The sequence below is a fragment of the Rhizobium etli CFN 42 genome, from assembly GCF_000092045.1.
GTDB lineage: Bacteria > Pseudomonadota > Alphaproteobacteria > Rhizobiales > Rhizobiaceae > Rhizobium > Rhizobium etli.
Genome location: NC_007763.1, coordinates 1 through 56617, shown reverse-complemented (window position 1 = coordinate 56617; position 56617 = coordinate 1). Strand labels below are relative to the sequence as shown.

Genomic DNA, 56617 nt, shown 5'->3' with positions numbered 1-56617 from the left:
CGACCGCCCCGCTCTGGCGCACCCATTCGACAAAGGGAGCGAGCGCGTTTTCGAGACGATATTTCGGTTCGAAGCCGAGCAGTTCGCGCGCCTTGGAAATGTCGGCAAAGCAATTGCGGATGTCGCCCGAACGCGCCTTCTTCATGATGTCAGGGCCGATCTCGGGCACGCCCATGGCATCGGCGAGAAGCGTCGCGACATCGGCGATCGAATAGGCCTGGCCGCTGCCGATGTTGATCACGTGACCGGCGGCTGCGGGTTTTTCCAAGGCCAGGCGAAAGGCTGTCGCCACATCGCGGACATGGACGAAATCGCGCCGCTGCTTGCCGTCCTCGAAGATCATCGGCGGCTGACCGTTGGCGAGGCGCGAACCGAAATTGGCGAGCACGCCGGTGTAGGGATTGGAAAGCGCCTGGCCCGCGCCGAAAACGTTGAAGAGACGCAGCGCGACGGCATCCAGCCCGTAGGCTTCGCCGAAAATAAGAACCTGCCTCTCCTGCGCGTATTTCGTCAAAGCGTAGATGGACGCAAGATCGACCGGTTTCTCCTCATCGGTGGCGACCGGCGTCAGCGGCTGGTTATCCTGATCAAGCGGATCCCACCGGCCCTGCTTGACATGCTGCATGCGCCGCCTGACATAGCCGAGCCGCTTTCCATCCGCCGTCCGATAGAGCCCTTCTCCATAGACACTCATCGATGAGGCGACGACGATCGTCTTGACGGGAAGGCCGATCATGGCTTCCAGGAGGACCGCGGTGCCGAGGTCGTTGCAGCCGACATAGCGGGCAATTTCATACATCGACTGTCCGACGCCGACTTCGGCGGCGAGATGAATGACGCCGTTCACACCGGCAAGAGCCGCACGCACAGCGTCCTTGTCTCTGACATCGCCTTGGATGATCTCGGCTCCATGAGGCACGCTGACTTCGGCATCGCCATGCACCTGATCGATCAGCGCATCGAGAATGCGCACGTGATAGCCATTGTTCAGAAGTTCTTCAGCAACGTGGCGGCCAATGAAGCCGCATCCTCCAGTTATCAAAATCGTCATTATGAGATCCGTCCGGTTGAATAATTTGCTTCGGAGATAGGCGCCGAACCGAACGCGGATGGAAAAGTTCCTTCTTCAATGACATCTTTATTGACTTCATCATCTATGACTTCTTTGACCTCTACTGGAACTCTTCGGGAGGCCTGTTGTTCTAGGGGTGCCACATTGGAGGACATCTCATGGACATTGCGGCGAGACAGAGGGCCGGGCTCATGCGGGCTGCCATCGTCACCGGCCCCGGACATATTTCGGTGGAGACCTGCCCCTTGCCGGAACCCGGTCCGGGCCAGGTCAGGGTGAAACTGGAAGGATGCGGCGTCTGCGCCTCGAACCTCACGCCCTGGGCCGGACCGGACTGGATGACGTTCCCCACTGAGGCGGGTGGGTTAGGCCATGAGGGCTGGGGTATTGTCGACGCCATTGGCCCCGATGTCACGGGGATTCGGACGGGAGAGCGGGTTGCGGCGCTTTCCTACCATGCCTACGCCACGCACGACATTGCCGATGTCTCGATGGTCGCATCACTGCCGAAGGAGTTGGATGGCAAGCCCTTTCCGGGCGAACCGCTCGGATGCGCCATGAACATCTTCGGCCGCAGCAACATCGAAAGCGGCGAGACCGTCGCCATCGTCGGCATCGGATTCCTGGGCGCACTTCTCACCCGGCTTGCCGCGGCAGCCGGCGCAAGGGTGATCGCCATCTCGCGCCGGCCCTATTCCCTCGGGGTGGCGAGAGAGATGGGAGCGGCCGAGACCATTCCGATGGACGATCATTGGCAAATCATCGAGAGCGTCAAAACACTTACGGGCGGAAAATTCTGCGATTGCGTCATCGAAGCCGTCGGCAAACAATGGCCGCTCGACCTGGCGGGCGAGCTTACCAAGGAACGTGGGCGACTGATCATCGCCGGTTATCACCAGGACGGGCCCCGCCAAATCAACATGCAGCTTTGGAACTGGCGCGGGCTCGACGTCATCAACGCTCATGAGCGCGAACCGGCCGTCTATATCAAAGGCATTCGCGACGCCATAGAAGCCGTGCGCCAGGGCCGGATCGATCCGCAACCGCTCTACACGCATATCTATCCGCTGGAGAGGCTGGACGACGCCCTCAACACGACGCGCGACCGGCCGGACGGTTTTCTCAAGGCTCTGGTGAAATATTCATGAAGCCGTCGATGTCCGGAGAAAATGCGGCGATCGCACAACGACTGAAGCTGGGCTTTCTCGGCGTAGGGTGGATCGGCCGGCATCGGATGAAAGCGATCCTCGAGAGCGGCGTGGCCGAGGCCGTCGCCATTGCCGACCCTTCCACAAATATGGCACGAGAGGCCCTGGCGCTCGCCCCGGATGCCAGGATCGTCGCCGATCTGGACGGGTTGTTCGAGCAGGAGCTCGACGGCGTCGTGATCGCGACGCCGAGCGCCGCACATGCCGAACAGTCGATCCGCGCCCTCGGGGCAGGCTTTGCCGTCTTCTGCCAGAAGCCGCTTGGCCGAACGGCATCCGAGGTCAGGGCCGTTGTCGATGCTTCCAGAACCGCCGACAGGCTGCTTGGCGTCGACCTTTCCTATCGACACACGCAGGGCATGCAGCAGATCCGGCAGCTCATCCGTTCGAACGCTCTTGGAAAGATATTTGCGGCCGATCTGACCTTTCATAACGCCTATGGCCCCGACAAGCCCTGGTTCTACGACAAGCACCAGTCCGGCGGCGGCTGTGTCATCGATCTCGGGGTCCATCTCGTCGACCTGGCCTTATGGTGCCTCGATTTTCCCTCCGTCACCAACGTAACGAGCGCCTTGAAAGCGGGCGGGAAACGGCTTGAAAACAACGATCAGGTCGAGGATTTTGCCGTCGCGACGCTGACGCTTGCTGGCGGCGAAATCGTCCGCCTGACATGCTCCTGGCGGCTCAACGCCGGCTGTGACGCCGAGATCGGCGCCGATTTCTTCGGAACCGAGGGAGGCGCCTCCTTCAGGAATGTCGATGGCTCATTCTACGATTTTACGGCCGTCAGGATGTCCGGCACTTCGAGCGAAACTCTCGCCCTCCCCCCCGACGATTGGGGCGGACGGGCTGCCGTGGATTGGGCAAAAAAGCTCGCCGGAGGCCAGCGCTACGATCCCGCGTGCGAGAATTTCATTGCGGTCGCGGAGGCGATCGACGGCATCTATGGCGCCGGCATATGATTGATCAGGAGCCCTTGATGAGCCCGTAGAGAACAATTGTCGCATAAAGGGTGAATGCGACAACGGCGACCGTGCCGACCAGGATCAGGGCTATTCTGCCGGCATTGAGCCTGGTGCGCTTGCCTACGGAAGAGGACGATGGCCGCTGAACAGGATCTCTATCCCCCTCGCTCATCGTGTCTGCTCCGTCGTCGCCGCAGGTGATTTCTCGTCCGGTTCGCCGGGATGTCTCATCCATGTGAATGCGAGCGCGACAAGGCAGGCGATCAGGAAGATGGTAACGACGAATATCATCATACGCCGCGGCGGTTCGGAGTTATCGTGGCTCATTCCTGAAGGGTTGGGGCCGCCTTTCCTCACCTCGCTCATGGAGAACCCCTTTGCGGAAGCTCGGTCTCTTCATCGAGCTTCTCCTTGAGTTCGTCGAGCCGATCGCGCAGCAGCGATGCTTTCATACGCCTTGCTTCCGCATCCGGCACCTCAACCATCCGGCCGCTGTCATCGGGAATTCCGGGACCACTTTCAGCAATCGTCTCCTTTCTGGGCCTGTCGTTCGCGCCGGTCGATATTTTTGCGTTTCTGTCCATGACATCCTCCATTCAATTGGGGACGGTTTTCTGCGGCTGCGCGCCCTTTGGCCAAACGACGCGGCGCTGGCGAAGTTCCGGAATGACCTCGGGCTGTCATGGCATGTCCTGTCCGAGGTCATCGTCAGGATGGAGGGCGGTGGAACCTAGAGCCCCTCCGGGTGTTGCTTTGCGTGTGAATACAGGGATCGACGATGACCGCGAAAAGTGCCGAACCGGGCAAAAACAACAACACGCTCATGAAAGTGAAGGCGGTTCCGGAGCTCATCGATCCCGACGCCGAGCCGTTCGTGACCCAGGCCGTTCGAGAACTCGTCGGATCGCAGATCCCGTTTCTGGTCGCCGGCACCTATGCCGTTTGCGCCTATACGGGCATTTCGCGCCAGACGAAGGACTTCGACATATTTTGCAAAGCGGGCGACTACGCGCGCATCCTCGGCCATTTCAAATCCAAGGGCTACACGGTCGAAGTCGAAGACGAGCGCTGGCTCGGAAAGGTCTTCAAGGGCAACCATTTCTTTGACGTCATCTTTGCCTCCTCCAACGGAACGATGCCGGTCGGCGACGACTGGTTCGAGGATGCGCGCAGGGTCAAGATGTGCGGCCACACGGTCAGGATCGTCAGCCCGACCGAATTGGTCTGGTCGAAGTGCTTTGTCCAACTGCGCCACCGCTATGATGGCGCCGATATCGCGCACGTCATTTTGAAGGCACATGACTCCATCGATTGGCGCAAGCTGCTGGCTTATCTGGAAGTCCACTGGGAAGTCCTCCTCATCCATCTCCTCAATTTCAGGTGGATCTACCCGACCGAGCGAGACAAGATTCCGCAATGGCTGCTGGAAGAGCTGCTGGACCGGCTCAAGGCGCAGCAGGAGCTGCCGTTGCCGCAAATGAAAATATGCCGCGGCCGGATGTATTCCCGCGTGGATTTCGAAATCGACGTGAAGGAATGGGGTTTTGCCGATGTCGGCGGCGAAGGTGAATTGCGAGGAGATTAGGAGAACCGTAATGGACGAACAGCGAAAAAGTGTGAGAATTGCGGCGGTGGCCGATCTTCATGTGACCGAAGATGGCGCCAAGTCCTACAAGGATCTGTTCGCGGAGATTTCCTCGGTGGCCGACGTTCTCGTCATCGCCGGCGACCTGACCGATCTCGGCAAGCCCAAGGAGGCCGAACTGCTTGCGAGCGATCTGCGCCATTGCACGGTGCCGACCGTCGCCGTCCTTGGCAACCATGATCATGAGAGCGGCCAGGTCGACGACGTCTGCCGGGTGCTGACCGATGCCGGCGTGAAACTGCTCAACGGCCAGGCGGCCGAAGTCGCCGGCATCGGTTTCGTCGGCGTAAAGGGCTTTGCCGGCGGTTTCGGGCGACACATGCTCGGCTCGTTCGGCGAGGCGGCGATCAAGGCGATGGTCGCCGAAAGCGTCGAGGAGTCGATGCGCTTGGAAAATGCGATGCGCCAGGTCCGCTCCGATCGTTCCCTCGTCGTGCTGCACTACGCGCCGATCGCCGAAACAGTGGTCGGCGAGCCCCTGGAAATCTATCCGTTTCTCGGCTCTTCACGGCTGGCCGAAACGATCGACCGATTCCGCGTCAATGCGGTCGTACACGGTCATGCCCACCGGGGATCCTATGAGGGCCGCACGCCGGGCGGCGCCCCCGTCTACAATGTCGCGGCCCATGTCGAGAAACCCACCGGCAAGACTTATGCGTTGCTTGATCTCTGATTGGCCCGAGTGTCACGATTATTTGTTGGTGCGTCCACGATGGCGTGGATCCACGCCGCCCTGGGGCGTCGTATCGTTGGCCGTATCGCCTTCGACGGTGTTTTCGGCCTGCATCGCTTCGTCGTCCGGCGACGAGACGATGCCACGCGAACGGCTGATGCCCGGGTCGTCTGAAACGTCGATATCGCTTGGCCTGGTGGTCTTGGCATGTTGGGGGAGGTCATGATTTCTCCTTGGAACGTTGCGACCCTTCCGGAGTGAACTCACTGGATAGCCCCTGGTTCCCCCGAAGCGGCCGATGAACCCGTGACCATGAAAGCCCTGCACGCCGGGAACATTTGTCCGAAGCTGAGGTTGAAGCGCCATTAGAGCGCCACGCGTCCTTTCGGACGCTCAAAGGCGCTACCTTGAATCTGCGCATCGGGCTTTCCGAAAATCGATTCCGATTTTCGGGCCGATGCGCTGGCGACCGGAGAGGAGGAACCACCGTGAGAGCTCTGACATGGCACGGCAAGCATGACATCCGCTGTGACAGTGTCCCCGATCCGCAGATCCAGGATGGGCGCGATGCCATCATCAAGGTCACGGCCTGCGCGATCTGCGGATCGGATCTGCATCTCTACGACGGTGTCATGCCGGAGATGCGCAGCGGCGACGTCATGGGTCATGAGACGATGGGCGAAGTGGTGGAAGTCGGCAAGGACAATACTAAGCTCAAGGTCGGCGACCGCGTCGTCGTGCCCTTTACCATTTCCTGCGGCGAATGTTTCTTCTGCAAGCGCGGCTTCTATTCCGGGTGCGAGCGCTCCAATCCCGATCGAGCCAAGGTTACGAAACTCTGGGGCAATTCGCCAGCGGGCCTGTTCGGTTACTCGCATCTGCTCGGCGGCTATGCCGGCGGACAGGCGGAATATCTGCGCGTGCCCTATGCCGATGTCGGGCCGATCAAGGTGCCGGCGGGGCTTTCCGACGAGCAGGTGCTCTTCCTTTCCGATATTTTCCCGACCGGTTATATGGCAGCCGATTTCTGCAACATCCAGTCCGGCGATACGATCGCGATCTGGGGCTGCGGCCCGGTTGGCCAGATGGCAATACGCTCGGCCTTCCTGCTCGGTGCCGAACGGGTGATCGCCATCGATGCAGTGCCCGAGCGAATGGCGCTTGCTGAAGCGGCCGGCGCCGTCATCCTCGATTTCATGGACAAGGACGTCTACGACCAGATCATGGAATTGACCGACGGTCGCGGTGCGGATGCCTGCATCGACGCGGTGGGAACCGAAGCCGAGGCAGCTGCCAGCTGGGATTCACGCCTCGATCGCATCAAGGTCGCCATGTTCATGGGAACGGACCGCCCGCATGTGCTGCGTCAGGCTATCCAATGCTGCCGCAACTTCGGCACGGTCTCGATCGTCGGCGTCTATGGCGGTTTTCTCGACAAGATCCCGATGGGTTCGGCAATCAATCGGGGCCTGACCTTCAAGATGGCGCAGACGCCGGTCCAGCATTATCTGCCGATCTTGATGGAGCGTATTGAAAAGGGCGACATCGACCCGTCCTTCGTCATCACCCATCGCGGCACGCTGGAAGACGGTCCGACCCTCTACAAGACGTTCCGCGACAAGCAGGACGGATGCATCAAGGTCGTTCTCAAACCCTAGACTTCATGCGCTTCCTTCGAACGGGAGGCTCTAAAGGAGAAGCATCATGGCTGATAAGCAAGCAGGCAAGGGCCTCGCCGTTGTCACCGGCGCCTCCACGGGCATCGGCTACGAACTGGCGAAATGCGCAGCCCGGGATGGATATGATCTCATCATTGCCGCCGATGAGGACCGCATCAACCAGGCGGCGGCCCGACTGAAGGAATTCGGCACCGCAGTGGACGCCGTGCAAGCCGACCTTTCAACGCCCGAGGGCGTGGACCGGCTTGCGGAGCGGATCACGGCCAGCGGCCGGTCGGTGGACATGCTGATGGCCAATGCGGGATGCGGCCTCGGCAAGGCTTTCCTCGACCAGGACTTCACCGAGGCGCGTAGGGTTGTCGATACCAACGTCACCGGAACGATCCACCTGATTCATGCAGTCGGCAATCAGATGCGCAGCCGCGGCCAGGGGCGCATCCTGCTGACAGGCTCGATCGCAGGCTTCATGCCGGGGTCATACCAGGCCGTCTATAACGCTACCAAAGCCTTCATCAACAGCTTCTCTTTTGCGTTGCGCGAGGAGTTGAAGGATTCCGGCGTCACCGTCAGTTGCCTTATGCCCGGGGCGACAGAAACTGAATTCTTCAAGCGAGCCGGTCTTACGGATACGGCGATCGGACAAGCGAAAAAGGACGATGCGGGCGAAGTCGCGCGCATTGGCTATGATGCGATGATGGATGGTGAAGGCGATGTCGTCAGCGGCTGGAAGAACAAGCTTCAAGCGGCTGTCGCCAATGTCACGCCGGCAAGCGTGCTCGCCCATCAGCATTCGAAAATGGCAGAACCGGGTTCCGGCCGCAAATAACGGCGGCTCGTCCAGCAGCGACGCGGCGGTCCGATCGCGGCGTCTCTCAGTGACGCTCGACGAATTTGTTGAAGCGGCTCGTTTTTCCGTCCTTGGTCTTGTCCTGGTAGAGAAAGGCGAGCTTGTTTTCGTCGAAGATCTTGAAGAATTCGTCCCAGTCGATCTCGTCGAACTCCTCTTCCTTTTCTCCGAAATCGATCCGGAGAACGCCGCCTTTGCCGCGGGTCCGGATAGCCGCCGGCCGTCCGTCCCTTTCCTCCGCCCATTTGCGGATTTTCTTGTGATCCGTTGTTGTTTCAGAACTGCTCATTGAAGCTTCCTTTCACGTGATATCACAAGCGCTTACAGGAGCGGTTGTCTTTGCTTCCAGTCGCGATAGGGTGCAAGCAATCGGCCGGGATAGCGCCGCTCGATCTCGCTTTCGGTCAAAGCGATCCGCGCAAGAATCTCCTCTGCTGCGCCGCCTTTGGCAGCCTCGCTCGCCTTTTCCAGATCATTCATGATCACGAACAACTCGTCGTCCGTCATCGCCTCAAGGCGGGAGACGAAATCATCGACCGGTTCGCTGATAAGTGGATTGGTGGACACTGGCGCCTCTTTGCTGATGCCTGTCCAACTTCGCTTCTCATACTAAGTTCCACCGAAAGACCGGGCAAAATGGCCATCACCCCGCCTCCTGCTCTTCCCGATACAATCGCCAGGGAACCGTCGCCACCGTCAGACGAGGCCCGCCGAGCTTGACCAGTTTTGCCCTGAGCCGCCCTGCCCTGTTCATATGCAGCAGTTTCTGCCACCACTTGTCTTTAACCGTTTCGGGGATGAGAACCGCCACCGGGCGTTCCGGACTATCGGCATCGAGCTTTTCGATCAATCGCAGGAGCGGTTCATGCAGTTGCCGATAAGGCGCGGGGATGAACATGAGTCTGGGCGGCTTCAGTCCGTGCGCGGCGATCGGTTCTTCCACCTCGACACGCCATTCCTCGCGAAGCGCGTTTTCACGTTCATCCCGCTCCGGTCCTCCGAGACGGATCAAATGGACGGCGACCACATCATGCGAAATCGTCAAGGCAAACTTGATGGCGCGTTCGCTCAATCTGTTCCATGTTTCGGTGACAACGATAACGGTCGGCGGCTCGACGTCTTCGACGGTGATCGGACCGGGCTTGCGCAACTCGCGCTGAAGCGATCGGTAGTAGTTTTTGATCGACTTCAAGATGACGATCGTGATCGGCACCGTAATCAATGTGATCCACGCGCCTTCCGCAAATTTCGCGGTCAGGATGATGATGAGCGCAACGCCGGTCGATACCGCACCGACGGCATTCATCGTCAGTTTTGCCGCATATAGCCTGGATTGGCGGTACCAGTGAACGGTCATGCCCGATTGAGAAATCGTGAACGTCAAAAATGCGCCGATTGCAAAAAGCGGGATCAGATGGTCGGTTATCCCTCCGAAGACGGTCAGAAGCAGTGCGGCGAAGCCGGATAGGAAGAGGATGCCGACAGTAAATACCAGTCGGCGTCCCGGCTGAGCGAAGGCCTTGGGAAGATAACCGTCGGCGGCAACCATCTGGCAAAGACGTGGAAAGCCGACGAAGCTGGTATTGGCCGACAGGCAAAGGACGCTGAGAAGGCTTGCCATCGCGATATAGTAGAAAGGGCCATGGCCGGCGACGGCGGCAATCAGCTGCGACAGCACGCTCTGATAGCCCTCTTTCGTCTGATCCATTGCGCCGATTTCGAAGACCGTGACAATGGCGGCAATACCGCCGAGAAGCAGACCGAGAGTGACAACGATGACGCTGAGCGCAATATGGGCATTACGCATGACGGGCTGCCGGAACGAACCCATCCCGTTGGAAACGGCTTCCACTCCGGTCATCGCCGTGCAGCCGCTGGCGAATGCATGCATAAGCAGCCATATGGTCGCGCCCTGTGCTATCGGGCTGAGCGGAGGCGGGGAGACGACGGGTGCAGGTTTCTCCCCCAGGACTATCGCGACCAGCCCATAGCCGATGACGCCCAGGAAGCAGATGATGAAGACGTAGGTCGGCAGTGCAAATAGCCAACCGGCCTCTCCCGTTCCGCGTAAATTGGCGAGCGTGACGATGAGGACGACGACGAGGCAGAGAGGCAGAATGTAGGGGTGAAGGCTCGGCATTGCCGATACGAGTGCTCCAACTCCTGCCGAAACGCCCACTGCGACATTCAAGACGTAATCGATCATCAATGCTGCAGCGGCAAGCAGGCTCGGATATTCCCCGAGATTTTCCTTCGCCACCACGTAGGCGCCGCCATTCGTCGGGTAGGCGGCAAGCGTTTGCCGGTAGGAGAAATAGAGGATCGTCAGCAGAGCGACGATGCAGCCCATCACTGGCCCGATATAGGTCAGACCGAGCGCCCCGAGCGGGATGAGAATGGTGAGCGCTGCCTCGGGGCCGTAAGATGACGATCCCAAGCCATCGAGCCCCATGGCGGGCACTGCCTCTATCCAGCCGATCTTCTTGTCTTCGTGCTCGCGATTGGCGAGACGCCGACCAAACAGGAAAGTCGCGAGGTTCATTTCTATTCCTATCCAGGGGCTGACAGCGATAACCAACAATCGGCGCTCGGTCGGGTTCCCGGTGCCGCGGCATAGACTATTCCCGGCACGCGACAGTCCGCTGCCCCCGAACCGATCCACCCGATACTGAAAAACCCACGCCAATTGTGCGGAACAATTGCCCTCGTGTGCAGTTCGGACGCACCAGACCAATAACCAGGAGAGGCTGTTTGCTGGCGGGCTGGCGGGCTGGCGGGCTGGCGGGCTGGCGGAGGTGGAACTGGGCAAGGTGGCGTCCGGCAAGGCGAAAGTGGATGCCGCCAAGCAATCGCAGACAGGATGGTCCGCGATCACACCGAGGCCAACGCCAAGCTGGTAGAGCTGGCCGATGCCGCCAAGATCCCGCTTCCCACGACGCTCGATCCGGATCATCAAGTGGTCCGCGATCAGTTGGACAAGCTGAGCGGCGCGCCGTCGCGGCAATCCGGCTGCCCGCGCAAGCCATGGCCGCAAACCAGCCCAAGCCCAAATAGGGTCAATTGCCCCGGAACAACCGCCTGCTTTCAGCTGTTCTCCCCGAGACTGGAGGTGACCCACGGATATGACTCGCATCCGAGACCACATGGTGGAACATCATGTCATGCGTCGCGGCATTCGCGATCGAAGCGTTACCAGGGCGATGCGGATGGTGCCGCGCGAAAAATTCGTCGATCCTGGTTTCGAGGAGTTCGCCTATGAGGATGCGCCGTTATCGATCGGCGAGGGACAGACAATTTCGCAGCCTTACATCGTCGCACTGATGATCGAAAAAGCCGATCTGGATGCTGGCGACAAGGTTCTGGAGGTCGGAACCGGTTCCGGTTACGCCTCGGCCCTCATCAGCCGGATTGCAAGACACGTCTATTCCATCGAACGGCATGAAAGGCTGGCGGTTCAGGCTCGGGAGCGATTCGAGAAGCTCGGATACCGCAACATCGACGTCCGAGTGGGCGACGGCAGCAAGGGCTGGGCGAAAGCCGCTCCCTTCGATGCCATTATCGTTTCCGCGGGCGCACCCGAGGTGCCGGCCGCCTTGAAGGAGCAACTGGATCTCGGCGGGCGGCTCGTCATCCCGGTCGGCCGAGGTGAAGAGCAGCGCTTGAAACGCATCATGCGCACCGGTGCAACGACTTTCGAGGAGGAGGATCTCGGCGGCGTGTTCTTCGTTCCCCTGATCGGCGAGGATGCCTGGACTGCCGCACATCCGATGTACACGGCGGCAGCCCCGTCATCGCGCCCGGAGGAAACACCTTACAAACTCATCGCGGCCGTGGCGGAAGAATTTCCCTCGGCCGACGACCGGAGTTTTGCCGCCCTTTTCGATCGGTTTGGCGAAAGCCGTATCGTTCTGCTTGGTGAATCAACCCATGGCACGGCCGAATTCTACGAGGCACGCGCGGCCATCAGCCGTCACCTGATCGAACATCACGGGTTTAATATGGTGGCAGTCGAAGCGGATTGGCCGGACGCCGCGGCGGTCGACCGCTGGATAAATGGCCAGCCGTCGAAAGGCGATCCGCCGTTCAGCCGTTTTCCCAGGTGGATGTGGCGGAACCTGGAATTTTCGCGATTCCTCGGCTGGCTGAAGCGGGATAACGAGCGTCGCAAGGCTTTACACGCCGATCCGGTTCGGTTCTACGGCCTGGATCTCTACAACATGTCGGGATCGATCCGCTCCGTCCTCGACTATCTCGAAAATGTCAGCCCGGAAACCGCCGAGATTGCCAGGGAACGCTATGGCTGCCTCAGTCCCTGGCAGAGCGATCCGGCGACTTATGGCCGGGCCGTGCTTACCGATGCCTATAGGTCATGCGAGGCGGCGGTGCTGAAGCAATGCACGGAGCTGCTGGCGCGATCTCTGGACGACACTGCCTCAGACGGTCATGACTTTCTGAACGCCGCCCAGTCGGCGCGGTTGCTTGCCGCAGCCGAGCGGTATTACCGGATCATGTATTACGGCGGTTCTCAAGCCTGGAATCTCCGCGACACCTACATGGCCGATACCGTCGAGCATCTCCTCGACTTTCACGGTCCGACGGCAAAAATCATCATATGGGCGCACAACTCGCATATCGGCGATGCCCGCTATACCGATATGGCAGCCGCCCGCGACGAGCTGAACCTTGGCCAGCTGTGCCGGCAGCGTTTCGATGGAATGACCAGCCTCATAGGACTGGGAACGCATTCCGGCGAGGTGATCGCGGCAAACGACTGGGATGGACAGGCCGAGAAGAAGCAAGTCAATCCGTCCCTGCCGCAAAGCTACGAGCGTCTCTGTCACGATTCCGGAAAGCCGCGATTTCTCCTCGACCTCGCGGCCGATGAAGAATTGCACGCAAGCCTCGTCGAACAGCGGCTTCAGCGCTTCATCGGCGTCATCTACCGGCCGGAAACGGAACGGCTGAGCCATTACATGTCGACATCGCTGTCGCGGCAATATGATGCATTTCTCTGGTTCGATGAAACCCGGGCGCTTTCACCGCTCATGGCACCGGAGTCAGGTACATCGGATCCGGAAACTTTTCCCTTTGGGCTCTAGGCGCCGACCGCTGTCAAACACACAGCGACCATCAACGACGCGATAAGACGGGAACTCTGCGCCTGTCCGCAAGTTTGGCGATCACAACCCAGGAGATCCTTATGAAACGCTTTGTTATCGCCTCACTCGCCCTCTCGCTTGCTGTCCCGGCCTTCGCGCAATCGGCTGCCGAAAAGAGCGGGGTCAACTCCCTGATCGGTGTACCGCCAAAAACGGAGGACTTCATCAAGGAGGCCGCGGCGAGCGACATGTTCGAAATCGCCTCCAGCAAGCTCGCGGTAGAACGCGGCGACGATGCAACTAAAGCCTTCGCGCAGCAGATGCTGACCGACCACCAGAAAACCAGCGAGGAACTAAAAGCGCTGGTATCGGGCGGTAAGGTCAAAGCGACCCTTCCGAAAGCAATGACGTCGGATCAGCAAAGTATGCTCGACAAGCTGAACGGCCTCAAGGGCGACGATTTCAACAAGCAATATCACTCGGATCAGGAATCCGCCCACGAAGACGCGGTCGATCTCTTCAAGCGCTACGCCGACGAAGGCGATAATCCGGAACTGAAGGCGTGGGCGGCTAGCACGCGGCCCGCGCTGGAACACCATCTCCAGATGGCGGAAGAACTCAATAAATAGCCGGGAGACTGAAGGGTCCGAACAACAGGAGCTGCCGGAGGCGTTGAGAACCCCAGCAAGAGGCGGAGACATGCACGAATATGTCAGGCATTCCGCGGGCGCCGTCCCGGCCGGCTCGCTGATCGTCAAGCTCTATCGATCAGGGAACCAGATCAGAGGATATGTCCGTAAGGTCGTAGATACGGACCAGGACGATACGATTTTTCCCGGCGAGGAAATGGAACCTGAGGCAGCGTTCAAGCTGGCGGAAACCCATCGTGGCAACGCCCCCATCTTCGTCGAGCTTGTCGAAGACGTTGCGTGGGATCCGTCCTGGGGCCGCCTCAGGCAATAGAGACCCGACCGGCGGAGCGATCAGCAGCCCAGCGCCGAGCTTATCAGCCTGTGCACCATTTCGTCGACCGGCGGGATCAGTTCCGTGCCGCTGGCAGGAAGCCCTAACGGTCGGCCGTCATCCTCGAAGTGAAGACCGACCCCGAAGTGCCGCCGCTACCACCGCATCAGAAGGACAGGTCGAGCACCCTGCCCTCAAACAGACGGTCTCGGGAGCCCTCGAGATGCGCCTTCATCAGCCTTTGCGCATCATCGGCGCGGCCATCGGCGATCGCCTTGTAGATGGCGTTATGCTCTTCATAGACCTGTTCCAGCCCCTGACGAGGGCCGAGCAAAGAGAGGCCGTGGAGATGCATGCCGACGGCGATATGGGCTTTCAGCGCATCGATCGAGGCGGTGTAATAATGGTTGTTGGCAGCCTCGGTCACGGCGCGATGGAAAATGAAATCGGCATCGGTGCGGTGAAGCTGGTGGCTGGTCGCCTCGCGCAAATCCGCAAGAGCGCTGGCGATCTTCTGGATCGCCTGCTCATTACGGCGCTTGGCGGCGAAATAGGCGGCGGCCGGTTCGATGGTCAGGCGGAATTCGTAGCAGCGCTGAATATCGGCAATGGTCTTGACAGGCGAATAGGCGAGCTGCGTCGTCGGCGATCCATGCGCGCTGACGAAGGTGCCTGCCCCCTGGCGGGCATAGACGATGCCCTGGTCGCGCAGGCGCGCCAGCGCGTCGCGAACGATCGGCCGGGATACACCGAGCATCGAGGCAAGTTCGTGTTCGCCCGGAAGGCGTGAATCCGGCGGATAGTTTCCGCCGCGGATCCGCTCGAGCAGCTGGTCGAAGACGCGATCGACCAGCTTGACGGCCTTGCCGCGTTCGGGCTTGCCCGGCGGGCCGGCTTCCGCGTTCAAAGATTCGCCATTCGCTTCAGTCACGTCATTCTCCCCGACGGTATCTCACTATGCCGCCTGATTCCGAAGAACCAGTCTTAGCAAACTATCAGGCTTGCCGAAGCCCCCCGACTTGACGGCGCACCGAAAAGGCCGCCCGTCGGCTGCCGCGACATCGAACCACGGAATACCGGCCTCGATTTCGCCCTTCGGTGTGAGCACCTTCACGTCAAGCGCATGGAGGATGGCCAGCGCCGTATCGCCGCCGCCGACCATCAGCATATCGGGCCGCGTATCGTCGATCACCCTTTTGACGCCTGCCGCAAAGTCATGGGCGACGAGGGCCGCATCTGCCGTCATATCGCCGGTACAGCGCAGCAGCACCGGCAGCGCCAGGCCCTCCCCGCATTCGATCTGCCCCATCGGCGCGTCCACCACCATCCGCAAGGCGCCGGAGGCTTCGAGCCGGTTCATCTGGGCGGCGGTGATCGGATCTCGCGAACCGAAGGCAAACAGCGTACGCGGGGTCGCCACAAATTCCGTCGCCGGCCGCCGCTCGGTCTTGCCGAGCCGGCGGGCGAACGCCGCACCGAGGCCGCGCGCACCGACGGCGAGCGTCGTCAGCCAGACATGACCCGCGACGATCTGATCGAGATCGGCATCGCCCTCGGCATCGGCGACGACGACATTGTCCGCGCGGCCCTCGAACAGATCGGCGATCGGCAGCGGCTTGTTGACGCCACGGCCGACGACACAGCCCCGGTAGGTTAGGCGCTCCTGATCGGGAATGGCGGGCGCCACGAGAATATTCTTCAGGCCGAGCGCATCCGCCAGCGCCAGGCTCTCCGCCGCAACATTGCCCTTCAGCCGGGAATCGATCTTCTTCATGACGACGCCGGGCTTCACGTCGCGAAATTTGCCGGCCGCCGACAGGACCCTTTCGGCGGCTTCATGCCCGCTCAGCGCGCGCGAGGCGGTATTGACGACGACGACATCGCAGCCGGTGGCGATCGCATCCTGCGCCGCTCCGACATCGATGGCGACGGCGACCGAGAGGCCGGCCGCAACGAAGGGGGTGCCGGTATCAAGCGCCCCCGTCAGATCGTCGGCGATGATCGCGGCCTTCAGCGTCATGCGATCTCTTCCGTATTGACGGCGTGGCAGGCGACGAGATGGCCGGGCTTGGCCTCCTTCCAGACGGGTATGACCTTGCTGCAGACATCCATCGCGATTGGGCAGCGCGTGTGGAAACGGCAGCCGGAGGGCGGGTTCAGCGGGCTCGGCACGTCGCCCTGCAGGATCTGGCGCTGGCGCGTGCGCTCATGCTCCGGATCGGTCTCCGGAACGGCCGATAGCAGCGCCCTGGTATAGGGGTGCAGCGGATTGTCGAAGAGTTCCTCGCGGGTCGCCAGTTCGGCGAGCCGCCCGAGATACATGACGCCGACGCGAGTGCTGATATGGCGCACCACTGCGAGATCATGGGCGATGAAGAGATAGGTCAGGCCGTATTTCTCCTGCAGATCGAGCAGCAGGTTGATGATCTGCGCCTGGATCGACACGTCGAGCGCCGAGATTGCCTCATCGCAGACGATGAATTTCGGCTGGCAGGCAAGGGCGCGTGCGATGACGACGCGCTGGCGCTGGCCGCCGGAGAGCTCATGCGGGTAACGCTGGGCAAACCGTGTCGGCAAGCCGACATCGGTGAGCAGCGCCGCGACCTTGTCCTTGAGCTCGGCCTTGGTGCAAAGCTTGTGAAAGAGGATCGGCTCGCCGATCGCCTCGCCCACCGTCATGCGCGGATTGAGAGTCGAATATGGATCCTGGAAGACGATCTGCAGGTCGCGGCGGAAGGGCCGCATCTGCCTCTCGTCGAGTGTGGCGAGGTCCTGTCCCTTGTAGACGACCCTGCCGCTGGTCGCCTTGTAGAGATTGAGGATGGTGAAGCCAGTCGTCGATTTGCCGCAGCCGGATTCACCGACGAGGCTCAGCGTCTCGCCCTCCATGATGTCGAGATCGACATTGTCGAGCGCGTAGACGGTCGCCGCGCGTTCGCCGAAGGCTCCGAGCTTGACGTGGAAATGCTTGACGAGGTTTTCGACCTTGAGCAGCGGTTGAGCAGCCATCACGCGGCCTCCTGCATTCTCTGGACGACGAAACAGGCGGCGCGATGGTTGCTGCTGCCGCTCAAGGGTTCGAGCCGCGGCACCTGCTCGTGACAGATCGCCTCGACGAGCGGGCAGCGCGGCGCAAAGGGGCAGCCCTTCGGCCGGCGCCCGGGCTCCGGCGGCGTGCCGCCGATCGAGGAGAGCCGGCTTGCCGGCGGATCGGACAGTTTCGGGATCGAGGAGAGCAGGCCGCGCGTATAAGGATGGCTCGGGCGAGCATAAAGCTCGTCGACCGGTGCATCCTCGACGACCGTGCCGGCATAAAGCACGGCAACGCGATCGACGAGGCCGGCGATCAATGCCAGGTCATGGGTGATCCAGACGACCGACATGCCGAGCTTGGCGCGCAGATCCTTCACCAGATCGACGATCTGGGCCTGAATGGTGACGTCGAGCGCCGTCGTCGGCTCATCGGCGATCAGAAGCTTGGGATTGCAGGCAAGGCCGATCGCGATCATCACCCGCTGGCGCATGCCGCCTGATAGTTCGTGCGGAAAAGCCTGCAGCCGCTCTTCCGGACCGGGAATGCCGACGAGGCGCAGGAGTTCGACAGCGCGGGCGCGAGCCTCCGCCTTCTTCATTTTGCGGTGATAGATCAGCGGCTCGCAGATCTGATCGCCGACGCGCATGACCGGATTGAGCGAGGTCATCGGATCCTGGAAGACGAAGCCGATATCGCCGCCGCGCACCTTGCGCAGCTCGGCGTTTGACATGGTCTGCAGGTCGCGCCCGTCAAACGTTGCCGTTCCCTTGGTGACCTTGATCTTGTTCGGCAGGAGCCGCATCAGGCTCAGCATGGTCAGGCTCTTGCCGCAGCCGGATTCGCCGACGACGCCCAGCGTCTCGCCCTTGTCGACATGGAGATCGATGCCTTCGACGACGACGGCGGGGCCGTTGCGGCCGTCGATCTCGACGGTGAGACCACTGACATCGAGCAGGCGTTCTCTGTTTTGCGTATCCATCATTTGCTGCCCCGCGGATTGAGCGCGTCGTTGAGGCCGTCGCCGAGGAAGCTGAAGGCAACCGAGGCAAGGCCGAGCACGGCCGCCGGAGCGGCGAGAAGATGCGGATAATGCTGCCAGACGCGAAGGCCGTCCGAGATCATGTTGCCCCAGCTCGGCGTCGGCGGATTGACCCCGACCCCAAGGAAGCTGAAGGCGCTTTCCAGCACCATCGCCGTGCCGAGACCGGCGCTGACCGAGACGATGAGCGGCCCGAGCGCATTCGGCACGACATAACGCTTGATGATGACCCAGTTCGACAGGCCGAGAGCCTGAGCGGCGGTAATATAGGGCCGGCTGCGGATCGACAGAACCTGGGCGCGCACGAGACGGGCATAGGGCGGCCAGGAGATCAACGCCATCGACCCGAAGACGAGGATGAAATCTACCCAGATCGTCTGGCGGTAGAAAGGATTGAGAGTCTCGAGGTAGCGCGCCTCCATCCATCGGGTGATCGGCGATTTCAGCGAGGCATTGATGACGACGACAAGCAGCAGGTTGGGGACCGACATCGTCACGTCGGTCAGCCACATGATGGCCCGGTCGAAGGGATTGCCGAAGAAACCGGCGACGGCACCGAGTGTCAGCCCGATCAGCACGGCGAAGAAGGTGACGATGACGGCGACGAGGAAGGCGGTCCGCGTGCCGAAGACGACGCGGCTGAAGACATCGCGGCCGAGGTCGTCGGTTCCGAAGAGATGGCTCATCGACGGCAGCGCGTTGCGCGCGTTGAGGTCCTGGCTGAGGTAATCATAGGGCGTGAGATACGGCCCGAAGATCGCGGTGAAGGCCAGCAGCAGGACGACGATGAGGCCGAAGACGGCGAGCTTGTTGCGCCGCAGCCGATGCCAGGCGTCGCGCCACAGGCTGACCGGCGGCTCCTCGATGGTCTCGGTGGTGGAAAGAGGGATTGCGGACATGGTCAGCGGCTCCTTCTCGAATCATTGGCGCGCGGATCGAGCAATGGATAGAGCACGTCCACCAGGAGGTTCGACACCATCACCAGGAACGATCCGATCAGCGTGATCGCCAGGATGACGGGATAATCGGAATTGATCAGCGCCTGCACCGTCAGCCGGCCGAGCCCCGGCAGGCCGAAGACGAGCTCGACGAAGATCGCGCCGTTGACGATGGTGATCATGATCAGGCCGAGCTGGGTCACCACAGGCGTCAGCACGGGCCGCAGGATATGGCGCAGTGCCACGATAATCTCGGGCACGCCCTTGGCGCGGGCGGTGCGAACGAAATCCTCCGACAGCACCTCGATGACGGCAGCACGGGTCTGGCGCACGATCAGCGCGATCGGCTGGAAGGAAAGCACGAGCAGCGGCAGCAGGATGCGGACATCGAAGACGCCGCCCCAGCCATAAGGCACGCTTGCGCCCGGCAACAGAACGATGAGGCCGACCATCAGCAGCGGACCGGCGACATAAGCCGGGATCGCCCAGAGAAAGAGCGCCGAGCCCAGAATGGCGTAGTCCAAGCGCGAATTCTGGTTCAGCGCGGCGATCATGCCGAGCGGGATCGCGACGACAGCCGTCAGGATGATGGCGCAGAGGGCAAGCTGGAACGAGACCGGGGCGGCAGCCGAGACCATCGCCCAGACGGCGCGGCCCGATGTCAGCGAATTGCCGAACTGGCCGTGCAGCAGGTTCCAGATGTAAAGGCCGAACTGTTCGATGAAGGGCCTGTTGAGGCCAGCACTTTCACGGATGGCTTCGATGCGCTGCGGATTATAGGCGACGTCACCAGGCGCGCGCAGGAAGATGAGCTTGATCGGATCGCCGGCGCCGTAGAAAGCCAGCGCGTAAACGGCCAGCATCACCACCAGAACGGACGGTATCCAGATGGCAAACCGGGTTAGCACGTAGCGCAGCAAGGCCACCTCCCACCTGTCGTCGATCACGGTCCGTCATAAAGCCAGGCAGATCGCATCTCTTCGTCTTGAAACTTGCGCGAAGGCCTTGCAGCCTTCGCGCGCTTATTGCCAGGAACCGATCATTCCCGATCAGCCGATGGAGATGTTCCAAGGCTCGGCGATCTGCCAGTCGAGGTTCTTCTCGAGTCCCTTGACCTCCTTGGTGGCCCAGCGCGACATCGCCTGAGAATACCATGGAATGAAGGCCCAATCCTCGCGGAATGCCTTCTGGGCTTGCTGGGCGAGAGCAACGCGCTGCGGATCATCCGCAGCCTTGGTTGCTGCTTCGGCAAGGGCGCTGTCGACCTTGTCGTTCTTGTATCCGCCGAGCTTGTTCTGCGCGTTCGACGAGGTCGAGGCGATGCTGCCCGTGAGATAGGAAACGGCGTCGGGAACACGGGTGCCGACGTCATCGCGGAAGATCTGGACCGAGTTCTGATCCGGACCGGCATAGGCGTCCTGCTGCGGTTTCATGTCGACGGCCGTGATGCCGAGATTCTGGCGCCACTGCTCGGCGATGAACTGGGCGGCGGCCTGAATGGCCGGCGCCGAAATGCCGACGAACAGGATCTTCGGCAGGCGTTCGGGGCCGCCATAGCTCGATTCGGCAAGCAGTTTCTTGGCGGCTGCCGGATCATAGGGAAAGGGCTCGAAGCCGGAATTGTCGGCGCCGGGAACCGAATTGAGAATCTGGTCGGCCTTCTTGTGCGGCCCATCCGGATAGGATGCCTTGAACAGGCCGTCGCGATCGACCGCCATGATCAGCGCCTGGCGTACCTTCGGATCGTCCATCGGCGCGCGGGAAATGTTGAACCAGAAGTGCTGGCTGGTCGGGATCAGCGGACCGGCCGAGAATTCCGGGCCGAGATCCTGAATGATCGTCGAGGTGACGAGCTCGGTGTGGGCGTTGAACTCGCCCGACTTGATCAGCGAAGTCGCCGTCACATTGTCCTCGATCGAGGTGATGTCGATGCGGGCAAGCTTCGGCTTCGGCCCGAAGAAGTTCTCATTCGGCTCGAAGGTGATCTTGCCGGCATCGATATCGATGCTCGTCAGCTTGAACGGGCCGGAGAAGACCGGCTTGTTCTCAGGCTTGTACCAGTCGATGATTTCCTCACCGTCGCTGCCGCGCGACTGCGACGCCTTGGTGATCGGTGCGATGTGATTTGCGAGACGCATGAAGAAGATCGGATCGGCGGCGGCGAGCGTCACGACGACCGTTCCCTCATCGGGAGTCGCGACACCGGTCAGTTCATTGGCCGAGCCGGCGGCGATTTCTGCGTAGCCCTTGACCTTGCTCAGCACCTGGTCGGCGCGCTGGCTCTTGGTGTTTGGCATCGAGGCGACTTCCCACGATCCCTTGACGTCGGCCGAGGTGATCTTGCTGCCGTCGGAGAAGACGGCCTTGGGGTCGATCTTGAAGGTCCAGACCGTGTTGTCGGCCGATTCCCAGCTGGTGAAGACGTAGGGCTTGATATTGCCCTGACTGTCGAAATACATCGGCGAAGCCCACCAGATCGAGTTCCAGCGGAAGGTTCTGCCGCCGCCGCGCAGGGGCGACCAATCCTGGTCGAAGGCCGGATGGGCGACCTTCAGGACCTGGCCTTCATCGGCCAGCACGATGCGGGCATTCATCCCGAACACGGTCAGCCCGACGCCGGCGGCAAGGCCGAACTTCAGCGCGTTGCGGCGCGATAGATTGGTTTTATCCGATTGATCAAAAGACATGGCATTCCTCCCAGGTGAAATCGGCAGCGCTCTCCCTGCGCTGCCAGGCGCAGCACAATCCATCACCTATCGTTCTCTCGTTATTGTAAATATGTCAACAAAAAATCGCGATTTTTGTTGCAACAAAATTTATGGCAAGAAATATTATAATTAAAACAATCAGATAATTTTTACCTCTGGAATGAACGCGTTTTGTCTTCTTGACAAAAGCACTGCAATGGAAAAGTTTTTCGCAATCCATCGCGATAGGCGAATGACAATTGCCCGTGCAGCCGGAAAAGACGGGACGCACCGAGGAGGGCGGAATGAGCCACAGGATTACAGGCGTTTTCAGCGCGGCCGCAACGCCGCTGACGGCAGACAATACGCCCGACCTCACCCTTCTCACCGATCACTGCCGGCGGCTGCTGGCCGAGGGCTGTCATGGCGTGGCCCTGCTCGGCACGACCGGAGAGGCCAATTCCTTCTCCGGAGCCGAGCGCCGAGCCATACTGGAGGCGGCGGTGAAGGCCGGCATTCCGGCCGACAGGCTTTTGCCGGGCACCGGCGTCGTCGCCATTCCGGAGACGGTGGAACTGACCCGGCACGCGTTGTCGCTCGGTGTCACCAAAGTGGTGATGTTGCCGCCCTTCTATTACAAGGGCGTCTCGGACGACGGCCTGTTCGCCGCCTATTCGCAGGTACTGGAAAAGGTCGCTGACACGCGTCTGCGGGTCATTCTCTATCATATCCCGCAGGTTTCGGGTGTTCCGCTATCCCTTCCGCTGATCGGCCGGCTGATTGCGGCCTTCCCGGAAACGGTCGTCGGCATCAAGGAATCGGCGGGAGATTTCAACAACATGCAGGCCATCATCGCCGCTCATCCCGATTTCTCGGTGTTGGCCGGCGCCGATCCGCTGCTGCTGCCGCTGATGAAGGCCGGCGGCGCAGGCTGCATCACGGCCACCTCCAATCTGGTGGCGGATTCGCTGCGCACCGTTTACGACCATGTCCACGACGAGGCGCGCGCCGCCGATGTCGAGGCGGCGCAGGCACGCATCAACGCCTATCGCACACTTTCCAACTCCTACGTCCAGATCCCGACCATCAAGGCAATGGTCGGGCTGAAGACAGGCAACCCCGCCTGGAAGCGTACGCGCGCGCCGCTGATGCCGCTGAGCGAGGCGGATTATGCCGCCCTCGCCGATAGCTACGCCAAACTGCCTTGAGGAGATCGCCATGACATTTACCGGCCTGCCTCCGGAAGACGTGCCCGCTCTGATGACCGGGGCCGTCATCCCTCACCCCTCTGTCGCGGGCCGCGCCGATGCCTACCTGCCCTCGCCTTGCATCCAGAATCATGCAGCAAATCTCGCCTTTCTTCCCGACGGCACGCTGAGCTGCGTCTGGTTCGGCGGCACGATGGAGGGCATGAGAGACATTTCAATTTACATGTCGCGGCTGCCACCGGGCTCCGGGCGGTGGTCGGAACCGGAAAAGATGAGCGACGATCCGGAGAAATCAGAGCAGAACCCATTGATTTTCAACGCGCCGGACGGAAAGACATGGCTGCTCTACACATCGCAGACGTCAGGCAACCAGGATGGCTCGATTGTTAAATGCCGGATATCCGATGACGGCGGCAAGACATTCGGTCCGGTCCAGATCCTCTGCGACAGCCCCGGTACCTTCGTTCGCCAACAGATAGTCGTCAACGACCGTGGCGACTGGCTGCTGCCGATCTTCCGCTGCGTCGGGCTTGAGGGCCAACGCTGGAGTGGCGATGCCGATACGGCAGCGGTGCTGATCTCGCGCGACGGCGGCGCCAGCTGGCAAATGCGCGATATTCCCGACAGCATCGGCGCCGTCCACATGAACATTCTGCCGCTCGGCGGCTGCGAGATGATCGCCTTCTACCGCAACCGCTTCGCCGAAACCATTCTTTCCAGCCGATCGGCGGATGGCGGCGAAACGTGGAGCCCGCCCGAGCCGACCGAACTGCCGAACAACAACTCCTCAATCCAGGCCACCGTTCTGGATAATGGCGGGATTGCAATGGTTTACAACCATTCGAACGCGACGATGTCGGATGCGCGGCGTCAGTCTCTCTATGACGAAATCGAGGGTGACGAATGTGGAGAGAATGCTGCTGTCGTTGCCGATGCCGGCCGCAAGGCGGTCTGGGGTGTGCCGCGCGCGCCGCTCAGCCTGGCGATTTCGAGGGATGGCGGCAGGACCTTTCCACATCGCATCGATCTCGATACCGGCGACGGCTTTTGCCTCAGCAACAATTCCAAGGATTCGCTGAACCGCGAGTTCTCCTACCCCTCGGTCATTGAGGGCAGTGATGGCACGCTCCATGTCGCCTACACCTATTACCGGCGCGCCATCAAATATGTGCGGCTCGCCCCGCGAGCGCTGCCTTAGGCAAGATGCCGGCCTGGAATTGTAGAGCTGTTTTCCGATCCCGCGTGAGACGATGAGGGACACGAGGAGAGTGGCCGGCCGCGCCGAGGATTTGACAACATTTGCTTCCCCACCACCGCCGCACTGGCGGCTGACCTTTGATCGACTATTTCATCCGATAATCGATAAGCCTTATTGTTTTTAAAGTAATATTTGTGCAATTCGACCGCATTAAACGGCAGAGCCGACGATAAAATTTCTCCAGGCCAGGAATGCCGCTTGACACTTGGCTTACAACTTTACAATAAATGACGCAACATTTCGCCGCAGGATCTTGCAGGAGGACTGGTTCATGGCAAGCTTGGATTCGCCAATCACGATCGTTCGGCCGCATCTGATCGAGTTCGGCATCGGCACGGCGGCAAAGCTCGGCAAATGGGCTGCCGAAAAGGGTTTCAGACGCACGCTCATCATCTCCGACGCTTTCAATGCCGCGCGCATCGACCTGCTGGAATTGAAGGGCGAGATGACGGTCTTTGCCGAAGTGACGCCCGAGCCGGATACGGCCAACCTCGAAAAGGTGCTGCAGGCGGCCAACGGCGCCGACGCCGAACTGATCGTCGGCTTCGGCGGCGGCAGCGCCATGGATCTGGCAAAACTCGCCGCCGTTCTTGCCGGCTCCGCACAGACGCTGCATGACGTCGTCGGCCCGAACAAGGTGCACGGGCCGCGCAAGGCAGCGCTCGCCCAGGTGCCGACAACATCGGGCACCGGCAGTGAGGCGGGCATCCGCGCGCTCGTCACCGACCCCAGGACCATGGCGAAGCTCGCTGTCGAAAGCCTGCATATGCTGGCCGACATCGCCGTCATCGATCCGGCGCTCACCTTCAGCGTGCCGGCACGCACGACGGCCGCCACCGGCGTCGACGCCATGGCCCACTGCGTCGAGGCCTTCACCAACCGCAAGGCTCATCCAATGGTCGATATCTATGCGATCGAGGGAACGCGGCTGGTCGGCAAATATCTCGCCCGCGCCGTCAGAGACGGCAACGACGCCGAAGCGCGCGCCGGCCTGTCGCTCGCCTCGCTTTATGGCGGCTTCTGCCTCGGCCCGGTCAACACCGCCGGCGGCCATGCGCTCGCCTACCCGCTCGGCACGCGCTGGCATGTGGCGCATGGCGCTGCCAATGCGCTGATATTCCCGCATGTTCTCGCCTTCAACACGCCGTCTGCGCCTGAGAAGACGAAAGCGGTGATGGAGGCGCTTGGGCGCCATACCTCGGAAAACTCAGCATCCGTCTTCGATGCGGCCTATGCTTTCTGCGCCGAACTCGGCATCGAGATGAAACTGTCAGGGCTTGGCGTGCCGGAAAGCGATCTCGACGCCATGACCGAGGACGCTTTTGCCATCCGGCGCCTGCTGGACAACAATCCGCGTGACCTCACGCGTGCCGACATTCGCTCGATTTACGCAGCCGCCCTTTAGGCGGCACGGTTTTCAGAAGGGACTTTGATGATGGACAGGAATGCGAAAGTCGCCGTGACGCTCGGTGATCCCGCCGGCGTCGGCCCCGAGGTGATCGTCAAGGCACTGGCAGCCCTTCCGAAGGAGGAGCGTCGCGATTTCGTCATCGTCGGCAATGTGGAAGCGCTGGAGCGCGCCGACCGCGTCAGCGGCACCGCGCTGAAATTCAGTTCTGCCGACGCCGCCAGCGACGACAGGATAGCCGTCGATGAAGTCCCACTCGGCGCAGCCCTGCCCGAGATCGGCAAGGTCAGCCCCGTCGCCGGCGATGCGTCGGTGCGCTATATCACTCGTGCTGTCGATCTCGCCATATCAGGGCAAGCCGATGTCATCGTCACCGCGCCGATCAACAAGGAGGCGATGAACCTAGCCGGCCATCACCATGATGGCCATACCGGGCTGCTCGCCCATCTCACCGGTTCGAAGAGCTCCTTCATGCTGCTTGCCTCCGAGCGGCTGAACACCATCCATGTCTCGACCCATATTTCGCTGAAGGGCGCGATCGAACGCGCCAAGACCGAGCGGGTGCTGGCGACCATAGAGGCCGGCCACAATCATTTCCTGCGTCTCGGCAAAAAGGCGCGGATCGCCGTTGCCGGCCTCAATCCGCATTGCGGCGAAAATGGCCTGTTCGGCACCGAGGACATGGAATTCCTGGCGCCGGCGGTCGAACAGGCGCAGGCCAAGGGCATCGACGTCGTCGGCCCGATCTCCGCCGATACGGTCTTCGCCCGCGCCTATAACGGCGCTTTCGATCTCGTCATCGCCCAGTATCACGACCAGGGCCACATCCCGATCAAGCTCGTCGCCTTCGAAACGGCGGTCAACGTCTCGCTCGGCCTGCCGATCGACCGCGTCTCGGTCGATCACGGCACCGCCTTCGACATCGCCGGCACCGGCAAGGCCAACCACGTCAACATGCTCTCGGCCATCGCCTATGCCAGGCTGATGGCGCGTTCGCCGCGGCGGAAGGCGTAACCGCGGTATCCGGAGGGATCGGCGGACGCCACTCCTCGCGGGAACGGGAACCTTTAGTACCTGCCTCGTCACATGCCGAACAGGCGGCGATGATAGAAACGGCGTGCCCGCGCGCTGCAGAAGATTGCCGCACAGGCGTGACATCGCTATGTTGTAGCAGGCACGAACAGCAAAGGAGGTTGCCTATGACACCGCGGGACGCCTGATCCAGTACTATCAAGACTTCTGCCTCTCCAAGGGCATCGACTTCACACGCATCGAATCCGTACGGCCGCATGACGATACAACGCTCTTCTGCAGCGCTGGCATGCAGCAATACAAGGCTCTCTTCTCCGATCCTTCTTTTAGCGGAACCGTCGCAAACAGCCAGGCCTGCCTGCGCATGGGCGACCTCGACGAGATCGGCGACGGAACTCACTTCCTCCACTTCACCATGCTCGGGCTTTTCTCCTTCAGGGAAATGACCGTCGGCGACGCCATCGATTTCTGGCTCGCCTTTCTCGGAACGCTCGGTCTGGCGCCGGATCATGTAACGATGCATCCAGACCGCCTGATCGAATGGACGCCGCTCTATGACGGGCGCGTACCCATCGTTGCCGATGCCGAATGCATCTGGAGCGATGGCAGCATCAGCGGATACTGCACCGAGTTCTACAAGCATGGCATAGAGATCGGGAACATCGTCAATCCGCTCGGAAGCTGTATCGATGTCGGCTTTGGCGCGGAGCGTCTCGATATGATCGTCAACGGCACGCCGCCGGCGGATGCGCTGGAGACATTGCGCGAGACGGTGATGACGATCGTAGAAAGCGGATATCGGCCGGGCAATAAGGAGCAGGGATATGTTCTGCGCAAACTGCTCCGCCGCATCCACAAGATGGGCGGCACACTCGAGCATCCGTTCTTCCAGAAAGAGGTCGAACGCCAGAAGCGGCTCGGCGCCAAGTATCTGCGCCTGCGCGATCGCTATTGCGACAAGGGGGCGGACTGGTGGTTCGACACCCACGGCATCGATCTCTCCGACATCGATGAGATCATCGAGTAGCAGGGATGAGGCTTCCCGGATTTGAATACGGGAGGCCTTGTCACCGCCATAGATGCCCCGCGGCGATCGATCCGCCGCATTGCACCGTCTGGCTATCCCGCCGAAGCGTCCGAGATCATCCGCGACACGGCATTCTTCCAACCGATGATCTTGGCCTGCCGCTCTGTCTCCGCCATTGCGGGGCTGAAACGTCGATCACAGGCCCAAGCCTTGGCAAATTCACGCTTGCCCGGCCAAATACCGGCCCTGGAGCCGGCAAGCCAGGCGGCCCCGAGCGCCGTCGTCTCGTGGATCGCCGAGCGGTCGACCGGGTTTCCGGTCATGTCGGCGAGGCATTGCATCGTCCAATCGGAAGCCGCCATGCCGCCATCGACGCGCAACACCGTCTCCAGCTGGTTGGCGCCCCAATCCCTCTTCATAGCCACAAGCAGGTCGAGTGTCTGATAGGCAACGGATTCGAGCACGGCGCGGGCAAATTCCGCCGGTCCGCTGTTGCGCGTCAGGCCGAAGATCGCACCACGCGCAGCCGGATCCCAATAAGGCGCGCCGAGCCCGGTGAAGGCGGGGACGATATAGACCTGCTGCCCAGGATCGGCCTTGGCCGCAAGCACCCCTGCCTCCGACGCCTGGCCGATAATGCCGAGGCCGTCGCGCAGCCATTGCACGGCGGCACCGGCGATGAAGATCGAGCCTTCGAGCGCATAGGTCGTCTCGCCGTCGAGGCGGCAGGCGATGGTCGTCAGCATCCGATTGGCGGAGGAGACTCGATCCTGGCCTGTGTTGAGCAGGGCGAAGCAGCCGGTGCCGTAAGTCGATTTCATCATGCCGGGTTCGAAGCAGGCATTGCCCATCGCCGCCGCCTGCTGGTCGCCGGCGACCCCGAAGATCGGCAGCGCGGCCCCGAACAGGGCCTCGTCGACCCGGCCGAAATCATCGGCGCATTCCCTGACCTCGGGAAGCATGGCGGCCGGGATGCCGAGAATGCCGAGCAGTTCCTCGTCCCAGGTTCCGTCATCGATATTGTAGAGCAGGGTTCGCGATGCATTGGTTGCATCGGTCGCATGCACGCGGCCGCCGGTCAGCTTGTAGATCAACCAGCTGTCGATCGTGCCGAAACAGACCTCGCCCGCCTCGGCCTGCTCGCGCAGCCCATCGACATTGTCGAGCAGCCAGCGTAGCTTGGTTCCCGAAAAGTATGGGTCGAGCAGCAGGCCGGTCTTGGCGGAAAACAGCTTCTCATATCCATCGGCCTTCAGGCTTTCGCACATTTCCGCCGTGCGCCGGTCCTGCCAGACGATCGCGCGGTAAAGCGGTGTTCCGGACTTGCGGTCCCAGACGACTGCCGTTTCGCGCTGGTTGGTGATGCCGACGGCTGCGATCGCGGCGGCATCCACGCCGGCACCAGCGATCGCCTTGCGCATCGTGTCGACGACGGACTGCCAGATTTCGGCAGCATCGTGCTCCACCCAGCCGGGCTGCGGATAGTATTGCGTGATCTCCGCCTGAGCGGATCCGGCCATTTTCATGTCGCTGTTGAAGATGATCGCACGCGAAGACGTCGTGCCCTGATCAATCGAAAGAATATAGCCGCTCATATCCGTCTCCGGCTCGGACGAGATCGCTCGCCTGCCGGCGATCGGCAGGACGCGGATGTTTCGTGAGAGATAGATTGTGGGTGCCACCGGCTTGTCGCCGGTGGCAGGAAGGGATGGCCGGAGGCCTCGTTGCCTCCGGCCGGGTCCGCCTTACTTCTTCTGCCAGCTCTTGACGAGTTCGTCGTAGTTGACGGTGAGCGGCTTGTCCTTCTCGTTTTCGATCTTCAGCTGCGGAGCGAGGTTGCCCTTCTTCACCGCGTCTGCGTTCCAATAAGCGAGATCATGCTCTTCGGCGAGCTTCGGGCCGATGTCGCCCTGGACCTTGGCGCGTTCCAGGCGCTGCAGCACCTTTTCCTGCTCCGAGCAAAGCGAGTCCATGGCTTCCTGCGCCGTCTTGGCGCCGGAGGATGCGTCACCGATGGCCTGCCACCAGAGCTGCGCGAGCTTCGGATAGTCAGGAACGTTCGTACCGGTCGGCGACCATTGCAGGCGGGCCGGCGAACGATAGAACTCGATGAGGCCGCCGAGCTTCGGCGCGCGGTCGGTGAAGGACTTGTGATCCAGCGTCGACTGACGGATGAAGGTCAGACCCATATGGCTCTTCTTCACGTCTACAGTCTTCGAGGTGACGAACTGCGCGTAGAGCCAGGCCGCCTTAGCGCGGTCGACGGGCGTAGACTTCATCAGCGTCCAGGAACCCGCATCCTGATAGCCGAGCTTCATGCCGTCCTTCCAGTAGACCCCATGCGGGCTCGGCGCGAAACGCCATTTCGGCGTGCCGTCAGCATTGACGACCGGTAGGCCTTCCTTGACGAAATCGGCGGTGAAGGCCGTGTAGGTGAACATCTGCTGGGCAACTTCACCCTGCGAAGGCACGGGACCGGATTCGGAGAAGGTCATGCCCTGAGCGGCAGCCGGTGCGTATGCCTTCATCCAGTCCAGATATTTCTGGATGGAATAGACCGCGGCCGGGCCGTTGGTATCGCCGCCGCGCGCAACGCACGAACCGACAGGACGGGAATTCTCATCGACTTTGATGCCCCATTCGTCGACCGGCTTGCCGTTCGGAATACCCTTGTCGCCGTTGCCGGCCATCGACAGCCAGGCATCGGTGAAGCGCCAGCCGAGCGACGGGTCCTTCTTGCCGTAGTCCATATGGCCGTAGACCTTCTTGCCGTCGATCTCGCGGCCGGTGAAGAACTCGGCAATATCCTCATAGGCCGACCAGTTGACCGGCACGCCGAGATCGTAGCCGTACTTCGCCTTGAAGTCCGCCTTGTTCTTCTCGTCATTGAACCAGTCGTAGCGGAACCAGTAGAGGTTGGCGAACTGCTGATCGGGCAGCTGATAGAGCTTGCCGTCAGGCGCTGTCGTGAAGGACTTGCCGATGAAGTCATCGACATCGAGGCCCGGATTGGTGACATCCTTGCCTTCATTGGCCATCCAGTCGGTCAGCGAACGGGCCTGCTGGTAGCGCCAATGGGTGCCGATCAGGTCGGAATCGTTGATATAGGCGTCATAGATGTTTTCGCCCGACTGCATCTGCGTCTGCAGCTTCTCGACCACGTCGCCTTCGCCGATCAGGTCGTGGGTGACCTTGATGCCTGTGATCGCGGTGAAGGCGGGCGCCAGCACCTTCGATTCATAATCATGCGTGGTGATCGTTTCGGAAACCACCTTGATGTCCATGCCGGCGAAGGGCTTCGCGGCATCGACGAACCATTGCATTTCCTTTTCCTGATCGGCGCGGGAAAGCGTCGAGAGGTCGCCGACTTCCTTGTCGAGGAAGGTCTTGGCCTCGTCCATCCCGGCATAGGCCGATGCCGTCATCGCCAGCAGCAGGCCTGCTGTCGTCGTCAATAAGTGCCGTCGCATAATATCCTCCCAGGGTTTGCGATTGCAGTCACATACTCAGGCGGCCAAGGACCCCCGGCCATCTGTCTTCACTTTGCCGTCACACGTAGCGGAACACGCCGATGGCGTAGACCACGGAGATGGCAAGAGCCCACCACAGGTTGGGCCCAGCGAGCCCAAGCCATGCAAGATGAATGAACGCTGCACCGAGCAGCGAAATGAAAAGCCGGTCGCCGCGGGTGGTTTCGAAACGCAGCACGCCCACGCGCGGCGAGCCGCCCGGCGAAAAAAACTCCCAGACGCTCATGGCGATCAGAAGCGTCAGGATCGTCAGGAAGAACAGCGCCGTCGGCAGCGTCCAGGCCATCCAGGAAAGGGTCATGTCCGGTCCTCCTCAGACGCGGCCCAGGGCAAAGCCCTTGGCGATGTAGTTGCGGACGAAATAGATGACGAGCGCGCCCGGGATGATGGTCAGCACGCCGGCAGCTGCCAGCACACCCCAGTCCATACCGGCGGCCGAAACCGTTCGCGTCATGATCGCCGAGATCGGCTTTGCCGCCGTCGTCGTCAGCGTGCGGGCCAGCAGGAGCTCGACCCACGAGAACATGAAGCAGAAGAAGCCTGCCACACCGACGCCGCTCGCGATCAGCGGAATGAAGATCTTGATGAAGAAGCGCGGGAAGGAATAGCCATCGATATAGGCGGTCTCGTCGATTTCCTTCGGCACGCCGGACATGAAGCCTTCCAGGATCCAGACCGCGAGCGGCACGTTGAACAGGCAATGGGCAAGCGCCACGGCAATATGCGTGTCGATCAGGCCGAAGGCCGAATAGAGCTGGAAGAAGGGCAGTGCGAAAACCGCCGGCGGCGCCATGCGGTTGGTCAGCAGCCAGAAGAACAGATGCTTGTCGCCGAGAAAGCGGTAGCGCGAGAAGGCGTAGGCCGCCGGCAGCGCCACGGCGACGGAGATCACCGTGTTCATCACCACATAGATGATCGAGTTGATGTAGCCGTTATACCAGGACGGATCGGTGAAGATTACCGTATAATTGCGCAGCGTCGGGGCTGCCGGCCAGAGCGAGAAGGCGCCGGTGATTTCGGCATTCTCCTTGAAGCTCATATTGATGAGCCAGTAGATCGGCAGGATCAGGAAGAGGATGTAGATCGTCGGCACCAGCCAGGAGAGGCTGCCTGCGGGTTTGTATTTTCTGGTCATATCTGCCCTCCCCCTTAGCTCGCGTCGCTGCTGGTCATCACGGTGTAGAACACCCAGGAGAGCAGCAGGATGATGAGGAAATAGATGATCGACATTGCCGCCGCCGGGCCGAGATCGAACTGGCCGACCGCCATCTTCACAAGGTCGATGGAGAGGAAGGTCGTCGAGTTGCCGGGGCCGCCGCCGGTGACGACGAAGGGCTCGGTATAGATCATGAAACTGTCCATGAAGCGCAGGAGCACAGCGATCAGCAGCACCCGCTTCATCTTCGGCAGCTGGATGTAGCGGAAGACGGACCAGCGCGAGGCGCCGTCGATCTTGGCAGCCTGATAATAGGCGTCCGGGATTGAAACCAGGCCGGCATAGCAGAGCAGCACAACGAGGCTCGTCCAGTGCCAGACGTCCATGACGATGACAGTCACCCAGGCGTCGACGGGATCGCGGACATAATTGTAGTCGAGACCGATCGCGGCGAGCGTATGACCGAGTAGGCCGATATCGACGCGTCCAAAAACCTGCCAGATGGTGCCGACGACGTTCCACGGAATGAGCAGCGGCAGCGCCATCAGTACCAGGCAGACTGGGACGCCGGGCCCCGACTTCGGCATGTTGAGGGCGATGAAGATGCCCAGCGGAATTTCAAGCGCCAGGATGATGAAGGAGAACAGCAGATTGCGCTGGAGCGCTTCCCAGAAGCGGTCGGAATGCAGCGTCTGGACGAACCAGTCGGTGCCGGCCCAGAAGAACTCGTTATTGCCGAACGTATCCTGCACCGAGTAGTTGACGACGGTCATCAGCGGAATGACCGCCGAAAAGGCCACGAGCAGCAGCACCGGCAGCACCAGAAACCAGGCTTTGTTGTTCCACGTTTTTTGCATGGCTCAGGCCTCCCTGCCGACACGCCAGCTGTCGGCGTAGATGCTGATGGCGGACGGATCGAAGGTGACGCGGGCATCCGCGGGAATGTCGTCATCTTCAGAGACGACGATCGCGATCGGCTGGCCGGCGAAACGGGCGCGCACGATCTTCTGCCGGCCGATATCCTCGATCTTGTTGATTGTAACCGGCATGCCCTCCCGCCCGAGGCGGATGAATTCGGGGCGAATGCCAAGTTCGGTCTTCACCGCGCCATTGGTATTCGGCGCATAATCCAGCGTCAGCACCTCATCTCCGATCTTGACGGCGCTGCCGTCGATCTGTGCAGGCATGACGTTCATGCCCGGAGACCCGATAAAATATCCGACGAAGGTGTGGCTCGGACGCTCGAACAGCTCGGCCGGCGTGCCGATCTGAACGATCTGGCCGTCATACATGACGACGACCTTCTCGGCGAAAGTCAGCGCCTCGGTCTGGTCGTGGGTGACATAGACCATGGTGAAGCCGAACTGCTTGTGCAGCCGTTTCAGCTGCGAGCGCAGCACCCATTTCATATGAGGATCGATGACGGTCAGCGGCTCGTCGAACAGGATGGCGTTGACGTCGTTGCGCACCAGTCCGCGGCCGAGCGAGATCTTCTGCTTCTGGTCGGCGGTCAGCCCCTGCGCCTTGCGCTTGGCCCAGCCGGCTAGATCGATCATTTCGAGAATGTCGCGCACGCGCCGGTCGACATCGGCCTCGGCCACGCCGCGGTTGCGCAACGGGAAGGCGAGATTGTCGTAGACGGTCATAGTGTCGTAGATGACGGGGAACTGGAAGACCTGCGCAATGTTGCGGCTCTGCGTCGAAAGGTTCGTCACATCCTTGCCGTCGAAGAGAATGCGGCCATGCGAAGGCTGCAGCAAGCCGGAGATGATGTTGAGCAGCGTGGTCTTGCCGCAGCCGGAGGGGCCGAGCAGCGCGTAGGCGCCGCCGTCGTTCCACTCGTGATCGACTTCCTTGAGCGAATAATCCTTTTCCGTCTTCGGATTGGCGCCGTAGGCGTGGCGGATATGGTCGAGCGTGATGCGTGCCATGGTGCTCTCCTATGCCTTTCCGGCTGCAGCGACAGCGCCGACCGCAGCAATGGCGCGGCCGTCGGCGCCGAAGGCCATCAGGTGGCGGGTGTCGAGAAAGGCCTCGATCTCGATATCCGGATCGATGTCGTGAATGCCATGCGCCAGCATCACCCAGCGCACGCCGTCATATTCCAGATGCACGAAGCTTTCCGAACCGGTGATCTCGGAAACCAGCGTGCGCGCCTGCAGGCGGGCCGCATCGCCGGTCTGGGCCCGAAGGCCGAGATGATGCGGGTGAAAGGCGATCGTCACCGGCCCGTTCGGCACCGCGGCCAGATGCGAGGGGACGGGAAGCGTGGCCCCGCTCGGGCGCGTGAAGATATCGCCCGATTTCGTCACGTCGAGCGAGTTCAGCGGCGGATCGGCGAAGATGCCGGCGCTGTCGAGATCGACAGGGCGGCGATAGACGTCGATGGTCGGCCCGAACTGGGTGACCCGACCTTGGTTCAAAGTTGCCGTATTGCCGCCGAGCAGCAGCGCCTCGGACGGTTCGGTGGTGGCGTAAACGAAGATCGCACCCGACTGGGCAAAAATCTTCGGCAGCTCCTCACGCAGTTCTTCGCGCAACTTGTAATCGAGATTGGCAAGCGGCTCGTCCATCAGCACGAGGCTGGCATTCTTGACGAGCGCGCGGGCAAGCGCGGTACGCTGCTGCTGCCCGCCGGACAGGTTCAGCGGTGTGCGGTCGAGATAGGGCGTGAGCTTCAGAAGCTCGGCGGCCCTGCGCACGTCGCGGTCGATCGTGGCGGCGTCCTTGCCCGAGATGCGCATCGGCGAGGCGATGTTTTCATAAACGGTCAATGCCGGATAGTTGATGAACTGCTGGTAGACCATGGCGACATTGCGCTTCTGCACCGGCATGCCGGTGACGTCGGCACCGTCGAAATGGACGGAGCCGGCGGTCGGACGGTCGAGCCCGGCCATCAGCCGCATCAGCGACGTCTTGCCCGACAGCGTCGGCCCAAGCAGGACATTCAGTGTGCCCCGCTCAAGGACCAGATCGGTCGGATAGATGTGATAGTCCGCGCCCACCATCTTGGCGGCGTTTCGCAGTTCCAGCATTCCGATTCCCCTGCCTCCACGCAGCGGGGACCACATGCCGCCTATCCGGCCATCGCCGGTATGGCAGCCATGTACTCCTCCAGTGACTGGGCCTGTTCCTTCGAAAGGCGCAGACCATCCTTTGTTCTCCTCCACAGCACGTCTTCTGCGTGCCGGGCCCATTCATGCTCAACGAGATATTTGACCTCGGCCTCGTAGAGATCGCCGCCGAACAGCCGCCCGAGGTCGTCAAGGCCGCGGGCAGCGCCAAGCAGAGTCACAGCCCGCGTGCCGTAACGGCGCACCAGCCGGCGGGCGTGTGCATCGGCAAGGAACGGATAGCGCCGCTTAAGACCGGCGACTTCCGCTTCGTAGCCACGAACCGGAAAGTCGCCGCCGGGCAGATGGCTTTTGGCCGTCCAAGGAGCACCCTTGACGCCGATCGCGGCGCCGATCTTCTCCAGCGCATGCTCAGAAAGCCGACGATAGGTGGTGAGCTTGCCGCCGAAGACGTTGAGCAGCGGCGCGGCCCCGGCTTCGCCTTCCAGCTTCAGCACATAATCGCGCGTCGCCTCCTGCGCCTTCGAGGCGCCGTCGTCAAAAAGCGGTCTGACTGCCGAGTAGGTCCAGACGATGTCCTCCGGCCTGACCGGTTCTTTGAAATATTCCGACGCGGCATTGCAGAGATAGACCGTCTCCTCCTCGGAGATCCGGACATCTTTGGGATCGGCAGTGTAGTCGCGGTCCGTGGTGCCGATCAGGGTGAAGTCGCCCTCATAGGGGATGGCGAAGATGATGCGGTTGTCGGGATTCTGGAAGAAATAGGCACGGGGGTCGTCGAACTTCTTCCTGACGACGATATGGCTACCCTGAACGAGACGAACGTGGCGGGCCTCGTTCTGGCCGAAGGCGGAACGGATGACGTGATCGACCCAGGGACCGGCGGCGTTGATCAGCATGCGGGCCCGATGGCTGTCATCGCGGCCAGTGACCGTATCGGTCGTTTCAATGTGCCAGAGACCATTCTCGCGTCGCGCCGACACCACTTTGGTGCGCGGCATGATCGTCGCCCCTTTGTCGGCAGCGTCGCGGGCGTTCAACACGACCATGCGGGCATCATCGACCCAGCCGTCGGAATATTCGAACGCCCTTGTGAACAGCGCTTTCAGCGGTTTGCCGGCCGGGTCCTTGCGCATGTCGAGCACGGAGGTCGCCGGCAGTAGCTTGCGGCCGCCAAGATGATCGTAAAGGAAAAGGCCGAGCCGGATCAGCCAGGCCGGGCGAATGCCGCCCTTATGATAAGGCAATACGAAGCGCAGCGGCCAGATAATGTGCGGCGCCATCGCCCAGAGGATCTCGCGCTCCATCAGCGATTCACGCACCAGGCGGAATTCATAATGCTCGAGATAACGCAGGCCGCCATGAATCAGCTTGGTCGCTCCCGACGAGGTGCCGGAGGCGAAATCGTTCATCTCCGCCAGCGCGACGGAATAGCCGCGCCCAACGGCGTCGCGCGCGATGCCGCAGCCGTTGATGCCGCCGCCGATGACGAATATGTCGTGTATCTCCCGGCTCAATTGCCCCTCCGAGCCCGCTGCTGATTTCGCATCGCACAAAATCTGCGCGATTGCGAAAGTGATAACAGTTAAAGCGAAAGGAATGTGAATGTCAAACGAATGTTTGTTCCATTCGCATGATCTAACGCGATCTGGTGCTCGTTTCGATCAGCTTCACATTGTATTCGAGGCAGAGATTACGGATCGACGGCACCGGACAGTGGTCGGTGATGAAGGTATGGACCTGGGAGAGCTGGCCAATCCGGACCGGCGCGGTGCGTTCGAACTTCGTCGAATCGGCAACGAGGATGACATGCCGGGCATTGGCAATAATCGCCTGGGCGACCTTCACTTCGCGAAAATCATAATCAAGGAGCGCGCCGTCGCTATCGATTGCCGATGCGCCGATGACGGCATAATCGACCTTGAACTGGCGGATGAAATCGACCGCCGCTTCGCCGACGATGCCGCCGTCCGAGCCACGCACGACCCCACCGGCAATCACCACCTCGATTGCCGGAAAGAGACGCAACCTATTGGCAACGTTTATGTTATTGGTGATCACCATCAGCTCGTGGTGGTTGGCGAGCGCCTCGCCCACCGCTTCGGTCGTCGTGCCGATATTGATGAAAAGCGAGGCTCCGCTCGGGATCAGCTCGACTGCCGCCATGCCGATTGCCTGCTTCTCGGAAGCGGCGATCTGCCGTCGCGCCTCATATTTGACGTTCTCCGTCCCGCTCGGAAATGTCGCACCGCCATGGATGCGTGTCAGCACCTGGGCATCGCAGAGATCGTTCAGATCCTTGCGGATTGTTTGCGGCGTCACCGAAAAACGGGAGGCAAGCTCCTCGACCAGAACCCTGCCGCTCGATTTAGCAATCGACACGATTTCAGTTTGTCGGTCGGTCAAGAACATCGGCGCCCCTTTCGATCTGCTTTCGTTTTTAAAGAAAGCGAACGGCAGCGCAATGCCTATTTGTTAGCGGGCCCTTCCGCACTCCGAATGCCGCGGTGCGCGATGCAGCTACCGTTTCCGCATCACGTTGACCACGAGCACGCCGAGGATCGCCATGACGCCGCCCATTGCGCCGAGCGCAGTCGGCGTCTCGCCCAGCCAGCCGAACCCGATCAGCGTTGCGACCGGCGGGACGCCGTAGAGGAAATTCGAGGCGCGCGCAGCCGTCAGCCGCTTCAAGGCGATGGCCCAGGTAAGATAGCCAATCGCAGTCGGGAAGATGACAAGATAGGCAACGCCCCAATTGACCTCTGCCGGCGCCGCGGCCAGCGCGCTGATCGTGGATGGGACGGCTGGTAACAGCGGCACGGAGCCGATCAGCAGGATCCAGGCGGTGACGGCAAGCGCCGGCAGGCGAGCGAGCAGCGGTTTCTGCAACACGCTTGATATCGCCGAGCAGAGCGCTGCCCCGAGGATCAGCACGGCGTTCGGATCGAGCTTGAAGCCGCCGTCAGAGGAAAGCGCAATCAGCGCCACGCCGCCGAAGGAAACCGCAGTACCCGCCCAGCCCCAGCGTCCGAAGCGCTCGCCGAGCGCGAATGTGGCAATCAGGGCGGTGAAGACGGGCATGGTATTGATGATGAAGCTCGCCGGCCCCGCCGCCACCGTCTGCTCGCCGGTGTTCAGGAGAACCGCATAGGCGGCGATGAAGAGGATAGCAGCCACCGAGAGGCGGAGGAAATCACGCTTTTCCGGCATCGGCCGGTAGATGGCGAGATAGACAAGGGCGAGGACGCCTGCCGCCACATAACGGGCCGTTGCCAGTTCGATCGGCGTCAGCGGTCCGAGGCAAATGCGAATCACGACGAAGGAAGAGGCCCAGAAAAGAATGGTAACCACGATCGCCGCAAAGGCGATCAGATCGAAGCCGCCTTGCTGTTTTGCCGAAACCGGTGCGCTTGCCGCCATGCTCATTTTCGCCTCCATCTGTGCGTGCCGCAATGAATTAGCCCTTCAATGCATGCTTGAAAAGCACCGCAATCGATGATCAAATGTGCGCATGGTTCACAGCTCGCCAGCGCTCCCACCGCTCGATACGCTCGAGACCTTTGCCCGCGCCGCCCGGCTCGGATCGTTTTCGGCCGCGGCCGAGGAAAGCGGAATCACTCACGGCGCCGTATCCCGGCAGGTCTCGCGGCTCGAGCGCTGGATGGGTGTGCGGCTCTTCGCGCGTGAAGCTCGCGGTGTGCGCCTCACCCCGGAGGGCATGCGCTTCTACGCCCGTGCCGAGGAAGCCCTTTCCCTGCTTGGTAACACCGGCGAGCGCTGGCTGCCACGGCCGAACAAGGCGGTGGTGCGCCTTTCCGTTACTCCGTCCGTCGCCTCTCTATGGTTGTTTCCGCGCCTGGCAAAGCTCGAAGGAAATGAGCTGCATGTCGAATTGACGCTCGAACACCGCCTGGCGGACTTCGGCGAAGGTACGGACCTTGCCATCCGCTGCGGCAAGGGACCATGGGCCGGCGTGCGCGCCCTGCCGCTCTGGCAGGAGAAATCTTTGCCGATCGCCTCACCGGCGATGGCAGCACGACTCGGGAAACGCTCGGATGCGCTTTCGCTGCTCGATCTGCCGATCCTTCACGACTCCAATATCGAGGGCTGGCGTCGCTGGCTCGCGCGTGAGGGCGTCGACTATACGCCGCGTGGGCAGGACCGACGCTTCGAGGATTACAATCTGGTGATCGATGCCTGCGCGCAAGGGCTCGGCATTGCGCTTGCAAGGCCGCCGCTGTCGGATGCCGCGCTTGCCGCCGGCCGCGTCGTCGCAGTGTCACAGCGTACCCTCGATTCCCATGTCGCTTTTCACCTGATCCGGCCGGACGATGCATTGAGAAGCCCTGCCATCGAATTCGCCAGCCGCTTCCTGCGCGAAGCCGGCCATGACGAGGCGAGGATCAACGCCTTTATCGCACCCGGCAAGCCGAAAACGTAAACAGAAGACGCGGCGCGCACTTTCCTCAGCCGTCTACAGCCGCTTCGGCTAGGTGGCTTACTTCGCGGGGAACTTCAGGCGCATTTCCTTCGCCAGCTCGAAGCCAACGCTGCGATAGACTGGTTCCCCCGCATCCGAGGCGTGGATGACAGCGGTCGTGCAGCCGATGGATTTCAAATAATCAACGGCCCTGTTCGTCAGCGCCAAGGCGATGTCGCGCCGGCGGAAAGCCTCCGCGACATAGACGGACCAGATGTAACCGTGCAACCGCTGCTCCGGCCGAATGACTTCCGGAAACGGCGACTGGTGTAGCTGGCAAGATACGGAACCGGCGATTTCATCGTCCACAACGGCCAGGAACGAGGCGAGGCGTCGCTCCTCGCGACCGCTTCTCAAAAACGACAATATCCGCGCCGCCGCATCCGGCCTCTAATGTTCGGGCGGCGTGCCATAGCTGTCCCAGATTTTCAGATAGTGCCCGACAGGATCTCGTCCTCGCCGGGCGTTGCGATTCGGATATCCATCGTTCGTCGCCAGCAAGCCCAACCCAATAATCGCGCGACGCCCCCGCCGCGTCGCGGCAGGGGGCGACAAAACCCGTCAATCCGCCGGGGTCAGTGTCATCGACGCGCTGCCGGCCGCAACATTCAGGCCGAGCTGGCCAGTCAGGCTAACCGTCTGCAGATGGATTGAACCGGAGGTGCCACCGACCAGGAGGTTGGCGCCGACGCCGGCACCGACCGTCGCCTCTGCGCTGGCGCCGACATAAAGTCCAGCGAGCGACCCGCGATGATAACCAGCCGTCGGCGCAAATACCGCCCAGATCAGGCGACTGCGCGTGGTGAAGCCGAGGTCGATGCCAAGCTTTCGAATTTCCCCAGTGTAGTGATCGAAAAGCTCATTGCCGACAATTGACTGAAAGACGCAATCGGCTTCCTTGGACGAACCGAGCACATAACCCGTGCCGCCGCCGATATCGCAAGTGAGATAGCCGATCTTCACGCCGTTGCGCAGGTCCGGCTCTTCATAGGTTCTGGTGACGGGGTCGGCGGCATTGGCCGCCCCCGCGCCGACAAACGTCAACGATACCGCGGCAAACGCCGTCGCAAGAGTTTTCTTCATAAGTCTCTCCTTCTCAAATCGTGACGGGAACACCCGGCTGGCGGCACCGGATATCGCAGGGGACCGCCAAGCAATCCCGGACGGCGCCGTTTTCGCGTCGCGTGTCAAAGCGCGTGGGAGGCGCAAGCGACAGCGATACGGTTCAGCCCCATTGGGACATTTCGAAGGCATATGCGACTTGCATGCGGTCTTTCACGATCTTGTTAGGGATGGTTGCATGAAAAGCACATTCGCTCGCAGCGGGCTTCCGCCGACCGCTGCGGAACTATCAAGAAAAACAAAACCCGGCGATAGTTATCACCGGGCTTTATACTTGACCAATCTTCACTATACTCTGCGCATAAAGCGCATGACAAGCGAGACGACGAACAACACCAGGAAAATGAAGAACAGAACCTGGGCAATGGAAGCTGAAGCCCCTGCGATGCCGCCAAATCCGAGGACACCGGCAATCAAGGCCACAACGAGAAACACCAGAGCGTAGTAAAGCATCGCAATCTCCTTTTACGTTGCTGCGGAGATAACGGCGGCCGCCCGGTTTGGTTCCCTCACTCCCACGGCCGGCGGATGGAACATCGCATCGTGCGTCGCTCAGCCGAACTGAAAGACGCCGCCGTACATCCGGTCGCCTTCGGTCGGCTCGGGAGGTTCGGCCGCATCGAGATAAGTCTTGAGCGGCCCGGTCAGCACGAACCAGACACTTGCCCCCAGCATGAAACAGGCGCCCACCGGATCGTCGATGCGGGCGATAAAGGGAAGGCAGGCGGATGAGAACAGCACGATGATCCGCACCGACCATTCCGCTTCCCGTTTGGCAACGGCTCGCGCCCGCGACGACTTGTATTCCCGGACGCCATAGGCGCTTCCGCCCGCCTTGACCGCCGAAAACAATCTTTTGGCTGAAGGCAGGGCCAGCATGATCAGCGCGGCAATGCTCAGCGCGAAAGGCTTGCCCGCCATAACCTGTCCACTCGCGATAAGCAGAAAGGACAGCACGACGAGATTCCACGTCGGCTCCAGCAGCTCCGGCGACTGCCGCGTACGAATGTGCCACTGCCGCAGCAAGCCTGCCGCGCCGTTCAATAACGGCTGATCGATATGACGATTGATCCAGTCCATGCTGATGTGCCCGCCCCGATTGTTTGAAGAAGGCCCGAACACCACGGAAATGGGTCATCATCGTGGCAGAGCGCCGGCAATGTCGGCCGGCGCTCTTCTTCGCTCACATAAACGGCTTTCACAACCGCCGATAAAGCTCCGGCCGTCCAACAATATGCCGGACAGCGCTCTGCTGGTCGTTGCGATTTTGATGGTTTCGACTTGGCCGGCAAAATAGCCGTCAGCTGCGCAGGCCAGGGGCCTCATGACCCGTGCGCGCCACATATTCCGTGTAGCCGCCGCCATATTGATGGATGCCCTCGGGCGTCAGCTCCAGCACCCGATTGGAGAGCGTGGCCAGGAAATGCCGATCGTGCGAAACAAACAGCATGGTGCCCTCATACTGCGACAGCGCCTTGATGAGCATCTCCTTGGTGTCGAGGTCGAGATGGTTGGTCGGTTCGTCGAGCACGAGCAGGTTCGGCGGGTCGAACAGCATCATCGCCATGACCAATCGGGCCTTCTCGCCGCCCGACAGCACTCGGCACCTTTTTTCGACGTCATCGCCGGAAAAGCCGAAACATCCGGCGAGAGCCCGCAAAGGCCCCTGCCCTGCCTGGGGAAACCGATCTTCCAGCGATTGGAAGATCGTGCGTTCGCCATCGAGAATATCCATGGCATGCTGGGCGAAATAACCCATCTTGACGCTGGCGCCGAGAGCGACGCTGCCCTGGTCCGGCGTGGTCGTGCCCGTCACCAGCTTCAGCAGCGTCGATTTGCCGGCGCCGTTGATGCCCATGATGCACCAGCGTTCTCGCCGCCGCACCATGAAATCCAGCCCCTCATAGATGCTTCGGCTGCCATATTTCTTATGGACGTTCTTTAAGCTGATCACGTCCTCGCCGGAGCGCGGCGCTGGCTGGAATTCGAACGCGACCGACTGGCGGCGCTTGGGCGGCTCCACCCGGTCGATCTTCTCCAGCTTCTTCACGCGGCTCTGCACCTGCGAAGCATGCGAAGCGCGCGCCTTGAACCGCTCGATGAACTTGATTTCCTTGGCGAGCATCGCCTGCTGGCGCTCGAACTGGGCCTGTTGCTGCTTTTCGTTCTGCGCCCGCTGCTGCTCGTAAAATTCATAGTCGCCGGAATAGGAGGTCAGCGACCCGGCATCGATCTCGAGGATCTTGTTGACGATACGGTTCATGAACTCGCGGTCGTGCGAGGTCATCAGCAGCGCACCCTCATAGCCCTTTAGGAACTCTTCGAGCCATATCAGGCTTTCGAGATCGAGATGGTTGCTCGGCTCGTCGAGCAGCATGACATCGGGGCGCATCAGCAGGATCCGGGCAAGCGCCACACGCATCTTCCAGCCGCCCGACAGCGCGCCGACGTCGCCATCCATCATCTCCTGGCTGAAGCTCAGGCCCGCAAGCACTTCGCGGGCGCGGCCGTCGAGCGCATAACCGTCCAGCTCCTCGTAACGCGCCTGCACCTCGCCGTAGCGCTCGATGATCTCCTCCATGTCGCCCGCCCTCTCCGGATCGACCATGGCGGCCTCCAACTCCCGCAGCTCGGCGGCAACGACGCTGACCGGCCCGGCGCCGTTCATCACCTCGGCGACGGCGCTATGGCCCGCCATCTCGCCGACATCCTGGTTGAAGTAGCCGATCGTGACGCCCTTCTCACAGGACACCTGGCCCTCGTCCGGCTGCTCTTCGCCATTGATCATCCGGAAGATCGTCGTCTTGCCGGCGCCGTTCGGGCCGACGAGGCCGATCTTCTCGCCTCTGTTGAGCGCCGCCGACGCCTCGATGAAGAGGATGCGATGGCTAAGCTGCTTGCTGATATTCTCGATACGAATCATGGTGTGCTATGGGGGTCCCGGGAAAGTTTCGGCGCCCTTATGCCACGCGTGGAAACGGCAGGATAGACCCGTTCGGACCTCTCGATCTCTGAGTTCGAATTGGATAACATCATGACCCACGCCGAAGGAAACCTGTGCCCATGAGCGTTCGCCCGCCGCAGTCTTTCAGACAATCCAATCAGAACACTGGCGGTTTCAACGTTCTCGAATACGAGCTCATGGCCGCACGCGCCGATTCGCTCGGCCGTCATGGGCTAAAGGTGGAGGCGGCACTCGCGAACCTGAAAGCCTGGAGGGTCGAGCGCCAGAGCCCCGAGGAGCGCGAAAGGCTTGTCAATGAAGCCTCCGACGCCGTCTGGGCCTTCTTCGTCCAGCGCGAGATCTGTGGATTGCGGAACAACCGCGACGCCATTCAGCGCTACGGCATCCCCAATGAAGTGCTCGCGCGATTGGGCGCGGTGCGCAGATGACGCGCGAACACCGCCGCCCCTCCTCTCGGGAAATGAAATCAACGGTGTCCAATGGTTTAGCGCCGAACTGGTAGGAAAGGGATTGTGATGCCAAGCTCAGTCAGGATCGGCAGTCAGGACCTCACTGTCGACGTTTCTTCTCTCGGCGCCGAGATGCAGGCGCTCACCAGCAGCGATGGGCGCTCGTGGTTATGGACGGGTGACGCGGCTTTCTGGAGCGGGCGCTCACCGATCCTGTTTCCGATCGTCGGCAAGGCGCCGGATGACATGATCTCAATTGACGGCACCCCCTATCCGATGGCGCAGCACGGTTTTGCCCGGCGTAACGAGTTTAGGCTCGCGGCATCCACGGCGACGATGTGCCGGTACGAGCTTGCCGCCTCCGAGGCGACAAGGGCGGTCTTTCCATTCGATTTTCTGTTCGCCGTGGAGCATGCGGTGACTGGCCGTGCGGTGACGATATCGGCGGAGGTCAGCAACCGCGGCCGGAAAATCATGCCGTTCGGACTTGGCTTCCATCCGGCCTTTGCCTGGCCGCTGCCTGGCGCTTCCGGGCGCGCCCATACAGTGACGCTCGACAACGAAGGCGAGCCGGGGCTCGTCAGGTTGGTGGGCGGCCTTATCGATCCAGCGCCGCTGCCCTCCCCCTTCGACAAGGGCCGACTGGTGCTGGATCATGGGATGTTCGAGCAGGATGCGATGATTTTCCCCGAAGGTGCGGGCGAAGGGTTGCGCTACGGCGCCGAGGGTGGGCCGGCCTTGCGGTTCCGTTTCGAAAACCTGCCCAATCTTGCGCTGTGGACCAAGCCAGGGGCGCCCTTCCTCTGCGTCGAACCATGGCACGGGACTGCTGCGCAAACTGGAGCATCAGGCGAACTGTCGGAGCGGCCCTCGACCACCCTGCTGGCGCCGGGTACTACGGCGCGCTTCGCCTTCAGCGTCGAAATCGGGCAGTAGATTTTCGCAGCGAAGCCCTCCTTTCCGGATAAAGGAGGGCTTTCTTTCAGGATGATTTTCCTGCGGCGTCGGTCGCTTTTCAATGGGCGCCGGCGCCTGCGCCAGCCTGCGGCTTTTTCGTGAGAAGCAGGGCAATCGCCGCCAGCGCCAAGACCACGCCGATCACGGCAAAGGTGTCGCTGAAGCCCATGATGAGGGCCTGACGTTTGACGGTCTGGCCAAGAGCGACGATCGCCTTCTGCGATGCAACGGCCGGATCGGTGACGCCATGCTGGATGAAGTAACCTGACAATTTTCCCAGGCGATCGCGCACCTCGTCACGGGTCAGCGTAATCGACTGGCCGATGATATTCGAATGGAACTGTTCGCGCTTCGTCAGGATCGTGCCGAGCGAGGCCGTGCCGACCGCGCCGCCGAGATTGCGCAGCATATTGGTAAGACCCGACGCTGCAGCGGCATCGACGGGCGCAATGCCAGCCGTGGTGATCGCCGTGATCGGCGTCAGCACCAAGGCCTGGCCGATGGCACGCACGATATTCGGGATCCAGAACTGGTCGCCGGCATTGTCCGCCGACAGCATGATGTTCATGAAGCAGCTGATCGCGAAGATCGAGATCCCGATGAAGCCGATGTAGCGGGCGTCGAAACGCTTCATAAGAACGGGCACCAGCGGGATGAGCAACAGCTGCGGCAGACCGGTCCAGGCGAGCACGTTGCCGATCTGCTCAGCATTATAGCGCTGCACCTGGCCGAGATATTGCGGCAGGATATAGACCGTGCCGAAGAGTGCGACGCCGACAAGGACATTGACTAGCACGCCGATGCCGAAATTGCGCTGGGTGAGCAGCCGCAGCTTGACCAGCGGCTTCTTCACCCTCAGCTCGATCCAGATGAAGGCAGCAAGAAATACGAAGGCGACGATGCTGAGCTTGACAATGAAGGGCGAGGAGAACCAGTCGTCCTTGTTACCCTCTTCCAGCACGGTCTGCAGCGCCGAAAGACCGATCGCCATGGTGATGATGCCGGCCCAGTCCCCTTCTTTCAAGAGGTGAAGCTGCATCGGCTGTTTGTCCAGCGTCAGAGCGAGAGCGGCCGCCATGATGAGGCTCGGGGCCGTATTGATGAAAAAGATCGTCTGCCAGCCGTAGTTCTCCGTGAGATAGCCGCCGATCGTCGGACCGATCGCGGGGGCGAAGGTGACCGAAAGGGCAAAGATCGCAAGACCGAGAGGCTGCTGGCTCTTCGGCAGCTTGGTCAGCACCATGGTGAAGGCCATCGGGATCAGCACACCGCCGGCAAAGCCCTGAAGGCCGCGCAGCAGGATCATTGTGCCGAGATCCTGCGCAAAGGCACAGGCCATCGAAAAGAGCGGGAAGAGGATGGAGTTGACGAGGATATAGCGGCGAAACGAGAAGACGCTGCTGAAATAGGCCGTCAGCGGAATGACGACGATCTCGCCGATTAGGTAGGAGGTAGAGATCCAGGCGCCGTTGTCGACGCCTGTTCCGATTCCACCCTCGATGTCGAGAAGGGAGGCATTGGTGATCTGGATGTTGAGGATCGCCATGAAGGCGCCGATCATGCCGGCAAGGACGGCGATCCAATCCCTTGTGCTGGCGCGCGGTTGCGCAATGGCGACCGCTGTTGCTGCGATAGTGGACATGACACGATCTCCTGATCCCCGCCTCTACTTACGGTCGGCATCGGCCTTGGTGTCGATGCTCGGCTGGACGGACATGCCGGGACGCAGATCGCCATTGGCGGCCTCGCCATCCAGGACGATCTTGACGGGAATGCGCTGCACGACCTTGGTAAAATTGCCGGTCGCATTATCGGGAGGCAGCAGCGCGAACTCCTGCCCGCTTGCCGGAGCAAGGCTGTCGACATGGCCGCGATAGGTGCGACCCGGGTAGGTATCGACCTCGATATCCACTGGCTGGCCGGCGCGAACATCCGTGAGCTGCGTCTCTTTATAGTTGGCGATCACGTAAACCGCGCTGGTCGGCACGACCGACATCAGCTGGGTGCCGGCTTGGACATACTGGCCGACACGCAGAGCCCTGTTGCCGATGGTGCCGTCGACCGGCGCAGTGATGGTCGCATAAGAGAGGTTCAGTTCCGCTTGACGCTGGACGGCCTGATCATGGGCAAGCGTCGCCTTCGCCTGGGCAAGTTCCGCATTGAGGAGATCGACTTGCTTGACGGCGGCATCGAGGGCGGCATTGTCGCGAACGATCGTCGCCTGGGCTGCGGCGATGGCGGAAGCCGCCTGCTGCGCAGTCTGGACCGGCGCATAGCCATTGGTCGCGAGATTGGCATAGCGCTTGTTGTTTTGTTCGGCAAAGGTCTCATTGGCCTTGTCGACTTCGAACGTGGCGCGCGCGGCGGCAATCGTCGACTGCTGAATGTCGAGCGAGGCCTGCTTGGCGTTGAGCGTCGCCTCGGCCGCTGCGACATCGGCCTTGGCCTGATCGAGGGCGGCGCGGAAATCACGATCGTCGATGCGGGCAAGCGGCTGGCCGGCCTTGACAACCTGGTTATCGCCGACGAGCACTTCCGCGATATAGCCCGAAACCTTGGGTGCGACGGTGGTGTTGTCAGCCTTCACATAGGCATCGTCGGTAGAGATCTCGAAGCGGCCGATAGTCCAGTAGTTGTGCCCATAATAAGCAGCCCCGGCGATCAAAACGATGGCCGTTGCAGCAAGCAGGAATCTGCGGCCGCCGCGCTTGCGAGCGACAGGCGCCGGCTCGGCGGCAGCTTCGACGATGCGCGGAGCGGCGCCGGCATCGAGGGTTGCGGGCGCGGCTTCAGCCGTGGTTTCCGGGGCAGGTGCGTTGTTGTTCAGAGCCTGCAACGTTTTGATGGACATTGTCTCTCTCCTTGGAGTGGTCGCTGTCGCCACCGGCCGCGGCCTTTGAATTCAGGTGGAATACACTTTAGGAAACTTGATGTTTTCCAAAATATGCTTTAAAAAAAGAATGTCAACGAGAATTTGGAAAATTGCTATGGTCCAAAATCACAAAATCGAGAAGAGACCGCGAGGCCGGCCGCAAGTCCGTTGCGACGACGATACGAAAAGCGTGATCATCGAGGCGGCTAACCGCCAGTTCCGCGACAGCGGTTATGCCGCGGCAAGCATCGCTGCGATCGCTCAGGGCGCGGGGGTTTCAACGAAGACGCTTTACCGGCTGTTTCCGACGAAGGCGGATCTCTTCTCCGAGATGATCACCGAGCGGACGGGACGCTTCCTCGTCACTCTCGATCCGGGGACGCTCGCTGTGGCGGATCTCCACCAGGGACTGGAACGTATGCTGACGGCCTATGGCATGCTGACGCTGTCTCTCGACACGATCACAGTGACTCGGCTTGTTATCAGCGAGTCCGACCGTTTCCCGGAGATCGCCACGGCCTTTTATGAGAAGGCGATCGTCAGAACCAATACGCTGATGGAGGACTGGCTGCGCAAGCAGATCGATCGCGGGGCGATTGCGCTTGGTGATCCACATGCCGCCTGTGGCATGTTGCGCGGCATGATGATCATGGAGCCGCAGCGCGCCGCGATGCTGCGTCAGCAAGAACCGCCCGGGCTTGAGGAGATCGCCGCGAGGGCGAAGATGTGCGCGGATTTGTTCTTGAAGGGTTGCGCGCTCTGAAGCGTCCGGCCAGAGCGCGATGACTTCTACCGAGGGCGGCGTTCTGCCCTGGACGTCCTCAGGTCGGAGGAGCGTCCAGCGCATGTAAGATGCCGCGGAGCTCGGCAAGGCCGCGCATGCGGCCAATCGCCGGGTAGCCGGGTGTGACAACCTTGTTGAGATCGTCGAGCATGCGGTGACCATGGTCCGAGCGAAAGACAATGCTTTCTTCGGAACCGCGCCGGCGGTCCTCGGCAACCAGTTCCCTGAGAACTGCGACCATGTCGACATCGCCATCCAGGTGAGCGCTTTCATGGAATGTCCGGCCATCGCCCTCGCGGGTCGTGGCACGCAGATGAGCGAAATGGATGCGCGGGGCGAAACGGCGAGCAATCGCCGGCAGGTCGTTGTCGGCGCGCACGCCGAGGCTGCCGGTGCAATAACACATGCCGCTCGCCTGCGATGGCACCGCGTCGAAGAGCGCAGCATAATCATCGGCCGTCGAGGCGATGCGCGGCAGGCCGAACAGCGACCTCGGCGGATCGTCGGGATGCAGCGTCAGCTTGACGCCGCGTGCTTCGGCCGCCGGCGTCACCGCTTCCAGGAATTCGACCAGGTGCCGGCGCAGCCTTGCGGCATCGATGCCGCTATAGGCGACAAGCTTTTCCCGGAAGGCCGGAATGGTCAGAGGTTCAGTGGTCGAACCTGGCAGCGCCGAGGTGATGATGCGAGTTATCTCGGCGATCTCCTCCTCCGACATGGTCTCGAAGACGACGCGCGCCCGTTGCCGATCCTCTTCAGAATATTGCTGCGCCGCATCCGGCCGTTCCAGAATGAAGAGGTCGAAGGCCGCGAAGCGCTCGTGATCGAAGCGCATGGCGGTGGCGCCTGTCGGCGTCACGAAATCGAGTTCGGTACGGGTCCAGTCGACGACGGGCATAAAATTATAGCAGACGATCGGAATGCCGCAGGCGGCGACCGCTTCAAGACTGGCGATCCACGCCTCGATTTCGGCCTTCGCCTCACCGCCCCGGCGCTTGACGGCATCGGGGATCGGAATGCTTTCGACGACCGACCAGACCAGCGGCGAGCGATCGGCCGGCGTCGTCTCGATCAGGGACTGGCGCTCGCGCACTTCCCTTTCCGTCCAGGCCCTGCCGATCGGCACCTGATGGAGCGACGAGACGATGTTGGTGGCGCCCGTCTGGCGGACATCATCGAGCGTAACCGGCGCTTCAGGCCCGAACCATCTCCAACCCTGTCGCATGCTTTTTCCTTCCCTCGCCATTTCGGTTCGTGTTTGGACCTGCCGTCAGCAGAAATAATCGGGGTAACGTGAGCGCAATTCGTCGACGTCGGGAATGACGGCGCTCAAGTGATGGATCATCGCGCCGCGCGCAGTCGCAGCATCGTGAGCGGCGAGCGCGTCGCGAATGACGATGTGTTCGCGGACGACATTGTCCATGCGCCCAAGCGCCGGCAGCGCCAGCCGCCGTGCCCGGTCGATCTGCACCTTGACCGTCTTCAGAATCGCCCAGATGCCGGGATAACCTGCTATCTCAGCGATCGCCTCATGAAAGGCCTCGTCCTCTTCATGGAAGTTCGAGGCGTTGGCGACCGCGGCATGCGACCGCTGCCGGGAGATGATCGCATCCAGATGGGCAATGTCGGCAGCGGTGGCGTTTTGGGCGGCAGTCTCGGCGGTCGTACCTTCGAGCGCTTTGCGCACGACCACCGCCTCAGGGATCGACGCCACGGGCACACGCGATACGACCGTGCCCGACTGCGGATAGATGTCGACCAGCCCGCCTTCGGAGAGCCTAAGCAGCGCCTCGCGCACGGGCGTGCGGCTCACCCCGAAATCCTCGGCGATCCGCTTTTCCTGCAGCGACAGGCCAGGCGGCATCCTGAGCGAGACGATATCGGCATAGAGACGTTCGTAGATCGCACCGGCCGTGGTGACGCGTCGCAACCTCGGACCGACTTCCTGAGAAATCGAAACCGCAAGCGCTTGGGCTTCTAAGGACTGCCGCATAATCGAGACCAGTGATCGTGTTCTGGCATACTAGTATATCAGCTGCGGGACTCTGCCAAGACCTGCGAAGGAATTGGATTACATTTGGAGGTTCGGGTTGTTTCACCGCGCTTCGATGCTGGTCGAGACTGTTGGGAACTTAGATCAGCCGAATTGGTTGAGATCCAATCAAGGAGGCGCCGATGAAGAACCCGGTACGACGCACAAGAAATGAAGACATGACTGACGACCCGCGGCTGACGGAATCCTCTCTTGCCGATGCGCGGAAAGGGAAAATGGCGCGGCAAGCCGCACACGAAACCGGCCCGGCGGTGCACCGCGAGGAGGAGATCCGGAAAAGAGCATACGCGCTGTGGGAGAAGGAAGGCAGGCCGGAGGGCAGGCATCGGGATCACTGGATCCACGCCGAGCATGAACTCGATGCGCGGTATGGCGCGGCCGACAATCCTCCCAAGCTCGAAGCGCTGCGAGAGGCCTCGCGCGAACATGGCGATGTCTTCCTCGTCAAGACGGATCTCGAAGACGCGGATCAACGCGAAGCCTCACCGGGCACACGCGAGCAGGATTAAATGCAATCTTGAGCCAATGCAGGAAAGGTCTCGCGACATGGTCGACAAAAAAGACTTGGAGGCCGGATTTACCGGCACACCCGTCGAGCCGCCCGAAGGACTGGCCAAGGTTGCCCAATCCGCGGCTAGCGGGGTGAAACGTGAGGTCTATGCAGTCACGGCCGGGGCTAGAAACCACCCGCACACCGCAAGCGCAGTGTTGCTCACTATCGGTATTCTCGCATTCGGGGTCGGCTATCTCCTCGGCCGGTCATCGGTGGAAAGCGCGCGGCGTCCCTATTGGCGATAGCTGCAGGCACCAAAAGTGGCTGCGCGACCGGCGCGTCGCTGTCCTACAAACGGCCGGCCACTACGGCTGGGCACGAGAGATTCAGATCCTGCGCCGCAGGATGACAAAGCTTCTCAATAGGTTCGCACCTCAAACGTGTTTTCTGTTCGGAATAGCTTTGCTGTTGCGGCCTGTTGCCGCCGTCGTTGGGCAGAGCAACGAGCATCCGAATCTGCTGTTGCCGGAATACGACAGGAAAAAAGCGCAGGTTCCTCCTGCCTTCACGGCTTGACAGCGGTGACAACGATCCTTAGCGAGGCTGGAAAGAGACACGTCAGGGCTACCAAAGTGAATTATTTCAGGCAACTCGTGATTGCGGTGCTCCATCCCGGGAACGGGTCTGGAAGCGCGCTTGATCGATCCAATGGCATTGCGGTCTTTCTCTTTGCAATCCTGCCCGGGCTTTCGCCTAATTTCAACTCCTTCATCCTCCTCGGGTCGATGCTATCCGGCCTCTATTGTCTGGCAAGGGCCCGCTTTCCTCTGAACCTGTCGAAGTCCGACCGGGTGGTTGCCATTTGTATGACGATTTACCCGGTGGTGATGATCGTCAGCATATTCGTCAATCCGCCTTTCTCGGAAGAACTGGATTGGATTTTCCGGCTCCTGCCGTTCTTTTCGATCTGGCTGATTTTGCCGCGCATGCGTCAATCTCCCGATGGCCGCCTTGTGCCGCTCTTTATTCTCGGCGCGGGTCTCGGCATGATCGTTACTTTTCTTTTCAGTCTGCTTCAGGTCCTGTTCCTGATGCCGAGGGCCGAGGCGGGAACCTCGAACGCGGCGCTGCTGGGCGTTATCGGCGTGCTTTTCGGCGGCGTCGCGCTTCTCAATATTCAATCTCCCAAAAGCATGGAGCAAAAGATCGCGATATTGGGATATGCCGCCGGTCTCGGCAGCGCGCTACTTTCCGGAACGCGCTCGGCCTGGCTGGTCATCCCCGTTCACCTCGTCATTTTCCTCTGGTATTTTCCCAAAAACCGTTTTCATGTCAGTCTGCGCAGCCTCGCCATCACCGGCTCGGTATTGCTGCTGGGACTTCTCGCCTTGGGCAGCGACCAGGTTGTCTATCGCGTCCGTGAACTCCAGGACAATCTGTCATCGCTCGAAAGCACCAATGGTGATATCACGTCGCTGAGCGCCCGTGTTGCCCTCTACAAGGGTGCCCTATCGGCGATCGTCAAGGACCCGTTCACCGGCTATGGCCCGCAGAACCGGATGGCTGCTGTCCTGGCAGAAGTCCCTGAGAGCCTGAGGCCGCAACTGCCCTATTCCCATGTCCATAACGGCTTTCTCACAGCGGGAATCGACGCCGGCCTTGTCGGTATCGCAGCGCTTTCGCTGCTGCTCCTGACGCCCGTCATCGGTGCGTGGAAAAAGGAACCTGGCCCTGGCCGGGATCTAGCCATGGCGCTCGCTCTCTTGCTCACCAGCAGCTACATTATAACCGGCAGTTTCGGTATCATGTTCAACCAAAAAGCGCTGGATCCGATATTCGCCTATATGGTCGCTCTTATTTGCGCGGACCGGGGCAGTACACGCTATGCACCTGTGGTTCGAAGCTGATTTCCTGCGCCTGAGGCTAGCGCGTTGACATCTTCATGCGCCGGATTGGTTTCGGCCCCGGTGAACGCAAGATCTGAAACCTCGCCCGTTGAGGAATAGCCGGAAACGAGTTCTGCCAAGGTCGCGCGCGCCGCGACCATGTCGTTTCGGTCCAACGACGCATTGAGCGAGTTGAGCTTCTTCGAAAGTTCTGCCCAGAACAGGAAATCCTCGCGCGCCTTCATAATCCGCGGATGTTCAGTTGTCTCGGGGTTATCGCCGATCAGCAGTTCTTCATAAAGCTTCTCGCCGGGCCGCAGGCCGGTAACGGCAAGCTCGATGTCCCCCTCTGGATTATCCACGTCCCGGACGGTCAATCCGGACAGTTCGACCATCTTGCGGGCGAGATCCGCAATGCGGACGGGCTCGCCCATATCGAGCAGGAAAACATCGCCGCCCTCGGCCATGGCGCCCGCCTGGATGACAAGTTGCGAGGCTTCCGAAATGGTCATGAAATAGCGGGTTATCTTCGGATGCGTCAGGGTAACCGGGCCGCCTTCCTTGATCTGCTGCCGGAACAGCGGCACGACGGATCCGGAGGAACCGAGGACATTTCCGAAGCGGACCATCGAGAAATTTGTCCGCAGTCTGTCAGCGGTCAGCTCTGCCGCAAGCGCCTGCAGCACCATCTCCGCCAGCCTCTTGCTGGCACCCATCACATTCGTCGGGCGCACGGCTTTGTCGGTGCTGATCAGCACGAAATTCGAAACGCCGTATTTATTTGCCGCACGTGCGGTGATCAATGTCCCCATGACATTGTTCTTGATGCCTTCCACGGCGTTGTGTTCGACGAGAGGCACATGCTTGTAAGCGGCGGCGTGATAAAGCGTCTGAGGCCGCCAGCTTTCCATGATATGTTCCATGCGATCCTGGTCGCGGACGGAACAAAGGATCGGCACGATCTGCAGCCCCTCATGCTTGTAAACTTCGGCCAGCTTCAGCAATTCGGCATGAATATTATAAAGTGCAAACTCGTTCTGATCTATGAGGATGAGGCTTGAAGGCGCGTTGCGCAGAATCTGGCGGCATAACTCGCCGCCGATGGAGCCGCCGGCACCCGTGACCATCACCACCTTGTTGCGCATCGCCTTGTCGAGCAGCTCTTGCCGCGGCGCAACCGCTTCCCTGCCGAGCAGGTCTTCGATCTCCAGCTCACGAATATCGGAAACCGCGACTCGTCCTTGAGCCAGAGCGGTGAGATCCGGCAAAGTCCGGACGTTCACCCTGGCTTTGCGGATATGCTCGAGAATTTCATTGCGACGCTGCCGCGATGCGGATGGAAGAGCAAGAAGCACGTTGTGCACGCCAAGTGTTTCGGCGAGCACCGGAAGATCCGACGGGTCATAGATCGGCAAACCGCCCATGATGCCGCCCTTAAGGCGCGGATCATCATCGAGGTAGCCGACGACATTGAGTTCGGCGCTGTTCGTCAGAGCGCCGGCGAGTTGCCGCCCGGCATTTCCCGCCCCATAGATCAACACCTTGGCGAGCGTGTTCTGGTGAAGGATACGCTGGTAAGTATCCCCGAGCCAATAACGGATACCCAACCGCGACAGGCCGATCGCAATCAGCAGCAGGAAGGGCTGGAGAATGCCGACGGTTCTCGGAACGCCCGGGACGCTGAGCGCCGTAAATATCGTCATGAAGGCGACACCGTAGATCGCAATGGCTTTTAGAACGGCAATGAAAGCGGCCATGTTGGCATAACGGAAGATCGCCCGATACATGCCCATGACGATGAAGATGGGAAGCGCCATGCACAAGGAAACGAAGACCGGCAACCACTGCACGCCTGTTAGCACCGTCCATTCGTTCAGACGGAAGCAATAAGCCAGCCAGATCGTCAGGACACAAAGACCGGAATCCACCAGCAAGGCGAGAGCGCGTTTGGCAGCACGCGGCATCGCCAGCAGAGGCGCGACGAGCGCCTGCATCGGCACCAAGAACCATCTCGAGCGTGGCGTCTCAGTGGGGGTATTTTCAGGCATTGCTTCCCAGCGTCTCGCAGATCAATCAGACAACCACCTTGTTGTCATTTTCTACAACGAGCGCAACTGAAATAATCGGAAATCAAAGTGTTCCGCACCGCTCATCTATCAGAAGTAGGTAAGCTAGTGCTTTATTCCCTTACGGCGAACGACCTTCTCGGCCGTCAGAAACAGGATGCGCATGTCGAAACCGAGGGAGCGTCGCTCAAGATATTCGACATCGAATTTCACCTTCTCCGGAATTGGCAATTCATCACGCCCGTTGATCTGCGCCCAACCTGTCAATCCGGGCAGCAGTTTGTCGACGCCGTAGACCGTCCGCAATTCGATCAGATCATATTGATTGTAGAGCGCCGGGCGCGGCCCGACGAAACTCATCTTGCCCGCCAGAATGCACCAGAGCTGGGGCAGTTCGTCGAGACTGGATTTGCGCAGAAACGAGCCGATGGGCGTCAGAAACCGCTCAGGGTTTTCGAGCAGATGTGTCGCGACTGTCGGCGTGTCGACGCGCATGCTGCGGAATTTCGGCATCAGGAAGATCTGATTGAAACGCCCGATACGTTTTGACCAGTAGAGGATCGGTCCTGGTGATGTTAGCCGGACACTAAGAGCGACGACAAGGATCGGAACGAGCAGGATGACCGAAGCTATCAAAGCCAGGAGAAAATCCACCGCCCGTTTCAAGCCCATGCCCAGCACTTCTTCCATTGCCTCTTCAGCGGATTTCCGCCATACGCCACCCGCGCCGTATCGTCAAAAAGGCTTTTCACGTCAACTCCAACCGCACCGTTTCTCCAGCGAACGCCGGCCGATCGTCGATCAGGTCCTTCCCTCGCCTTGCCAATCAAAAATCTTGTAACTTCATGATCTCAAAGGAAGAATATCCTAACAAGAAGTTATCACCCTGTTTATTTCCGTCACCTTTCGTTAACCATAGATCGCCACGGACAGATGACACGAAATTTT

The 56617-nt window shown here is 61.0% G+C and carries 56 protein-coding genes and 2 pseudogenes (1 of these 58 cut by a window edge); 22 read left to right on the top strand and 36 right to left on the bottom strand.

Going from position 1 to position 56617, the window contains the following annotated elements:
- Window positions 1-1051, bottom strand: partial view of an NAD-dependent epimerase/dehydratase family protein gene (locus tag RHE_RS22265; RefSeq protein ID WP_011427518.1) — the 5' portion only. It extends 53 nt beyond the left edge of the window; the window shows 1051 of its 1104 coding nt (coding positions 1-1051); its start codon is at window positions 1049-1051; its stop codon lies beyond the left edge, outside the window.
- Between the two features lie 179 nt (window positions 1052-1230).
- Between RHE_RS22265 and RHE_RS22260 the strand changes: the two genes are divergently transcribed.
- Complete coding sequence (locus RHE_RS22260; RefSeq protein WP_011427517.1) at window positions 1231-2220, top strand: MDR/zinc-dependent alcohol dehydrogenase-like family protein; 990 nt, start codon at window positions 1231-1233, stop codon at window positions 2218-2220.
- Entirely contained in the window at window positions 2217-3242 is a 1026-nt protein-coding gene (locus tag RHE_RS22255; RefSeq protein WP_042119654.1) for a Gfo/Idh/MocA family protein, read from the top strand. The genes RHE_RS22260 and RHE_RS22255 overlap by 4 nt, the downstream gene beginning before the upstream one ends.
- Before the next feature lie 4 nt (window positions 3243-3246).
- Here RHE_RS22255 and RHE_RS33820 read toward each other — a convergent pair whose 3' ends face one another.
- Genes RHE_RS33820 through RHE_RS32105 form a run of 3 tightly spaced genes read right to left on the bottom strand, consistent with a single transcriptional unit; the run spans window position 3247 to window position 3841 of the window.
- Complete coding sequence (locus RHE_RS33820) at window positions 3247-3417, bottom strand: hypothetical protein (protein ID WP_166486940.1); 171 nt, start codon at window positions 3415-3417, stop codon at window positions 3247-3249.
- Window positions 3414-3611: a hypothetical protein gene (locus tag RHE_RS33815; RefSeq protein ID WP_123876265.1), complete on the bottom strand. Its 198-nt coding sequence runs from the start codon at window positions 3609-3611 to the stop codon at window positions 3414-3416. Before RHE_RS33815 ends, RHE_RS33820 begins: the two co-directional genes overlap by 4 nt.
- The gene (locus tag RHE_RS32105) at window positions 3608-3841 is read right to left on the bottom strand and encodes a hypothetical protein (protein ID WP_244425806.1); all 234 of its coding nucleotides are present in this window, start codon (window positions 3839-3841) and stop codon (window positions 3608-3610) included. Before RHE_RS32105 ends, RHE_RS33815 begins: the two co-directional genes overlap by 4 nt.
- A gap of 182 nt (window positions 3842-4023) precedes the next feature.
- On the opposite strand from RHE_RS32105, the gene RHE_RS22245 reads away from it, so the two are divergent.
- Window positions 4024-4830, top strand: a complete 807-nt coding sequence (locus RHE_RS22245; protein WP_011427514.1) for a nucleotidyltransferase family protein — start codon at window positions 4024-4026, stop codon at window positions 4828-4830.
- Window positions 4831-4840: 10 nt separating this feature from the next.
- Window positions 4841-5563, top strand: coding sequence for a metallophosphoesterase family protein (locus RHE_RS22240; RefSeq protein ID WP_011427513.1), 723 nt, complete (start codon window positions 4841-4843; stop codon window positions 5561-5563).
- An 18-nt stretch (window positions 5564-5581) separates the two neighbouring features.
- Here RHE_RS22240 and RHE_RS22235 read toward each other — a convergent pair whose 3' ends face one another.
- Window positions 5582-5830 carry a hypothetical protein gene (locus RHE_RS22235; protein WP_166486939.1) on the bottom strand — a complete coding sequence of 83 codons (249 nt, stop codon included), beginning with the start codon at window positions 5828-5830 and terminating at the stop codon, window positions 5582-5584.
- A 221-nt stretch (window positions 5831-6051) separates the two neighbouring features.
- On the opposite strand from RHE_RS22235, the gene RHE_RS22230 reads away from it, so the two are divergent.
- Both RHE_RS22230 and RHE_RS22225 read left to right on the top strand, forming a co-directional pair.
- Window positions 6052-7221, top strand: coding sequence for a zinc-dependent alcohol dehydrogenase (locus RHE_RS22230; protein ID WP_011427511.1), 1170 nt, complete (start codon window positions 6052-6054; stop codon window positions 7219-7221).
- 46 nt (window positions 7222-7267) lie between these two features.
- Entirely contained in the window at window positions 7268-8068 is an 801-nt protein-coding gene (locus RHE_RS22225) for an SDR family NAD(P)-dependent oxidoreductase (RefSeq protein WP_011427510.1), read from the top strand.
- 46 nt (window positions 8069-8114) lie between these two features.
- On the opposite strand, the gene RHE_RS22220 is transcribed toward RHE_RS22225, so the two are convergent.
- The 3 genes from RHE_RS22220 to RHE_RS22210 all read right to left on the bottom strand — a co-directional run bounded on the left by RHE_RS22220 (window position 8115) and on the right by RHE_RS22210 (window position 10631).
- Window positions 8115-8378, bottom strand: coding sequence for a hypothetical protein (locus RHE_RS22220; RefSeq protein ID WP_011427509.1), 264 nt, complete (start codon window positions 8376-8378; stop codon window positions 8115-8117).
- Window positions 8379-8410: 32 nt separating this feature from the next.
- The gene (locus tag RHE_RS22215; protein WP_020922666.1) at window positions 8411-8656 is read right to left on the bottom strand and encodes a hypothetical protein; all 246 of its coding nucleotides are present in this window, start codon (window positions 8654-8656) and stop codon (window positions 8411-8413) included.
- A 76-nt stretch (window positions 8657-8732) separates the two neighbouring features.
- On the bottom strand, window positions 8733-10631 hold the full coding sequence (locus RHE_RS22210; RefSeq protein WP_042119651.1) for an APC family permease: 1899 nt from the start codon (window positions 10629-10631) through the stop codon (window positions 8733-8735).
- Between the two features lie 318 nt (window positions 10632-10949).
- Here RHE_RS22210 and RHE_RS34880 point away from each other — a divergent pair.
- From RHE_RS34880 to RHE_RS22195, 4 genes and pseudogenes are all read left to right on the top strand, one after another.
- Window positions 10950-11021: pseudogene (locus RHE_RS34880) on the top strand (DUF4142 domain-containing protein); the annotation flags it as partial.
- A gap of 190 nt (window positions 11022-11211) precedes the next feature.
- Window positions 11212-13188: a protein-L-isoaspartate(D-aspartate) O-methyltransferase gene (locus RHE_RS22205; protein ID WP_042119649.1), complete on the top strand. Its 1977-nt coding sequence runs from the start codon at window positions 11212-11214 to the stop codon at window positions 13186-13188.
- Window positions 13189-13289: 101 nt separating this feature from the next.
- Window positions 13290-13817 carry a DUF4142 domain-containing protein gene (locus RHE_RS22200; protein WP_011427506.1) on the top strand — a complete coding sequence of 176 codons (528 nt, stop codon included), beginning with the start codon at window positions 13290-13292 and terminating at the stop codon, window positions 13815-13817.
- Window positions 13818-13887: 70 nt separating this feature from the next.
- The gene (locus RHE_RS22195) at window positions 13888-14151 is read left to right on the top strand and encodes a hypothetical protein (protein ID WP_011427505.1); all 264 of its coding nucleotides are present in this window, start codon (window positions 13888-13890) and stop codon (window positions 14149-14151) included.
- A gap of 166 nt (window positions 14152-14317) precedes the next feature.
- On the opposite strand, the gene RHE_RS22190 is transcribed toward RHE_RS22195, so the two are convergent.
- The 7 genes from RHE_RS22190 to RHE_RS22160 form a co-directional block, all read right to left on the bottom strand.
- Window positions 14318-15082: a FadR/GntR family transcriptional regulator gene (locus tag RHE_RS22190; RefSeq protein WP_011427504.1), complete on the bottom strand. Its 765-nt coding sequence runs from the start codon at window positions 15080-15082 to the stop codon at window positions 14318-14320.
- Between the two features lie 24 nt (window positions 15083-15106).
- Window positions 15107-16171 carry a four-carbon acid sugar kinase family protein gene (locus RHE_RS22185; protein ID WP_011427503.1) on the bottom strand — a complete coding sequence of 355 codons (1065 nt, stop codon included), beginning with the start codon at window positions 16169-16171 and terminating at the stop codon, window positions 15107-15109.
- Complete coding sequence (locus tag RHE_RS22180; protein WP_011427502.1) at window positions 16168-17160, bottom strand: ABC transporter ATP-binding protein; 993 nt, start codon at window positions 17158-17160, stop codon at window positions 16168-16170. Before RHE_RS22180 ends, RHE_RS22185 begins: the two co-directional genes overlap by 4 nt.
- Window positions 17160-18167, bottom strand: a complete 1008-nt coding sequence (locus tag RHE_RS22175; protein ID WP_041678932.1) for an ABC transporter ATP-binding protein — start codon at window positions 18165-18167, stop codon at window positions 17160-17162. The genes RHE_RS22180 and RHE_RS22175 overlap by 1 nt, the downstream gene beginning before the upstream one ends.
- Entirely contained in the window at window positions 18164-19123 is a 960-nt protein-coding gene (locus tag RHE_RS22170; protein ID WP_011427500.1) for an ABC transporter permease, read from the bottom strand. The genes RHE_RS22175 and RHE_RS22170 overlap by 4 nt, the downstream gene beginning before the upstream one ends.
- Window positions 19124-19125: 2 nt before the next feature.
- Window positions 19126-20082: an ABC transporter permease gene (locus RHE_RS22165; RefSeq protein WP_042119692.1), complete on the bottom strand. Its 957-nt coding sequence runs from the start codon at window positions 20080-20082 to the stop codon at window positions 19126-19128.
- A 129-nt stretch (window positions 20083-20211) separates the two neighbouring features.
- Window positions 20212-21849, bottom strand: coding sequence for an ABC transporter substrate-binding protein (locus RHE_RS22160; protein WP_011427498.1), 1638 nt, complete (start codon window positions 21847-21849; stop codon window positions 20212-20214).
- Between the two features lie 305 nt (window positions 21850-22154).
- Between RHE_RS22160 and RHE_RS22155 the strand changes: the two genes are divergently transcribed.
- From RHE_RS22155 to RHE_RS22135, 5 genes are all read left to right on the top strand, one after another.
- Window positions 22155-23057 carry a dihydrodipicolinate synthase family protein gene (locus RHE_RS22155; protein ID WP_011427497.1) on the top strand — a complete coding sequence of 301 codons (903 nt, stop codon included), beginning with the start codon at window positions 22155-22157 and terminating at the stop codon, window positions 23055-23057.
- A gap of 10 nt (window positions 23058-23067) precedes the next feature.
- Window positions 23068-24255 (top strand): sialidase family protein, encoded by a 1188-nt coding sequence (locus RHE_RS22150; protein ID WP_011427496.1) that lies wholly within the window; start codon window positions 23068-23070, stop codon window positions 24253-24255.
- A 331-nt stretch (window positions 24256-24586) separates the two neighbouring features.
- Window positions 24587-25720, top strand: a complete 1134-nt coding sequence (locus RHE_RS22145; RefSeq protein WP_011427495.1) for an iron-containing alcohol dehydrogenase — start codon at window positions 24587-24589, stop codon at window positions 25718-25720.
- Between the two features lie 30 nt (window positions 25721-25750).
- Entirely contained in the window at window positions 25751-26737 is a 987-nt protein-coding gene (gene pdxA, locus RHE_RS22140; RefSeq protein WP_020922656.1) for a 4-hydroxythreonine-4-phosphate dehydrogenase PdxA, read from the top strand.
- Between the two features lie 202 nt (window positions 26738-26939).
- Complete coding sequence (locus RHE_RS22135) at window positions 26940-27782, top strand: alanine--tRNA ligase-related protein (RefSeq protein WP_073990415.1); 843 nt, start codon at window positions 26940-26942, stop codon at window positions 27780-27782.
- A 92-nt stretch (window positions 27783-27874) separates the two neighbouring features.
- Here the strand turns inward: RHE_RS22135 and glpK are convergent, their stop codons facing one another.
- The 10 genes from glpK to RHE_RS22085 form a co-directional block, all read right to left on the bottom strand.
- Complete coding sequence (glpK, locus tag RHE_RS22130; protein ID WP_011427492.1) at window positions 27875-29377, bottom strand: glycerol kinase GlpK; 1503 nt, start codon at window positions 29375-29377, stop codon at window positions 27875-27877.
- Between the two features lie 150 nt (window positions 29378-29527).
- Window positions 29528-31252, bottom strand: a complete 1725-nt coding sequence (locus RHE_RS22125) for an ABC transporter substrate-binding protein (protein ID WP_011427491.1) — start codon at window positions 31250-31252, stop codon at window positions 29528-29530.
- A 79-nt stretch (window positions 31253-31331) separates the two neighbouring features.
- Entirely contained in the window at window positions 31332-31613 is a 282-nt protein-coding gene (locus RHE_RS22120; RefSeq protein ID WP_011427490.1) for a DUF2160 domain-containing protein, read from the bottom strand.
- A gap of 12 nt (window positions 31614-31625) precedes the next feature.
- Window positions 31626-32447 (bottom strand): carbohydrate ABC transporter permease, encoded by an 822-nt coding sequence (locus RHE_RS22115; protein WP_011427489.1) that lies wholly within the window; start codon window positions 32445-32447, stop codon window positions 31626-31628.
- 14 nt (window positions 32448-32461) lie between these two features.
- Window positions 32462-33325 carry a carbohydrate ABC transporter permease gene (locus RHE_RS22110; protein ID WP_011427488.1) on the bottom strand — a complete coding sequence of 288 codons (864 nt, stop codon included), beginning with the start codon at window positions 33323-33325 and terminating at the stop codon, window positions 32462-32464.
- Window positions 33326-33328: 3 nt separating this feature from the next.
- Window positions 33329-34399, bottom strand: coding sequence for an ABC transporter ATP-binding protein (locus tag RHE_RS22105; RefSeq protein ID WP_011427487.1), 1071 nt, complete (start codon window positions 34397-34399; stop codon window positions 33329-33331).
- A gap of 9 nt (window positions 34400-34408) precedes the next feature.
- The gene (locus tag RHE_RS22100; RefSeq protein ID WP_011427486.1) at window positions 34409-35503 is read right to left on the bottom strand and encodes an ABC transporter ATP-binding protein; all 1095 of its coding nucleotides are present in this window, start codon (window positions 35501-35503) and stop codon (window positions 34409-34411) included.
- Window positions 35504-35544: 41 nt separating this feature from the next.
- Window positions 35545-37059: a glycerol-3-phosphate dehydrogenase gene (gene glpD, locus RHE_RS22095; RefSeq protein WP_011427485.1), complete on the bottom strand. Its 1515-nt coding sequence runs from the start codon at window positions 37057-37059 to the stop codon at window positions 35545-35547.
- A gap of 121 nt (window positions 37060-37180) precedes the next feature.
- Window positions 37181-37954, bottom strand: a complete 774-nt coding sequence (locus RHE_RS22090) for a DeoR/GlpR family DNA-binding transcription regulator (RefSeq protein ID WP_011427484.1) — start codon at window positions 37952-37954, stop codon at window positions 37181-37183.
- Between the two features lie 108 nt (window positions 37955-38062).
- Entirely contained in the window at window positions 38063-38980 is a 918-nt protein-coding gene (locus RHE_RS22085) for a DMT family transporter (protein WP_042119645.1), read from the bottom strand.
- 73 nt (window positions 38981-39053) lie between these two features.
- On the opposite strand from RHE_RS22085, the gene RHE_RS22080 reads away from it, so the two are divergent.
- Window positions 39054-39983 (top strand): LysR substrate-binding domain-containing protein, encoded by a 930-nt coding sequence (locus tag RHE_RS22080; RefSeq protein WP_011427482.1) that lies wholly within the window; start codon window positions 39054-39056, stop codon window positions 39981-39983.
- A 57-nt stretch (window positions 39984-40040) separates the two neighbouring features.
- Here the strand turns inward: RHE_RS22080 and RHE_RS22075 are convergent.
- From RHE_RS22075 to RHE_RS22055, 5 genes and pseudogenes are all read right to left on the bottom strand, one after another.
- Window positions 40041-40507: pseudogene (locus RHE_RS22075) on the bottom strand (GNAT family N-acetyltransferase).
- 76 nt (window positions 40508-40583) lie between these two features.
- Window positions 40584-41105: a DUF992 domain-containing protein gene (locus RHE_RS22070; protein WP_011427480.1), complete on the bottom strand. Its 522-nt coding sequence runs from the start codon at window positions 41103-41105 to the stop codon at window positions 40584-40586.
- A gap of 327 nt (window positions 41106-41432) precedes the next feature.
- Entirely contained in the window at window positions 41433-41597 is a 165-nt protein-coding gene (locus RHE_RS32095) for a DUF1328 domain-containing protein (RefSeq protein ID WP_003571841.1), read from the bottom strand.
- A 99-nt stretch (window positions 41598-41696) separates the two neighbouring features.
- Window positions 41697-42224 (bottom strand): hypothetical protein, encoded by a 528-nt coding sequence (locus tag RHE_RS22060; protein ID WP_042119641.1) that lies wholly within the window; start codon window positions 42222-42224, stop codon window positions 41697-41699.
- Between the two features lie 220 nt (window positions 42225-42444).
- Window positions 42445-44067, bottom strand: a complete 1623-nt coding sequence (locus RHE_RS22055; RefSeq protein WP_011427478.1) for an ABC-F family ATP-binding cassette domain-containing protein — start codon at window positions 44065-44067, stop codon at window positions 42445-42447.
- A gap of 140 nt (window positions 44068-44207) precedes the next feature.
- On the opposite strand from RHE_RS22055, the gene RHE_RS22050 reads away from it, so the two are divergent.
- Together RHE_RS22050 and RHE_RS22045 are read left to right on the top strand one after the other, a co-directional pair.
- The gene (locus RHE_RS22050) at window positions 44208-44537 is read left to right on the top strand and encodes a DUF6665 family protein (RefSeq protein WP_011427477.1); all 330 of its coding nucleotides are present in this window, start codon (window positions 44208-44210) and stop codon (window positions 44535-44537) included.
- Between the two features lie 87 nt (window positions 44538-44624).
- A complete protein-coding gene (locus RHE_RS22045; protein ID WP_011427476.1) occupies window positions 44625-45494 on the top strand; it encodes an aldose 1-epimerase family protein in 870 nt (289 codons plus the stop codon).
- A 79-nt stretch (window positions 45495-45573) separates the two neighbouring features.
- Here the strand turns inward: RHE_RS22045 and RHE_RS22040 are convergent, their stop codons facing one another.
- Entirely contained in the window at window positions 45574-47157 is a 1584-nt protein-coding gene (locus RHE_RS22040) for a DHA2 family efflux MFS transporter permease subunit (protein ID WP_011427475.1), read from the bottom strand.
- 24 nt (window positions 47158-47181) lie between these two features.
- On the bottom strand, window positions 47182-48366 hold the full coding sequence (locus RHE_RS22035) for an HlyD family secretion protein (RefSeq protein WP_011427474.1): 1185 nt from the start codon (window positions 48364-48366) through the stop codon (window positions 47182-47184).
- A gap of 136 nt (window positions 48367-48502) precedes the next feature.
- Between RHE_RS22035 and RHE_RS22030 the strand changes: the two genes are divergently transcribed.
- A complete protein-coding gene (locus tag RHE_RS22030) occupies window positions 48503-49150 on the top strand; it encodes a TetR/AcrR family transcriptional regulator C-terminal domain-containing protein (protein WP_032490474.1) in 648 nt (215 codons plus the stop codon).
- A 58-nt stretch (window positions 49151-49208) separates the two neighbouring features.
- On the opposite strand, the gene uxuA is transcribed toward RHE_RS22030, so the two are convergent.
- The gene (gene uxuA, locus RHE_RS22025; protein WP_011427472.1) at window positions 49209-50396 is read right to left on the bottom strand and encodes a mannonate dehydratase; all 1188 of its coding nucleotides are present in this window, start codon (window positions 50394-50396) and stop codon (window positions 49209-49211) included.
- A 45-nt stretch (window positions 50397-50441) separates the two neighbouring features.
- The gene (locus RHE_RS22020) at window positions 50442-51164 is read right to left on the bottom strand and encodes a GntR family transcriptional regulator (protein WP_011427471.1); all 723 of its coding nucleotides are present in this window, start codon (window positions 51162-51164) and stop codon (window positions 50442-50444) included.
- A gap of 218 nt (window positions 51165-51382) precedes the next feature.
- On the opposite strand from RHE_RS22020, the gene RHE_RS22015 reads away from it, so the two are divergent.
- From RHE_RS22015 to RHE_RS22005, 3 genes are all read left to right on the top strand, one after another.
- Entirely contained in the window at window positions 51383-51733 is a 351-nt protein-coding gene (locus tag RHE_RS22015; RefSeq protein ID WP_244425804.1) for a DUF2934 domain-containing protein, read from the top strand.
- A gap of 37 nt (window positions 51734-51770) precedes the next feature.
- Complete coding sequence (locus RHE_RS22010) at window positions 51771-52022, top strand: hypothetical protein (protein WP_042119638.1); 252 nt, start codon at window positions 51771-51773, stop codon at window positions 52020-52022.
- A gap of 327 nt (window positions 52023-52349) precedes the next feature.
- Window positions 52350-53624 carry an O-antigen ligase family protein gene (locus tag RHE_RS22005; RefSeq protein ID WP_042119636.1) on the top strand — a complete coding sequence of 425 codons (1275 nt, stop codon included), beginning with the start codon at window positions 52350-52352 and terminating at the stop codon, window positions 53622-53624.
- Here RHE_RS22005 and RHE_RS22000 read toward each other — a convergent pair.
- Together RHE_RS22000 and RHE_RS21995 are read right to left on the bottom strand one after the other, a co-directional pair.
- On the bottom strand, window positions 53600-55651 hold the full coding sequence (locus RHE_RS22000; RefSeq protein ID WP_042119634.1) for a polysaccharide biosynthesis protein: 2052 nt from the start codon (window positions 55649-55651) through the stop codon (window positions 53600-53602). The two genes, RHE_RS22005 and RHE_RS22000, sit on opposite strands and share 25 nt — an antisense overlap.
- A gap of 123 nt (window positions 55652-55774) precedes the next feature.
- Window positions 55775-56341 (bottom strand): sugar transferase, encoded by a 567-nt coding sequence (locus RHE_RS21995; protein WP_011427467.1) that lies wholly within the window; start codon window positions 56339-56341, stop codon window positions 55775-55777.
- Window positions 56342-56617: the final 276 nt, after the last annotated feature.

Bases quoted from the DNA above. Each gene is read 5' to 3' on its own strand.
- RHE_RS22260 (WP_011427517.1), top strand. From the start codon at position 1,231: ATGGACATTGCGGCGAGACAGAGGGCCGGGCTCATGCGGGCTGCCATC.
- RHE_RS22255 (WP_042119654.1), top strand. From the start codon at position 2,217: ATGAAGCCGTCGATGTCCGGAGAAAATGCGGCGATCGCACAACGACTG.
- RHE_RS33820 (WP_166486940.1), bottom strand. From the start codon at position 3,417: ATGAGCGAGGGGGATAGAGATCCTGTTCAGCGGCCATCGTCCTCTTCC.
- RHE_RS33815 (WP_123876265.1), bottom strand. From the start codon at position 3,611: ATGAGCGAGGTGAGGAAAGGCGGCCCCAACCCTTCAGGAATGAGCCAC.
- RHE_RS32105 (WP_244425806.1), bottom strand. From the start codon at position 3,841: ATGGAGGATGTCATGGACAGAAACGCAAAAATATCGACCGGCGCGAAC.
- RHE_RS22245 (WP_011427514.1), top strand. From the start codon at position 4,024: ATGACCGCGAAAAGTGCCGAACCGGGCAAAAACAACAACACGCTCATG.
- RHE_RS22240 (WP_011427513.1), top strand. From the start codon at position 4,841: ATGGACGAACAGCGAAAAAGTGTGAGAATTGCGGCGGTGGCCGATCTT.
- RHE_RS22225 (WP_011427510.1), top strand. From the start codon at position 7,268: ATGGCTGATAAGCAAGCAGGCAAGGGCCTCGCCGTTGTCACCGGCGCC.
- RHE_RS22220 (WP_011427509.1), bottom strand. From the start codon at position 8,378: ATGAGCAGTTCTGAAACAACAACGGATCACAAGAAAATCCGCAAATGG.
- RHE_RS22210 (WP_042119651.1), bottom strand. From the start codon at position 10,631: ATGAACCTCGCGACTTTCCTGTTTGGTCGGCGTCTCGCCAATCGCGAG.
- RHE_RS22205 (WP_042119649.1), top strand. From the start codon at position 11,212: ATGACTCGCATCCGAGACCACATGGTGGAACATCATGTCATGCGTCGC.
- RHE_RS22200 (WP_011427506.1), top strand. From the start codon at position 13,290: ATGAAACGCTTTGTTATCGCCTCACTCGCCCTCTCGCTTGCTGTCCCG.
- RHE_RS22195 (WP_011427505.1), top strand. From the start codon at position 13,888: ATGCACGAATATGTCAGGCATTCCGCGGGCGCCGTCCCGGCCGGCTCG.
- RHE_RS22185 (WP_011427503.1), bottom strand. From the start codon at position 16,171: ATGACGCTGAAGGCCGCGATCATCGCCGACGATCTGACGGGGGCGCTT.
- RHE_RS22180 (WP_011427502.1), bottom strand. From the start codon at position 17,160: ATGGCTGCTCAACCGCTGCTCAAGGTCGAAAACCTCGTCAAGCATTTC.
- RHE_RS22175 (WP_041678932.1), bottom strand. From the start codon at position 18,167: ATGATGGATACGCAAAACAGAGAACGCCTGCTCGATGTCAGTGGTCTC.
- RHE_RS22170 (WP_011427500.1), bottom strand. From the start codon at position 19,123: ATGTCCGCAATCCCTCTTTCCACCACCGAGACCATCGAGGAGCCGCCG.
- RHE_RS22160 (WP_011427498.1), bottom strand. From the start codon at position 21,849: ATGTCTTTTGATCAATCGGATAAAACCAATCTATCGCGCCGCAACGCG.
- RHE_RS22155 (WP_011427497.1), top strand. From the start codon at position 22,155: ATGAGCCACAGGATTACAGGCGTTTTCAGCGCGGCCGCAACGCCGCTG.
- RHE_RS22150 (WP_011427496.1), top strand. From the start codon at position 23,068: ATGACATTTACCGGCCTGCCTCCGGAAGACGTGCCCGCTCTGATGACC.
- RHE_RS22145 (WP_011427495.1), top strand. From the start codon at position 24,587: ATGGCAAGCTTGGATTCGCCAATCACGATCGTTCGGCCGCATCTGATC.
- pdxA (WP_020922656.1), top strand. From the start codon at position 25,751: ATGGACAGGAATGCGAAAGTCGCCGTGACGCTCGGTGATCCCGCCGGC.
- glpK (WP_011427492.1), bottom strand. From the start codon at position 29,377: ATGAGCGGCTATATTCTTTCGATTGATCAGGGCACGACGTCTTCGCGT.
- RHE_RS22125 (WP_011427491.1), bottom strand. From the start codon at position 31,252: ATGCGACGGCACTTATTGACGACGACAGCAGGCCTGCTGCTGGCGATG.
- RHE_RS22120 (WP_011427490.1), bottom strand. From the start codon at position 31,613: ATGACCCTTTCCTGGATGGCCTGGACGCTGCCGACGGCGCTGTTCTTC.
- RHE_RS22115 (WP_011427489.1), bottom strand. From the start codon at position 32,447: ATGACCAGAAAATACAAACCCGCAGGCAGCCTCTCCTGGCTGGTGCCG.
- RHE_RS22110 (WP_011427488.1), bottom strand. From the start codon at position 33,325: ATGCAAAAAACGTGGAACAACAAAGCCTGGTTTCTGGTGCTGCCGGTG.
- RHE_RS22105 (WP_011427487.1), bottom strand. From the start codon at position 34,399: ATGGCACGCATCACGCTCGACCATATCCGCCACGCCTACGGCGCCAAT.
- RHE_RS22100 (WP_011427486.1), bottom strand. From the start codon at position 35,503: ATGCTGGAACTGCGAAACGCCGCCAAGATGGTGGGCGCGGACTATCAC.
- RHE_RS22090 (WP_011427484.1), bottom strand. From the start codon at position 37,954: ATGTTCTTGACCGACCGACAAACTGAAATCGTGTCGATTGCTAAATCG.
- RHE_RS22085 (WP_042119645.1), bottom strand. From the start codon at position 38,980: ATGGAGGCGAAAATGAGCATGGCGGCAAGCGCACCGGTTTCGGCAAAA.
- RHE_RS22080 (WP_011427482.1), top strand. From the start codon at position 39,054: ATGGTTCACAGCTCGCCAGCGCTCCCACCGCTCGATACGCTCGAGACC.
- RHE_RS22070 (WP_011427480.1), bottom strand. From the start codon at position 41,105: ATGAAGAAAACTCTTGCGACGGCGTTTGCCGCGGTATCGTTGACGTTT.
- RHE_RS32095 (WP_003571841.1), bottom strand. From the start codon at position 41,597: ATGCTTTACTACGCTCTGGTGTTTCTCGTTGTGGCCTTGATTGCCGGT.
- RHE_RS22060 (WP_042119641.1), bottom strand. From the start codon at position 42,224: ATGGACTGGATCAATCGTCATATCGATCAGCCGTTATTGAACGGCGCG.
- RHE_RS22055 (WP_011427478.1), bottom strand. From the start codon at position 44,067: ATGATTCGTATCGAGAATATCAGCAAGCAGCTTAGCCATCGCATCCTC.
- RHE_RS22050 (WP_011427477.1), top strand. From the start codon at position 44,208: ATGAGCGTTCGCCCGCCGCAGTCTTTCAGACAATCCAATCAGAACACT.
- RHE_RS22045 (WP_011427476.1), top strand. From the start codon at position 44,625: ATGCCAAGCTCAGTCAGGATCGGCAGTCAGGACCTCACTGTCGACGTT.
- RHE_RS22040 (WP_011427475.1), bottom strand. From the start codon at position 47,157: ATGTCCACTATCGCAGCAACAGCGGTCGCCATTGCGCAACCGCGCGCC.
- RHE_RS22035 (WP_011427474.1), bottom strand. From the start codon at position 48,366: ATGTCCATCAAAACGTTGCAGGCTCTGAACAACAACGCACCTGCCCCG.
- RHE_RS22030 (WP_032490474.1), top strand. From the start codon at position 48,503: ATGGTCCAAAATCACAAAATCGAGAAGAGACCGCGAGGCCGGCCGCAA.
- uxuA (WP_011427472.1), bottom strand. From the start codon at position 50,396: ATGCGACAGGGTTGGAGATGGTTCGGGCCTGAAGCGCCGGTTACGCTC.
- RHE_RS22020 (WP_011427471.1), bottom strand. From the start codon at position 51,164: ATGCGGCAGTCCTTAGAAGCCCAAGCGCTTGCGGTTTCGATTTCTCAG.
- RHE_RS22015 (WP_244425804.1), top strand. From the start codon at position 51,383: ATGACTGACGACCCGCGGCTGACGGAATCCTCTCTTGCCGATGCGCGG.
- RHE_RS22010 (WP_042119638.1), top strand. From the start codon at position 51,771: ATGGTCGACAAAAAAGACTTGGAGGCCGGATTTACCGGCACACCCGTC.
- RHE_RS22000 (WP_042119634.1), bottom strand. From the start codon at position 55,651: ATGCCTGAAAATACCCCCACTGAGACGCCACGCTCGAGATGGTTCTTG.
- RHE_RS21995 (WP_011427467.1), bottom strand. From the start codon at position 56,341: ATGGGCTTGAAACGGGCGGTGGATTTTCTCCTGGCTTTGATAGCTTCG.